At 67.3% G+C, this 55,344-nt stretch carries 60 protein-coding genes and 2 tRNA genes (1 of these 62 only partly in view); 40 read left to right on the top strand and 22 right to left on the bottom strand.

Translation table 11 applies throughout. From position 1 onward, the window contains the following. Both FHS97_RS13320 and FHS97_RS13315 read left to right on the top strand, forming a co-directional pair. Positions 1 to 196 carry the 3' portion of an ExbD/TolR family protein gene (locus FHS97_RS13320; RefSeq protein ID WP_184038710.1) on the top strand. 233 nt of this gene lie to the left of the window's left edge, so the window shows 196 of its 429 coding nt (coding positions 234-429); its start codon lies beyond the left edge, outside the window; the stop codon is at positions 194 to 196. A 181-nt stretch (positions 197 to 377) separates the two neighbouring features. Next, complete coding sequence (locus FHS97_RS13315) at positions 378 to 728, top strand: tetratricopeptide repeat protein (RefSeq protein ID WP_184038707.1); 351 nt, start codon at positions 378 to 380, stop codon at positions 726 to 728. 249 nt (positions 729 to 977) lie between these two features. Here the strand turns inward: FHS97_RS13315 and dcd are convergent, their stop codons facing one another. Next, positions 978 to 1,532 (bottom strand): dCTP deaminase, encoded by a 555-nt coding sequence (gene dcd / locus FHS97_RS13310; RefSeq protein ID WP_184038704.1) that lies wholly within the window; start codon positions 1,530 to 1,532, stop codon positions 978 to 980. 110 nt (positions 1,533 to 1,642) lie between these two features. On the opposite strand from dcd, the gene FHS97_RS13305 reads away from it, so the two are divergent. From FHS97_RS13305 to FHS97_RS13205, 21 genes are all read left to right on the top strand, one after another. Then, positions 1,643 to 2,107, top strand: coding sequence for an NUDIX domain-containing protein (locus FHS97_RS13305; RefSeq protein WP_184039137.1), 465 nt, complete (start codon positions 1,643 to 1,645; stop codon positions 2,105 to 2,107). Between the two features lie 106 nt (positions 2,108 to 2,213). After that, positions 2,214 to 2,588: an NADH-quinone oxidoreductase subunit A gene (ndhC, locus tag FHS97_RS13300; RefSeq protein ID WP_058755455.1), complete on the top strand. Its 375-nt coding sequence runs from the start codon at positions 2,214 to 2,216 to the stop codon at positions 2,586 to 2,588. Next, entirely contained in the window at positions 2,579 to 3,148 is a 570-nt protein-coding gene (locus tag FHS97_RS13295; RefSeq protein ID WP_376699672.1) for a NuoB/complex I 20 kDa subunit family protein, read from the top strand. Before ndhC ends, FHS97_RS13295 begins: the two co-directional genes overlap by 10 nt. Next, on the top strand, positions 3,145 to 3,993 hold the full coding sequence (locus FHS97_RS13290; protein ID WP_184038702.1) for an NADH-quinone oxidoreductase subunit C: 849 nt from the start codon (positions 3,145 to 3,147) through the stop codon (positions 3,991 to 3,993). Before FHS97_RS13295 ends, FHS97_RS13290 begins: the two co-directional genes overlap by 4 nt. After that, positions 3,990 to 5,285: an NADH-quinone oxidoreductase subunit D gene (locus FHS97_RS13285; protein WP_246346668.1), complete on the top strand. Its 1,296-nt coding sequence runs from the start codon at positions 3,990 to 3,992 to the stop codon at positions 5,283 to 5,285. Before FHS97_RS13290 ends, FHS97_RS13285 begins: the two co-directional genes overlap by 4 nt. Next, positions 5,282 to 5,620, top strand: a complete 339-nt coding sequence (locus FHS97_RS13280; protein ID WP_343053455.1) for a nuclear transport factor 2 family protein — start codon at positions 5,282 to 5,284, stop codon at positions 5,618 to 5,620. Before FHS97_RS13285 ends, FHS97_RS13280 begins: the two co-directional genes overlap by 4 nt. Next, entirely contained in the window at positions 5,620 to 6,315 is a 696-nt protein-coding gene (locus FHS97_RS13275) for a complex I 24 kDa subunit family protein (protein WP_184038700.1), read from the top strand. Before FHS97_RS13280 ends, FHS97_RS13275 begins: the two co-directional genes overlap by 1 nt. Further along, the gene (nuoF, locus tag FHS97_RS13270; protein ID WP_184038696.1) at positions 6,312 to 7,616 is read left to right on the top strand and encodes an NADH-quinone oxidoreductase subunit NuoF; all 1,305 of its coding nucleotides are present in this window, start codon (positions 6,312 to 6,314) and stop codon (positions 7,614 to 7,616) included. Before FHS97_RS13275 ends, nuoF begins: the two co-directional genes overlap by 4 nt. After that, positions 7,616 to 9,610: an NADH-quinone oxidoreductase subunit NuoG gene (gene nuoG, locus FHS97_RS13265; protein WP_184038693.1), complete on the top strand. Its 1,995-nt coding sequence runs from the start codon at positions 7,616 to 7,618 to the stop codon at positions 9,608 to 9,610. The genes nuoF and nuoG overlap by 1 nt, the downstream gene beginning before the upstream one ends. Further along, entirely contained in the window at positions 9,607 to 10,653 is a 1,047-nt protein-coding gene (gene nuoH / locus FHS97_RS13260; protein WP_184038689.1) for an NADH-quinone oxidoreductase subunit NuoH, read from the top strand. Before nuoG ends, nuoH begins: the two co-directional genes overlap by 4 nt. A 1-nt stretch (position 10,654) precedes the next feature. Continuing rightward, positions 10,655 to 11,140 (top strand): NADH-quinone oxidoreductase subunit NuoI, encoded by a 486-nt coding sequence (gene nuoI / locus FHS97_RS13255; protein ID WP_184038686.1) that lies wholly within the window; start codon positions 10,655 to 10,657, stop codon positions 11,138 to 11,140. 85 nt (positions 11,141 to 11,225) lie between these two features. After that, positions 11,226 to 11,837 (top strand): NADH-quinone oxidoreductase subunit J, encoded by a 612-nt coding sequence (locus FHS97_RS13250; RefSeq protein ID WP_159758668.1) that lies wholly within the window; start codon positions 11,226 to 11,228, stop codon positions 11,835 to 11,837. Between the two features lie 8 nt (positions 11,838 to 11,845). Beyond that, positions 11,846 to 12,160, top strand: coding sequence for an NADH-quinone oxidoreductase subunit NuoK (gene nuoK, locus FHS97_RS13245; RefSeq protein WP_037489584.1), 315 nt, complete (start codon positions 11,846 to 11,848; stop codon positions 12,158 to 12,160). Positions 12,161 to 12,166: 6 nt separating this feature from the next. Beyond that, positions 12,167 to 14,284 (top strand): NADH-quinone oxidoreductase subunit L, encoded by a 2,118-nt coding sequence (nuoL, locus tag FHS97_RS13240; protein ID WP_184038683.1) that lies wholly within the window; start codon positions 12,167 to 12,169, stop codon positions 14,282 to 14,284. Positions 14,285 to 14,300: 16 nt separating this feature from the next. Next, positions 14,301 to 15,839, top strand: coding sequence for an NADH-quinone oxidoreductase subunit M (locus FHS97_RS13235; protein ID WP_184038679.1), 1,539 nt, complete (start codon positions 14,301 to 14,303; stop codon positions 15,837 to 15,839). Further along, a complete protein-coding gene (gene nuoN / locus FHS97_RS13230) occupies positions 15,839 to 17,299 on the top strand; it encodes an NADH-quinone oxidoreductase subunit NuoN (protein WP_184038675.1) in 1,461 nt (486 codons plus the stop codon). The genes FHS97_RS13235 and nuoN overlap by 1 nt, the downstream gene beginning before the upstream one ends. Positions 17,300 to 17,318: 19 nt before the next feature. Further along, the gene (locus FHS97_RS13225; protein ID WP_184039126.1) at positions 17,319 to 18,023 is read left to right on the top strand and encodes a biotin--[acetyl-CoA-carboxylase] ligase; all 705 of its coding nucleotides are present in this window, start codon (positions 17,319 to 17,321) and stop codon (positions 18,021 to 18,023) included. A gap of 13 nt (positions 18,024 to 18,036) precedes the next feature. Beyond that, entirely contained in the window at positions 18,037 to 18,825 is a 789-nt protein-coding gene (locus FHS97_RS13220; protein WP_184038672.1) for a type III pantothenate kinase, read from the top strand. Between the two features lie 84 nt (positions 18,826 to 18,909). Next, positions 18,910 to 20,550 (top strand): ribonuclease J, encoded by a 1,641-nt coding sequence (locus FHS97_RS13215; RefSeq protein WP_184038669.1) that lies wholly within the window; start codon positions 18,910 to 18,912, stop codon positions 20,548 to 20,550. Positions 20,551 to 20,578: 28 nt separating this feature from the next. Further along, a complete protein-coding gene (locus FHS97_RS13210) occupies positions 20,579 to 20,857 on the top strand; it encodes a DUF1467 family protein (RefSeq protein WP_184038667.1) in 279 nt (92 codons plus the stop codon). Between the two features lie 44 nt (positions 20,858 to 20,901). Then, entirely contained in the window at positions 20,902 to 21,315 is a 414-nt protein-coding gene (locus FHS97_RS13205; RefSeq protein WP_184038664.1) for a DUF983 domain-containing protein, read from the top strand. 41 nt (positions 21,316 to 21,356) lie between these two features. On the opposite strand, the gene FHS97_RS13200 is transcribed toward FHS97_RS13205, so the two are convergent. The 4 genes from FHS97_RS13200 to yajC form a co-directional block, all read right to left on the bottom strand. Further along, positions 21,357 to 21,743 carry an Mth938-like domain-containing protein gene (locus FHS97_RS13200; RefSeq protein ID WP_184038660.1) on the bottom strand — a complete coding sequence of 129 codons (387 nt, stop codon included), beginning with the start codon at positions 21,741 to 21,743 and terminating at the stop codon, positions 21,357 to 21,359. Positions 21,744 to 21,765: 22 nt separating this feature from the next. Further along, on the bottom strand, positions 21,766 to 22,740 hold the full coding sequence (gene secF / locus FHS97_RS13195) for a protein translocase subunit SecF (protein WP_184038657.1): 975 nt from the start codon (positions 22,738 to 22,740) through the stop codon (positions 21,766 to 21,768). A 61-nt stretch (positions 22,741 to 22,801) separates the two neighbouring features. Next, positions 22,802 to 24,403, bottom strand: a complete 1,602-nt coding sequence (gene secD / locus FHS97_RS13190; RefSeq protein ID WP_184038652.1) for a protein translocase subunit SecD — start codon at positions 24,401 to 24,403, stop codon at positions 22,802 to 22,804. Between the two features lies 1 nt (position 24,404). Then, positions 24,405 to 24,743: a preprotein translocase subunit YajC gene (gene yajC, locus FHS97_RS13185; protein WP_184038648.1), complete on the bottom strand. Its 339-nt coding sequence runs from the start codon at positions 24,741 to 24,743 to the stop codon at positions 24,405 to 24,407. A 167-nt stretch (positions 24,744 to 24,910) separates the two neighbouring features. Here yajC and FHS97_RS13180 point away from each other — a divergent pair. The 8 genes from FHS97_RS13180 to FHS97_RS13145 all read left to right on the top strand — a co-directional run bounded on the left by FHS97_RS13180 (position 24,911) and on the right by FHS97_RS13145 (position 31,496). Next, positions 24,911 to 24,987 (top strand) — tRNA-Pro (locus FHS97_RS13180). Between the two features lie 183 nt (positions 24,988 to 25,170). Next, positions 25,171 to 25,911 (top strand): helix-turn-helix domain-containing protein, encoded by a 741-nt coding sequence (locus FHS97_RS17660; protein WP_184038644.1) that lies wholly within the window; start codon positions 25,171 to 25,173, stop codon positions 25,909 to 25,911. Between the two features lie 3 nt (positions 25,912 to 25,914). Continuing rightward, positions 25,915 to 26,352, top strand: a complete 438-nt coding sequence (locus FHS97_RS13170) for a hypothetical protein (RefSeq protein ID WP_184038641.1) — start codon at positions 25,915 to 25,917, stop codon at positions 26,350 to 26,352. 23 nt (positions 26,353 to 26,375) lie between these two features. Next, on the top strand, positions 26,376 to 27,254 hold the full coding sequence (gene panB, locus FHS97_RS13165; RefSeq protein ID WP_184038638.1) for a 3-methyl-2-oxobutanoate hydroxymethyltransferase: 879 nt from the start codon (positions 26,376 to 26,378) through the stop codon (positions 27,252 to 27,254). 69 nt (positions 27,255 to 27,323) lie between these two features. After that, positions 27,324 to 28,073 (top strand): tetratricopeptide repeat protein, encoded by a 750-nt coding sequence (locus tag FHS97_RS13160; RefSeq protein ID WP_184038634.1) that lies wholly within the window; start codon positions 27,324 to 27,326, stop codon positions 28,071 to 28,073. Then, positions 28,070 to 29,395: a PQQ-like beta-propeller repeat protein gene (locus FHS97_RS13155; RefSeq protein ID WP_184038630.1), complete on the top strand. Its 1,326-nt coding sequence runs from the start codon at positions 28,070 to 28,072 to the stop codon at positions 29,393 to 29,395. Before FHS97_RS13160 ends, FHS97_RS13155 begins: the two co-directional genes overlap by 4 nt. Positions 29,396 to 29,577: 182 nt before the next feature. After that, positions 29,578 to 30,942 carry a ribosome biogenesis GTPase Der gene (gene der / locus FHS97_RS13150; RefSeq protein ID WP_184038626.1) on the top strand — a complete coding sequence of 455 codons (1,365 nt, stop codon included), beginning with the start codon at positions 29,578 to 29,580 and terminating at the stop codon, positions 30,940 to 30,942. A 74-nt stretch (positions 30,943 to 31,016) separates the two neighbouring features. Continuing rightward, a complete protein-coding gene (locus FHS97_RS13145) occupies positions 31,017 to 31,496 on the top strand; it encodes an Hpt domain-containing protein (RefSeq protein WP_343053454.1) in 480 nt (159 codons plus the stop codon). A gap of 96 nt (positions 31,497 to 31,592) precedes the next feature. On the opposite strand, the gene bfr is transcribed toward FHS97_RS13145, so the two are convergent. The 7 genes from bfr to FHS97_RS13115 form a co-directional block, all read right to left on the bottom strand. Beyond that, entirely contained in the window at positions 31,593 to 32,108 is a 516-nt protein-coding gene (gene bfr, locus FHS97_RS13140) for a bacterioferritin (RefSeq protein WP_184038623.1), read from the bottom strand. An 89-nt stretch (positions 32,109 to 32,197) separates the two neighbouring features. After that, positions 32,198 to 32,368: a (2Fe-2S)-binding protein gene (locus FHS97_RS17555; protein ID WP_028966957.1), complete on the bottom strand. Its 171-nt coding sequence runs from the start codon at positions 32,366 to 32,368 to the stop codon at positions 32,198 to 32,200. 53 nt (positions 32,369 to 32,421) lie between these two features. Then, positions 32,422 to 33,594: a DUF418 domain-containing protein gene (locus FHS97_RS13135; protein ID WP_221233296.1), complete on the bottom strand. Its 1,173-nt coding sequence runs from the start codon at positions 33,592 to 33,594 to the stop codon at positions 32,422 to 32,424. A 118-nt stretch (positions 33,595 to 33,712) separates the two neighbouring features. After that, positions 33,713 to 35,929, bottom strand: a complete 2,217-nt coding sequence (gene purL, locus FHS97_RS13130) for a phosphoribosylformylglycinamidine synthase subunit PurL (protein ID WP_184038620.1) — start codon at positions 35,927 to 35,929, stop codon at positions 33,713 to 33,715. A gap of 437 nt (positions 35,930 to 36,366) precedes the next feature. Further along, complete coding sequence (locus tag FHS97_RS13125) at positions 36,367 to 37,794, bottom strand: phospholipase D-like domain-containing protein (protein WP_343053453.1); 1,428 nt, start codon at positions 37,792 to 37,794, stop codon at positions 36,367 to 36,369. After that, the gene (locus tag FHS97_RS13120) at positions 37,791 to 38,111 is read right to left on the bottom strand and encodes an ArsC/Spx/MgsR family protein (protein ID WP_184038615.1); all 321 of its coding nucleotides are present in this window, start codon (positions 38,109 to 38,111) and stop codon (positions 37,791 to 37,793) included. Before FHS97_RS13120 ends, FHS97_RS13125 begins: the two co-directional genes overlap by 4 nt. Then, positions 38,111 to 39,478 (bottom strand): alkaline phosphatase family protein, encoded by a 1,368-nt coding sequence (locus FHS97_RS13115; RefSeq protein WP_184038611.1) that lies wholly within the window; start codon positions 39,476 to 39,478, stop codon positions 38,111 to 38,113. Before FHS97_RS13115 ends, FHS97_RS13120 begins: the two co-directional genes overlap by 1 nt. Positions 39,479 to 39,576: 98 nt before the next feature. On the opposite strand from FHS97_RS13115, the gene FHS97_RS13110 reads away from it, so the two are divergent. Continuing rightward, positions 39,577 to 39,828 (top strand): hypothetical protein, encoded by a 252-nt coding sequence (locus FHS97_RS13110; RefSeq protein ID WP_184038609.1) that lies wholly within the window; start codon positions 39,577 to 39,579, stop codon positions 39,826 to 39,828. A gap of 128 nt (positions 39,829 to 39,956) precedes the next feature. On the opposite strand, the gene ychF is transcribed toward FHS97_RS13110, so the two are convergent. The 3 genes from ychF to FHS97_RS13095 form a co-directional block, all read right to left on the bottom strand. After that, positions 39,957 to 41,057 (bottom strand): redox-regulated ATPase YchF, encoded by a 1,101-nt coding sequence (ychF, locus tag FHS97_RS13105; protein WP_184038607.1) that lies wholly within the window; start codon positions 41,055 to 41,057, stop codon positions 39,957 to 39,959. A gap of 68 nt (positions 41,058 to 41,125) precedes the next feature. Further along, positions 41,126 to 42,427: an Nramp family divalent metal transporter gene (locus FHS97_RS13100; protein ID WP_184038605.1), complete on the bottom strand. Its 1,302-nt coding sequence runs from the start codon at positions 42,425 to 42,427 to the stop codon at positions 41,126 to 41,128. Between the two features lie 297 nt (positions 42,428 to 42,724). After that, positions 42,725 to 43,615 carry a phosphorylase family protein gene (locus FHS97_RS13095; protein WP_184038602.1) on the bottom strand — a complete coding sequence of 297 codons (891 nt, stop codon included), beginning with the start codon at positions 43,613 to 43,615 and terminating at the stop codon, positions 42,725 to 42,727. 24 nt (positions 43,616 to 43,639) lie between these two features. Here FHS97_RS13095 and FHS97_RS13090 point away from each other — a divergent pair, with 24 nt between their 5' ends. Further along, positions 43,640 to 44,059: a DUF2147 domain-containing protein gene (locus tag FHS97_RS13090; RefSeq protein ID WP_184038600.1), complete on the top strand. Its 420-nt coding sequence runs from the start codon at positions 43,640 to 43,642 to the stop codon at positions 44,057 to 44,059. 118 nt (positions 44,060 to 44,177) lie between these two features. Here FHS97_RS13090 and FHS97_RS13085 read toward each other — a convergent pair whose 3' ends face one another. Together FHS97_RS13085 and FHS97_RS13080 are read right to left on the bottom strand one after the other, a co-directional pair. Next, positions 44,178 to 45,122 (bottom strand): GGDEF domain-containing protein, encoded by a 945-nt coding sequence (locus tag FHS97_RS13085; RefSeq protein WP_184038590.1) that lies wholly within the window; start codon positions 45,120 to 45,122, stop codon positions 44,178 to 44,180. 73 nt (positions 45,123 to 45,195) lie between these two features. Continuing rightward, on the bottom strand, positions 45,196 to 45,822 hold the full coding sequence (locus tag FHS97_RS13080; RefSeq protein ID WP_184038576.1) for a DNA-3-methyladenine glycosylase family protein: 627 nt from the start codon (positions 45,820 to 45,822) through the stop codon (positions 45,196 to 45,198). Between the two features lie 53 nt (positions 45,823 to 45,875). On the opposite strand from FHS97_RS13080, the gene FHS97_RS13075 reads away from it, so the two are divergent. Then, positions 45,876 to 46,193 carry a 2Fe-2S iron-sulfur cluster-binding protein gene (locus tag FHS97_RS13075; RefSeq protein ID WP_184038572.1) on the top strand — a complete coding sequence of 106 codons (318 nt, stop codon included), beginning with the start codon at positions 45,876 to 45,878 and terminating at the stop codon, positions 46,191 to 46,193. Between the two features lie 44 nt (positions 46,194 to 46,237). On the opposite strand, the gene rlmB is transcribed toward FHS97_RS13075, so the two are convergent. After that, a complete protein-coding gene (rlmB, locus tag FHS97_RS13070; protein ID WP_184038569.1) occupies positions 46,238 to 47,005 on the bottom strand; it encodes a 23S rRNA (guanosine(2251)-2'-O)-methyltransferase RlmB in 768 nt (255 codons plus the stop codon). A 209-nt stretch (positions 47,006 to 47,214) separates the two neighbouring features. Between rlmB and FHS97_RS13065 the strand changes: the two genes are divergently transcribed. The 3 genes from FHS97_RS13065 (at position 47,215) to FHS97_RS13055 (ending at position 49,498) form a co-directional block, all read left to right on the top strand. Beyond that, positions 47,215 to 47,300 (top strand) — tRNA-Tyr (locus FHS97_RS13065). Between the two features lie 160 nt (positions 47,301 to 47,460). Then, complete coding sequence (locus tag FHS97_RS13060) at positions 47,461 to 48,729, top strand: phage integrase central domain-containing protein (protein WP_184038566.1); 1,269 nt, start codon at positions 47,461 to 47,463, stop codon at positions 48,727 to 48,729. Between the two features lie 16 nt (positions 48,730 to 48,745). Next, a complete protein-coding gene (locus FHS97_RS13055) occupies positions 48,746 to 49,498 on the top strand; it encodes a hypothetical protein (RefSeq protein WP_184038563.1) in 753 nt (250 codons plus the stop codon). A gap of 191 nt (positions 49,499 to 49,689) precedes the next feature. Here FHS97_RS13055 and FHS97_RS13050 read toward each other — a convergent pair whose 3' ends face one another. Then, positions 49,690 to 50,886, bottom strand: a complete 1,197-nt coding sequence (locus FHS97_RS13050) for a tyrosine-type recombinase/integrase (RefSeq protein ID WP_184038560.1) — start codon at positions 50,884 to 50,886, stop codon at positions 49,690 to 49,692. 185 nt (positions 50,887 to 51,071) lie between these two features. Between FHS97_RS13050 and FHS97_RS13045 the strand changes: the two genes are divergently transcribed. The 3 genes from FHS97_RS13045 (at position 51,072) to FHS97_RS13035 (ending at position 52,640) form a co-directional block, all read left to right on the top strand. Beyond that, entirely contained in the window at positions 51,072 to 51,320 is a 249-nt protein-coding gene (locus tag FHS97_RS13045; protein ID WP_184038557.1) for a hypothetical protein, read from the top strand. A gap of 568 nt (positions 51,321 to 51,888) precedes the next feature. Next, positions 51,889 to 52,278: a response regulator gene (locus FHS97_RS13040; RefSeq protein WP_184038554.1), complete on the top strand. Its 390-nt coding sequence runs from the start codon at positions 51,889 to 51,891 to the stop codon at positions 52,276 to 52,278. Positions 52,279 to 52,418: 140 nt separating this feature from the next. After that, a complete protein-coding gene (locus FHS97_RS13035) occupies positions 52,419 to 52,640 on the top strand; it encodes a hypothetical protein (RefSeq protein WP_184038551.1) in 222 nt (73 codons plus the stop codon). A gap of 126 nt (positions 52,641 to 52,766) precedes the next feature. Here FHS97_RS13035 and FHS97_RS13030 read toward each other — a convergent pair whose 3' ends face one another. The 3 genes from FHS97_RS13030 to FHS97_RS13020 all read right to left on the bottom strand — a co-directional run bounded on the left by FHS97_RS13030 (position 52,767) and on the right by FHS97_RS13020 (position 55,264). Next, complete coding sequence (locus tag FHS97_RS13030; protein ID WP_184038548.1) at positions 52,767 to 53,057, bottom strand: hypothetical protein; 291 nt, start codon at positions 53,055 to 53,057, stop codon at positions 52,767 to 52,769. Positions 53,058 to 53,130: 73 nt separating this feature from the next. Beyond that, the gene (locus tag FHS97_RS13025; protein WP_184038545.1) at positions 53,131 to 54,642 is read right to left on the bottom strand and encodes a hypothetical protein; all 1,512 of its coding nucleotides are present in this window, start codon (positions 54,640 to 54,642) and stop codon (positions 53,131 to 53,133) included. A 187-nt stretch (positions 54,643 to 54,829) separates the two neighbouring features. Then, entirely contained in the window at positions 54,830 to 55,264 is a 435-nt protein-coding gene (locus FHS97_RS13020) for a hypothetical protein (protein ID WP_184038542.1), read from the bottom strand. Positions 55,265 to 55,344: the final 80 nt, after the last annotated feature.

Below are 55,344 nucleotides of genomic sequence, written 5' to 3'. Positions count from 1 at the left end.
CACCCCGGTCAATTCGACGGTGCTGCGCCAGTATCTCGACCAGTCGGCGGCAATGAGCCCCGAGCCGGAACTTCAGTTCCAGCCCGATCCGGCGACCAAGTATGACGTCGTCGACCAGACGCTGGCTGACATCAAGCGTTCGAACGTGACGAAGCTCGGCTTCGTCGGCAACGAGCAATATTACAAGGATTTCTGATCGCCCCCGGCGATCGGTCTTCCGGAACGATGACGGGCGGTCCCTCGGGGGCCGCCCTTTTTCGTTGGGTCTTCATCCGGTCGATCGTGAAGCCGCTTGCGGCGCTGTCAAATAAGTGACACCTTCGTGTCATAAAACCGTAACGCTGACGTTGGTCGCGGTGGTAAGACAGGAGGGTGAAATGCGTCACAAGCTGATGATGCCAGCGGTCGTGCTCGTCGCATCGATCGCCACGCCCGTGATCGCCAAGGATCGCGTCGGCTATCAGGCGATCGCGTCGGGGCGTCTCGCGCAGGCCGAGCAGACGATCGCGGCCGAGCGCGCGATCTTCCCGGCGCGCCCGGAATTGATGTTGAATCTCGCCGCCGTCTACGCCCGCACCGGTCGCGAGGTGCAGGCGCGTGCGCTCTACGGCGACGTGCTCGGGCGCGAGGCGGTGGCGATGGATCTGGCGGACGGCAGCGTACGCACCTCGCACGAACTGGCACGTGCCGGGATGGCGCGACTCACCACCACGATGGCGACGCGCTGAAGCTGACCCCGTGCCCTTCTGGCAACGTCTGGTGCCTCAAGGTGACGGGGGTGTCGTTCCGGGGCTTTGCCCGCCTTCGCCCAACGTTGCCGTTATGCCCGACAACCGGACGGCGCGGGGAGAAGCCGAGCCCCGAAGCAAGTCCCGGGCGACGACGAAAGGCTGATGGCCGCCGCCGCCAGTTCGACCGTGCGGCTATCGCAATGCGGCGTCGACTTGCGCCACTCGACGCCCGTCGCCGTACAGCGGTCAGAGTCGCGGCAGGGTCACGCCGCGCTGTCCCATATATTTTCCCGCCCGGTCGGCGTAGCTGGTCTCGCAGGGTTCGTTGCCGGACAGGAACAGGAACTGGCAGGCGCCCTCATTGGCGTAGATCTTCGCGGGCAGCGGGGTGGTGTTCGAAAATTCGAGCGTCACATGCCCCTCCCACCCGGGTTCGAGCGGGGTGACGTTGACGATGATCCCACAGCGCGCATAGGTCGACTTGCCGAGGCAGATCACCAGCACGTCGCGCGGGACACGGAAATATTCCACGGTCCGCGCCAGCGCGAAGCTGTTGGGCGGGATGATGCACACGTCGGTCTTGCGATCGACGAAACTGTTGGCCGCGAAATCCTTCGGGTCGACCAACGCATTGTCGACGTTGGTGAAGATCTTGAACTCGTCGGCGACGCGCGCGTCATAGCCATAGCTGGACAGCCCGTAGCTGATACAGCCGTCGCGGCGCTGCGACTCGACGAACGGCTCGATCATTCCGTCGGCGCGCGCACGCTCGCGGATCCAGCGGTCGGACATGACGGACATAAGGCACTTCCCCTCGACTGGCCTGCGCTTTCGCGGCTGCACGCGCGCGGTGCAAGCCCGCAACGACGGGGCGCTATCCGACAGGGGCGCCCGTTGCTATCCCGGTGGCGATGCTCCGCCTGCTGCTGCCGCTCGCTTACCGTCTGCGCCGTCGCGCGATGGCGTTGCTTGGCTGGCGGACGCGCGGGGTCAAGTTGCTGGTGTTCGATCGTGACGGGCGCGTGCTGCTGGTGCGGCACCGTTACGGGCGGAGCGATCTGCATATGTTGCCCGGCGGCGGCATCGCGCGCGGCGAGACGCCGGTTGCGGCGGCAGGCCGCGAGCTGCGCGAGGAAACCGGCTGCATCGCGCAGGAGCTGACGCTGCTCGCGCGGCACGAATCGCGGACCGAGGGTCGACGCGACACCGTGTTCCTGTTCAGCGCGCGCAGCGACGGGGTGCCGGTGCCCGATGGGCGCGAACTGGCGGAGGCGGCTTTCCACCGGCTTGACGAACTTCCGGCGTCACTTTCGCCCGCCACGCAGCGGCGGATCGAGGAATGGCAAGGGCTTCGGGCACGCGTCATCGCCTGGTAGGTCCTTGCGATTCATTCTCACTGCCCCATGGCCTTGCCCCTCCGGAGGCGGGGGTCTAGAGCGTGCCCGTTCCGTTCGCACCTGCGAGAGAGGCGAGAGAGACATAGTGGTCGATCTGTCGCAATACCTACCGATCCTCCTGTTCCTGGGGGTGGCGCTCGCGCTGTCGAGCGCGTTCGTGTTCCTGCCGATGGCGGTCGCCAAGCTGACCGGCGCGGCCAAACCCACGCCCGAAAAGCTGGCCGAATATGAATGCGGCTTCCCCGCGTTCGAGGACAGCCGCTCGCAATTCGACGTGCGCTTTTATCTGGTCGCCATCCTGTTCATCATCTTCGATCTCGAAGCGGCGTTCCTATATCCTTGGGCAGTCAGCGTTTTCTCGCTCGGCTGGACCGCATGGATCTCGATGATGATCTTTATCGCCGAACTCGCGCTCGGCCTTGTCTACGCGTGGAAGAAGGGAGCGCTGGAGTGGGAGTAGAAGCACACTCCGGGCCGATCGGGCTCGTCAACAATCCCGAGCCGGGTCAGGGCGTGATCGCGCCCGACCAGGGCTTTTTCGATGGCCTAAACGGCGAGCTGAACGACAAGGGCTTCCTCGTCACCTCGACCGAAGAGCTGTTCCAGTGGGCGCGCACCGGCTCGCTGTGGTGGATGACGTTCGGGCTTGCATGTTGTGCGGTCGAGATGATCCACGTCAACATGCCGCGCTACGACATGGAGCGGTTCGGGGCCGCGCCGCGTGCGTCGCCGCGCCAGTCGGACGTGATGATCGTCGCCGGCACGCTCTGCAACAAGATGGCGCCGGCACTCCGCAAGGTCTACGACCAGATGTCGGAGCCGAAGTACGTCATCTCGATGGGGTCGTGCGCCAATGGCGGCGGCTATTATCACTATAGCTACAGCGTGGTGCGCGGTTGCGATCGCGTGGTGCCGGTCGACATCTACGTCCCCGGCTGCCCGCCGACCGCCGAGGCGCTGCTCTACGGCGTGATGCAGTTGCAGCGGAAGATCCGCCGCGCCGGGAGCATCGAACGGTGAGGGCGCCGGCTCCCGCCTGGGCGGCGCAGCTCAACGATGCGACGGTCGACGCGGCGCGCGCCGCGATCGGCGGCGCGTTGCTCGACGCGGTCGAGATCGCGGGCGAGGTGCAATTGCACGTCACGCGCGACGGGCTGGTCGCGGCGCTGATCGCGCTGCGCGACACGCCCGGGCTCGAATATCAGCAGCTCATGGAGATTGCGGGCGTCGACTATCCGGACCGCGCCGAGCGGTTCGAGATCGTCTATTGCCTGTTGTCGTTGACCCGCAACCACCGGCTGCATGTACATGTCGGCGCGACCGAGGATACGCCGGTGCCGTCGGTGACCGACATCTGGCCGGTCGCGGGCTGGCTGGAGCGCGAGGTGTACGACATGTACGGCGTGCTGTTCTCGGGCAACCGCGACCTGCGCCGCATCCTGACCGATTACGGCTTCCGGGGGCATCCGTTCCGCAAGGACTTCCCGCTGACCGGGTTCGTCGAGTTGCGCTATTCGGAAGAGCAGAAGCGCGTCGTCTATGAGCCGGTGAAGCTGGCGCAGGACTTCCGCACCTTCGATTTCGAAAGCCCGTGGGAAGGCGCGCAATATGTGCTGCCCGGCGACGAAAAGGCGAAGCTGCCCGAGGCGAAGGGCGCGCCGACCCCGGCGACCGCAACCGAGGTGCAGAAGGCGGGGGCCGCGCAGACGCCGAAGCAGGACGCGCCAGCGCCGAGCCAGCCTTACGCCAAGAAGGACACGACCAGCACCGCCGAAACCGGCGCGGGCCGTGCCGAAACCGATGCCGTGCCGAAGCCGGCCGACCCTGATGTCGTGCCGTCGAAGGGCGGAGGGCAGAACCAATGACCGATACGCCAGTGACGGACAGCTACGTCGAGAAGGAGCAGGCGGTCGATCGCGAGGTCGATCCTGCGATCGAGAAGATCCTGCACGCGACCGACGCCGCGCACCCGACCGAGGGTGACGTGGCGATCCAGAATTACACCATTAACTTCGGCCCGCAGCACCCGGCGGCGCACGGAGTGCTGCGGCTCGTGATGGAGCTGAACGGCGAGATCGTCGAGCGGATCGATCCGCACGTCGGGCTGCTGCATCGCGGCACCGAGAAGCTGATCGAGTACAAGACCTACGCGCAGGCGATCCCCTATTTCGACCGGCTCGATTATTGCTCGCCGGCGTGCATGGAGCACACCTTCGTGCTCGCAATCGAGAAGCTGCTCGATCTCGAAGTGCCGATCCGCGCGCAATATCTGCGGGTGTTCTTCGCCGAGCTGACGCGCATCTCGAACCATATGCTCAATCTCGGGTCGCACGTCATGGACGTCGGCGCGATGACGCCGAACCTGTGGATGTTTGAGATCCGCGAGGATTGCTACGGCTTCCTCGAGCGCGCGACCGGCGCGCGGATGCATCACAATTATTTCCGCCCCGGCGGGGTTCACCAGGACGTGCCGCTCAAGCTGCTGACCGACATCGCCGACTGGCTCGACACGCGGCTGCCGCGGCTGTTCGAGGATGCGATCAGCCTCGTCGCCGACAACCGCATCTTCAAGCAGCGCAACGTCGATATCGCGACCGTCAGCCGCGAGGACGCGATCAAATGGGGCTTCTCCGGCCCGATGATCCGTGCTGCGGGGATCCCGTGGGATCTGCGCAAGTCGCAGCCGTACGACGTCTATGCGAAGATGGACTTCGACGTGCCGGTCGGGACGCGCGGTGACTGCTACGACCGCTTCATGGTGCGCGTCGAAGAGGTACGCCAGTCGGCGCGGATCATGAAGCAATGCCTGGCCGAAATGCCGGAGGGGCCGATCGCTTCGCTTGACCGCAAGGTGGTGCCGCCGAAGCGCGCCGAGATGAAGCGCTCGATGGAGGCGCTGATCCACCACTTCAAGCTGTATACCGAGGGCTATCACGTCCCCGCGGGCGAAGTGTATGTCGCGACCGAAAGCCCGAAGGGCGAGTTCGGCGTGTATCTGGTCAGCGACGGCAGCAACAAGCCGTATCGCTGCAAGATCCGCCCGACCGCCTTTTCGCATTTGCAGGCGATGGACTTCATGAGCCGCGGGCACATGCTGGCCGATACCACCGCTATTCTCGGCGCGATGGACATCGTGTTCGGGGAGTGTGACCGGTGAGCGTCGATCGCGTCGCCGTCGCACACCAGATGGTCGCGCACTATAATGCGCAGGACGCCGACGCCTATGTGGCGGCGATGACCGACGATGCGTGCGAGGCGATGTATCTCGGGGCGGTGCTGCGCGAGGGGCGCGAGGGCGTTCGATCGGGGCTGAAGGCGATGTTCGCGCAATATCCCGAGAATCGCGCCGAGATCCTGTCGACGCAGGAATTTGGCGAGACGGTGCTACTGCACGAGAAGGTCGCGCGCGCGGCCGATGGTGAGAAGTTCGAAGTGATGTCGATCTATTCTTTCGATGGCGACAAGGTGTCGCGCGTGGAGTTCATCCGCTGATGGCCGACGCTCCCATCATCCCCGACGAGGCCGAGGTCCGCGCGCGCTGGGGTGCGTTCCAATGGAACGACGACAGCAAGGCGAAGCGTGACGCGATCCTGTCGCGCTACCCGGCCGGGCGCGAGCAATCGGCGTCGATCCCGCTGCTCGATCTGGCGCAGCGTCAGGTCGGCGCGGAGACGCAGACGCAGGGCTGGCTGCCGGTCCCGGTGATCGAGTTCGTCGCGCGCGAGATCGGCGTGCCGTATATGCGCGTCTACGAGGTCGCGACCTTCTACACGATGTTCAATCTCGCGCCGGTCGGCCGCTTCCACGTGCAGGTGTGCGGGACCACGCCGTGCATGTTGCGCGGGTCGGACGACGTGCTGGCGGCGTGCAAGAACAAGGGCCTCATCAAGGGCAAGACCACGCCCGACGGCCTGTTCACGCTCACCGAGGTCGAGTGCATGGGCAATTGCGCGTCGGCGCCGATGGTGCAGATCAACGACGACAATTACGAAGACCTCGATTACGACCGCACCATCGCGATCCTCGAGACGCTGGCAAACGGCGGCGCACCCAAGCCTGGGACGCAGGAGCCGGGTCGCCACACGGTCGAGCCGAAGGGCGGACCGACCTCGCTGACCGCGATGGTGACCGAAAACCACGATTATCGCGACGAATGGAATGTCGTGACGCAGGGAGCGGACGCATGAGCCTGCTCGACAAGGATCGCATCTTCACCAACCTCTACGGCTATCAGTCGTGGCGGTTGGACGCGGCGATGGCGCGCGGCGACTGGGACAATACCAAGGCGCTGCTGGCGCTTGGCCAGGACAAGATCATCGATGTCATCAAGGCGTCGGGCTTGCGCGGGCGCGGCGGGGCAGGATTCCCGACCGGCACCAAATGGTCGTTCATGCCCAAGGAGCCCAAGCCCGACCGGCCGAACTTTCTCGTCATCAACGCCGATGAATCAGAGCCGGGGTCGTGCAAGGACCGCGAGATCATCCGCCACGATCCGCACAAGCTGATCGAGGGCGCGCTGGTCGCGGGCTTCGCGATGCGCGCGCGCGCGGCGTACATCTACATCCGCGGCGAATATATCCGCGAGGCCGAGGTGCTGTTCGCGGCGGTCGCCGAGGCGTATGACAAGGGCCTCGTCGGCAAGAACGCCTGCGGGTCGGGTTATGACTTCGACGTCTTCGTCCACCGTGGCGCGGGCGCGTACATTTGCGGCGAAGAAACCGCGATGCTCGAAAGCCTCGAGGGCAAGAAGGGCCAGCCGCGACTCAAGCCGCCGTTCCCGGCCGGCGCGGGGCTGTACGGTTGCCCGACGACGGTCAACAACGTCGAGTCGATCGCGGTCGCCCCGACGATCCTGCGCCGCGGCGCTGCGTGGTTCTCCAGCTTCGGCGCGGAGAACAACAAGGGCACCAAGCTCTTCCAGATCTCGGGCCATGTAAACACGCCGTGCGTCGTCGAAGAGGCGATGAGCATCCCGTTCCGCGAGCTGATCGAGAAGCATTGCGGCGGCATCCGTGGCGGCTGGGACAATCTTCTCGCGGTGATCCCGGGCGGGTCGTCGGTGCCGCTGGTGCCCGCAAAGGACATCATGGACGCGCCGATGGACTTCGACGGCCTCAAGGCGGTCGGCTCCGGGCTCGGCACCGCGGCGGTGATCGTCATGGACAAGTCGACCGACGTGGTGCGCGCGATCGCGCGGCTGTCGTACTTCTACAAGCACGAGAGCTGCGGCCAGTGCACGCCGTGCCGTGAAGGCACCGGCTGGATGTGGCGCGTGATGGAGCGGCTGCGCACCGGCGACGCCGAGATCGGCGAGATCGACATGCTCCAGCAGGTGACCAAGCAGGTCGAGGGCCATTCGATCTGCGCGCTGGGTGACGCGGCGGCGTGGCCGATCCAGGGGCTCATCAAGCATTTCCGCCCCGAGCTTGAGCGTCGCATCAACGAGCGTGGCGGCAACGTCGCCCCGATGCAGGAAGCTGCTGAATAATGCCCAAGGTCAAAGTCGACGGAGTCGAGATCGAGGTGCCGCAGGGCGCCACCGTGCTGCAGGCGTGCGAGCTGGCCGGCAAGGAGATCCCGCGCTTCTGCTACCACGAACGGCTGTCGATCGCCGGCAATTGCCGGATGTGTCTGGTCGAGGTGAAGCCGGGACCACCCAAGCCGCAGGCGAGCTGCGCGCTGCCGGCCGCGGAGAACCAGGAGATCTTCACCAACACGCCGATGGTGAAGCATGCCCGCGAGGGCATCATGGAATTCCTGCTCATCAACCACCCGCTCGATTGCCCGATCTGCGATCAGGGTGGCGAGTGCGACTTGCAGGACCAGTCGATCGCTTATGGCCGCGGCCATTCGCGCTTCGACGAGAACAAGCGCGCGGTCACCGAGAAGTATATGGGGCCGATCGTCAAGACGGTCATGACCCGCTGCATCCAGTGCACGCGCTGCATCCGCTTCGCCGAGGAAGTCGCGGGCGTCGAGGAGATCGGCGCGATCTATCGCGGCGAGAACATGCAGATCACTTCCTATCTGGAGGAAGCGGTCAGCAGCGAATTGAGCGGCAATGTCGTCGATCTGTGTCCGGTCGGCGCGCTGACCAGCAAGCCCTACGCGTTCGAGGCGCGCCCGTGGGAGCTGCGCAAGACGTTGACGATCGACGTCATGGACGCGGTCGGCACCAACATCCGCCTCGACAGCCGCGGCCGGCAGGTGCTGCGGGCGGTCCCGCGCGTCAACGACGACGTCAACGAGGAATGGGCGAGCGACAAGACCCGCCACGCGGTCGACGGGCTGGTCCGCAAGCGGCTCGATCGGCCGTATGTGCGCCGCGACGGCAAGCTGCACGCGGTGACGTGGGACGAGGCGTTCGCGGCGATCGCGGCGGTGGACCACGGCGGCTCGGTTGCGGCGGTCGCGGGCGATCTGGTCGACTGCGAGACGATGTTCGCGGCCAAGGCGCTTCTCAAGGGCGTCGGCTCGTCGCTGCTCGAAGGGCGGCAGACCGGGATGGACTATGACACGTCCAGCCTTGCCGCGGTCAACTTCAACACCACGATCGCGGGCACCGAAGAGGCGGACGCAATCCTGCTGGTCGGCACCAACCTTCGCTGGGAAGCGCCGCTGGTGAACACGCGCATCCGCAAGGCGATCAAGAAGGGCGCGAAGGTCTTCGCGATTGGGCCGGAAACCGAGCTGACCTACAAGGTCGAGTGGCTGGGCGCGGACCTGTCGGTGCTCGGCAAGCTGCCCGAGCGCGTGACCGGGGCGTTCGGCAAGGCGAGCAAGCCGATGGTGATCGTCGGCGGCGCGGCGCTGAAGGGCGCGCATGGCGCAGCGCTCGGGCTGGTCGAGACGCTGGGGCTGGTCAAGGACGGCTGGAACGGTTTCAACGTCGTCCACATGGCGGCGTCGCGGATGGGCGGGTTGATGCTCGGCTATGCGCAAAAGGCCGGTATTTCTGCATTGTACGACGCGAAGCTGACCTTCTTCCTCGGTGCCGACGAGTGCGACCATGCGCGCTTCACCGGCTTCAAGGTCTATGTCGGCCATCACGGCGACCGCGGCGCGCATCATGCCGACGTGATCCTGCCGGGCGCGAGCTATGCCGAGAAATCGGGGACGTTCGTCAACCTCGAAGGCCGCGTCCAGCGCGGCGAGCGTGCGGTGTTCCCGCCAGGTGACGCGCGCGAGGACTGGACGATCTTCCGCGCGCTCAGCGAGCGGCTCGGCCAGACGCTGCCGTTCGACACGCTCGACGAATTGCGCGCGGCGATGGCGCTCGACTGCCCGGAGCTGGCGACGCTGGGGCTCAAGACCTTTGCGTGGCACGCGCCGGCGCTCGGCACGACCGCAGAGGGCGTGCTCGAAGGCTATCCAATCAAGGACTTCTATCTCACCAACGCCATTTGCCGGGCGTCGCCGACGATGCAGCGCTGCTCGGCCGAACTGGTGCATGGCGAGAGCTTCGCGGAGGCGGCGGAGTGACCGACTTCTTCAATCATACCGTCGGCCTTCCTTATGGATGGGCGTGGTTCCTCGCGACGATCGTCGGGATTCTGGCGATCGCGCTGCCGTTGATGCTGTCGGTGGCGATGATCATCTATGCCGACCGCAAGATCTGGGCGGCGATGGCGCTGCGCCGTGGCCCGAACGTCGTCGGCCCGTTCGGGCTGTTGCAGTCGTTCGCGGACGGGCTGAAGGTCTTCCTTCAGGAAACGATCGTGCCGTCGGCGGCGAACCGTGGGCTGTTCCTGCTCGCGCCGATCATCACCTTCACGGTCGCGCTGATCGTCTGGGCGGTGGTGCCGTTCCAGCCGGGCGTGGTGCTCGCGAACATCAACGTCGGGCTGCTCTACGTGCTCGCGGCGTCGTCGCTGGGTGTGTATGGGATCATCCTCGCCGGCTGGTCGTCGAATTCCAAATATCCGTTCTTCTCGGCGATCCGCGCCGCGGCGCAGATGGTCAGCTATGAAGTCGCGATCGGCTTCGTGCTGATCTCGGTGGTGATGTGGGCGGGGTCGTTCAACCTGACGACGATCGTCGAGGCGCAAAAGGGGCTGTACGGCTTCATCAACGGCTTTGGGTTCAATCCCTTGCTGTTTCCGATGAGCGTCGTGTTCCTGATCTCGTCGCTGGCGGAAACGCAGCGCGCGCCGTTCGACCTGACCGAGGCGGAGAGCGAGCTGGTCGCTGGCTATCAGACCGAATATTCGTCGATGGCGTTCGCGCTCTACTGGCTCGGCGAATATGCGAACGTGCTGTTGATGTGTACGCTCAACGCGACCTTGTTCTGGGGTGGCTATCTGCCGCCGTTCGACTGGGCGCCGCTGTACATGGTGCCGGGGATCATCTGGCTGTTCGCCAAGATCCTGTTCTTCTTCTTCGTCTTCTCGTGGATCAAGGCGACGGTGCCGCGCTACCGGTACGACCAGCTGATGCGGCTGGGGTGGAAGGTGTTCCTGCCGCTGTCACTGTTCTGGGTGTTCCTGGTGTCGGGCGTGCTGATGTTCATGCGCGTGGGAGTGTAAGATGGGTATCGCGCAGACGATCAAGGCGTTCACGCTCTACGAGTTCGTGAAGGCGCATGCGCTGACGCTGAAGTATTTCTTCAAGCCGAAGGCGACGATCAACTATCCGTACGAGAAGAACCCGCTGAGCCCGCGCTTCCGCGGCGAACATGCGCTGCGCCGCTATCCGAACGGGGAAGAGCGCTGCATCGCGTGCAAGCTGTGCGAAGCGGTGTGTCCGGCGCAGGCGATCACGATCGAGGCCGAGCCGCGCGACGACGGCAGCCGCCGTACGACGCGCTACGACATCGACATGACCAAGTGCATCTATTGCGGCCTGTGTCAGGAAGCATGCCCGGTCGACGCGATCGTCGAGGGGCCGAACCTCGACTTCTCGACCGAGACGCGCGAGGAGCTGATCTACGACAAGGCCAAGCTGCTCGACAACGGCGACCGGTGGGAACGCGCGATCGCCGCGAACCTTGCCGCCGACGCGCCGTACCGGTAGGCGCTCGCGTGACATCAGGGGTCGAGATGATTTTGACGGTTTCATTCAGCGCGCGCCGCGGGCGTGCGGACGCGGGGGAGGCGCTATGATCCAGGCCATCGCCTTCTATCTATTCGCGCTCGTCGTGCTGCTGTCCGGCGCGATGACGATCTCGTCGCGCAATCCGGTGCATTCGGTGCTGTGGCTGATCCTCGCGTTCTTCAACGCCGCCGGGCTGATGGTGCTGGTCGGTGCCGAGTTCATCGCGATGCTGCTTGTCATCGTCTATGTCGGCGCGGTCGCGGTGCTGTTCCTGTTCGTGGTCATGATGCTCGACATCGACTTCGCCGAGCTGCGTGCCGGGTTCGTCCGTTACTTCGGGATCGGGCTGGTGCTCGCGGTGGCCTTGGTCGCCGAAATCCTCATTGGCGTTGGCGCATGGAGCGCGGGCGGGATCGACCTCGCGCGGCGTGCGGCGCCGACCGATCATGTCGTCCCGAACATCGTCCAGATCGGCAACCTGCTCTACACGCGCTATCTGTTCATCTTCGAGGGCGCGGGGCTGGTGCTGCTGGTCGCGATGATTGGCGCGATCGTGCTGACCCACCGCGAGCGGTCGGGGTCGCGCTACCAGAATATCGCGCGGCAGAATGCGCGCCGACCACAGGACGCGACGCGCAACGTGCGGCCGGAGATCGGTCAGGGGGTACAGCTGTGAACGCGGCCATGTCGGGAGGCGTCGGCCTCGTCCACTATCTGGTCGTCGCGGCGATCCTGTTCACGATGGGCGTGCTGGGGATCTTCCTCAACCGTAAGAACATCATCGTCATCCTGATGGCGATCGAGCTGATCCTGCTGGCGGTGAACATCAACCTGGTCGCCTTCTCGGCGGCGCTGCAGGATCTCGTCGGGCAGGTGTTCGCGATGTTCGTGTTGACCGTCGCCGCCGGCGAGGCGGCGATCGGGCTCGCCATTCTCGTCATCTTCTTCCGCGGCCGCGGCTCGATCTCGGTCGACGATCCCAGCCGGATGAAGGGATAAATTCCGGTGCATTCGATCCTCTTCATCGTCTTCGTCCCGCTCGTCGCGGCGATCGTCGCCGGGTTCGCGAACAAGTCGTTCGGCGCGACTTTCCCCAAGGCGATCACGACCGGCGGGCTGTTTCTGTCCTGCGCTTTGTCATGGCCCGTGTTCATTGGCTTCCTAATGGGCAGCAGCGAGGCGTCGGTGACGCCGGTGCTGCATTTCATGACCTCGGGCACGTTCGACGTGTCATGGGCGCTGCGTGTCGACGCGCTGACCGCGGTGATGCTGGTGGTGATCACCAGCGTCTCGGCGCTCGTCCACCTCTATAGCTGGGGCTATATGAGTGAGGACCCGGACCAGCCGCGCTTCTTCGCCTATCTGTCGCTGTTCACCTTCGCGATGCTGATGCTGGTGACAGCGGACAATCTGATCCAGATGTTCTTCGGCTGGGAAGGCGTCGGCCTCGCCAGCTATCTGCTGATCGGTTTCTGGTTCCGCAAGCCGAGCGCCAATGCCGCGGCGATCAAGGCGTTCGTCGTGAACCGCGTCGGCGATCTCGGTTTCATGCTCGGGATCTTCGGCACCTATCTGGTCTTCAACACCGTCTCGATCCCGGCGATCCTCGCCGCCGCGCCGTCGATGGCGGGGTCGACGATCGGCTTCCTCTGGTTCCGCGCCGATACGATGACGGTGCTGTGCCTGCTGCTGTTCGTCGGCGCGATGGGCAAGTCGGCGCAGCTCGGGCTGCACACCTGGCTGCCGGACGCGATGGAAGGCCCGACCCCGGTGTCGGCGCTGATCCACGCCGCGACGATGGTGACCGCGGGTGTGTTCATGGTGTGCCGCCTGTCGCCGATGTTCGAGACCTCGCCGACCGCGATGGGCTTCGTGACCTTCATCGGTGCCGCGACCTGTCTGTTTGCGGCGACGATCGGCACGACGCAGACCGACATCAAGCGCGTGATCGCCTATTCGACCTGTTCGCAGCTCGGCTATATGTTCTTCGCGGCTGGTGTCGGCGCCTATGGGGCGGCGATGTTCCACCTGTTCACGCACGCGTTCTTCAAGGCGCTGCTGTTCCTCGGGGCCGGCTCGGTGATCCATGCGATGCACCATGAGCAGGACATGCGTTTCTACGGCGGTCTGCGGAAGGCGATCCCGGTCACCTTCTGGGCGATGTTGCTGGGCACGCTCGCGATCACCGGCGTGGGCATCTACGGCATCGGCGGATTCGCAGGCTATCACTCGAAGGATGCGATCATCGAGGTGGCGTGGGCCGCGGGGTCGCCCGTTGCGTCGATGGTCGGGGTGTTCGCGGCGTTGCTGACGAGCTTCTATTCGTGGCGGTTGATGTTCCTGACCTTCTGGGGGGAACCGCGCTGGGCGGCGTCGGAGCATATCCAGCATGCGCTCCACGGCGCGCACGGGCACGGCCATGACGATCACGCGCACGATCATGGTGATGCGCACGCGCACGGCCATGACGACGCGCACCATCCCGATCCCGCGGGCGAGGACGCCGGCCATGCGCCGCACGTCGAATCGCGCGGGTTCAACGAAATTCCGAAGGGCACCGGCGGCTATCATCCGCACGAGAGTCCGATCGTCATGCTGATCCCGCTGATCGTGCTGTCAGTCGGCGCGGTCGCAGCCGGGTTCGTGTTCCATCGCTGGTTCATCGATCCGGAGAGCGCCGGCGGGTTCTGGAAGGGCGCGTTGTTCTTCAACGAACATCTGATGCACGAAATGCATCAGGTCCCGCTGCTGGTGCAGCTGGCGGCGACGATCGTGATGCTGTCGGGGCTGCTGATCGCCTACCTGACGTACATCCGCTCGCCGGACGCACCCGCGAAGTTCGCGGACACCTTCCAGCCGCTATACCGCTTCCTGCTCAACAAGTGGTATTTCGACCAGCTCTACCACTTCCTGTTTGTGCGCCCGGCGTTCGCGATCGGTCGCCTGCTGTGGCACCGTGGCGACGAGGGGACGATCGACCGCTTCGGGCCGAACGGCTCGGCGTGGCTGGTGCAGGTGGGAAGCCGTGCGGCGGTTCGTCTCCAGACCGGATATGTCTATACTTATGCATTCGTCATGCTGATCGGGCTCACCGCCGCGATCACGTGGGCGATCGCGGGCTGAGCGGGGGAGAAGGAAGATGTCGTTCCCGATCCTCTCGCTGATGCTGGCGATCCCCGCGGTCGCCGCCATTGCGTGTCTGTTCCTCTCCGCTCCCGCGGCGCGCCTCACCGCGCTGGTCGCGACGCTGATCGATCTCGCGCTCGGCGTGCTGCTGTGGACGTCGTTCGATGTCGGTGGCGCGCAGTGGCAGTTCGTCGAATATGCCCCGCTGTTCGGCCGTTTCGGCTGGGCGCTCGGCATCGACGGCTATGCGCTGCTGCTGATTGTGCTGTCGGTGTTCCTGATGCCGATCTGCATCGGGGCGAGCTGGCAGGCGATCGAAAAGCGCGTGCCGGAATATATGGCGGCGTTCCTGTTCACGGAGGTGCTGATGATCGGCACCTTCGCCGCGCAGGACCTGTTCCTGTTCTACATCTTTTTCGAAGCCGGCCTGATCCCGATGTTCCTGATCATCGGTATCTGGGGCGGGGTGAACCGCATCTACGCGTCGTACAAGTTCTTCCTGTACACGCTGCTCGGCTCGCTGCTGATGTTCATCGCAATGCTCTACATGAGCATCACCGCGGAAACGACCAGCATCCCGGTGCTGCTCAACTACGACTTCCCGGCGAGTGTGCAGACATGGCTGTGGCTGGCGTTCTTCGCGTCGTTCGCGGTCAAGATGCCGATGTGGCCGGTCCACACCTGGCTGCCCGATGCGCACGTGCAGGCGCCGACCGCCGGGTCGGTGATCCTCGCGGGCGTGCTGCTCAAGCTCGGCGGTTACGGCTTCCTGCGCTTCAGCCTGCCGATGTTCCCCGAAGCGTCGGCGAGCCTCGTGTGGCTGGTGTTCGGGTTGAGCGCGGTGGCGGTGATCTACACCAGCCTCGTCGCGCTGGTGCAGTCGGACATGAAGAAGCTGATCGCCTATTCGTCGGTCGCGCACATGGCGATCGTCACGATCGGCCTGTTCGCCTTCAACGCGCAGGGGATCGAGGGCGCGATGATGGTGATGCTGGGTCACGGCCTGGTGTCGGGCGCGCTGTTCCTGTGCGTCGGCGTGATCTACGACCGGCTGCACACGCGCGAGATCAGCCGCTACGGCGGGCTTGCGATCAACATGCCGCGCTATGCGATCCTGTTCCTGCTGTTCACGATGGCCTCGATCGGCCTGCCGGGCACGAGCAACTTCGTCGGCGAATTGCTGAGCCTGATGGGCACCTATCAGGTGTCGACCACGATCGCGCTGCTGTGCACCACCGGGATCATCCTCGGGGCGGGGTACATGCTGTACCTCTACCGGCGCGTGGTGTTCGGCGAGATCAAGTCCGAGGAGGTGCGGCAGATGTCGGACCTGACCCCGCGCGAGCTGTGGCTGCTCGTCCCGATCGCGGCGGCGGTGCTGTGGATGGGCGTCTATCCGGAGAGCTTCCTCGCGCCGATGCGCAAGGATACGCAGATCCTGCTGGCGCGGATCGACCGCGCCAAGCCGGCCGGTGACTCGCTGCCCACCAAGGGCACCGGGGTCGTGCCGGCCGCACATGCCGAAACTTCTGCGCATGGGAGCGCGCACTGATGGATTACGCCGCCAATCTGGCGATGACGCTGCCCGAGCTGGTGCTCGCGGTTGGAGCGATCGCGTTGATGCTGGTCGCCGCCTGGGGTGGCCCGGCCTCGACCAAAGCGGTGTCGTGGGTGTCGGTCGCGGTGCTCGGCGGGGCGTTGATCGCGCTGACCGGCCCGGCCTCGGCCGGTGGTGACGCCTTCTACGGCCTGTACCGTGCAGACGCGTTTGCGGCTTTTGCCAAGGTGCTGATCTACATCGGCGCGGCGGTCGCTATCCTGATGGCCCCTGATTTCTTCCGGCGCACCGCGGGCGCGGACCTGCGACCGGAATATCCGGTGCTGATCCTGCTGTCGGCCTGCGGCATGGGGATGATGGTGTCGGCGGGCGATCTGCTGACGCTCTACGTCGGGCTCGAACTGCAGAGCCTTGCGGCTTATGTGCTGGCCAGCTTCATGCGGCAGGATACGCGCTCGGCCGAGGCGGGGCTCAAGTATTTCGTGCTCGGCGCGCTGGCGAGCGGCATTCTGCTCTACGGCATCAGCCTCGTCTACGGTTTTACCGGCTCCACGATGTTCGACGAGATCGCAGGGGCTTATGCCGCCGCGCCGCTGACAGGCAGCGGGCGCTCGCTGGGGCTGCTGTTCGGCTTGGTGTTCGTGTTCGCGGGGCTGGCGTTCAAGATCTCGGCGGTGCCGTTCCACATGTGGACCCCCGACGTCTACGAAGGCGCGCCGACGCCGGTGACCGCGTTCTTCGCCTCCGCGCCCAAGGTCGCGGCGATCGCACTGGCGGTTCGCGTCGCGATCGAGGCGATGGGCCCGGCCGAGGTGCAGTGGCGGCAGATCGTGATCTTCGCGTCGCTCGCCTCGATCCTGCTCGGTGCGGTCGCGGCGATCGGCCAGCAGAACGTCAAGCGCCTGCTCGCCTATTCGTCGATCAACAACGTCGGCTTCGCGCTGATCGGACTCGCCGCGGGCACGCCGGAAGGTGTGGCGTCGGTGATGACCTATATGACGATCTATTTGGCGATGACGCTGGGCAGCTTCCTCGTCGTGCTGCAGATGCGCGATGCCGACGGGCAGCCGATCGAGACGATCGACAGCCTCGCCGGCCTGTCGCGGACGCGGCCGGGGCTGGCGGCGGCGCTGGCGATCTTCATGTTCTCGCTCGCCGGCATCCCGCCGCTGTTCGGTTTCTACGCCAAATTCGCGGTCTTCTACGCCGCGGTGCAGGCCGGGCTGTTCCCGCTGGCGGTGGTCGGCGTCGTGTTCAGCGTGATCGGTGCCTATTATTATCTGCGTCTCGTCAAGACGATGTACTTCGACGAACCGACCGGAACGTTCGGCGCGGGCGACAAGCTCGAGGGCGGGCTGATCGCGGTTGCGGCGGTATTCGTCTCGCCGCTCGGCTATCTCGCCATTCCGGCGCTGTCGGCCTGGACGCTCGCTGCCGCCAACAGCCTCTTCTGAGGCGGCGGCGCTGCCCCGGATCCTGACGGTACCGGCGACCGGGTCGACCAACGCCGACCTGCTGGCGCTCGCGGGCGACCGCGCGGTCGACGAGGGCACATGGCTGCGCGCCGAGCAGCAGACCGCCGGGCGCGGGCGGCAGGGGCGGGTCTGGGACTCGCCCGCCGGCAATCTCTATGCGAGCACGTTGGTCGCGATCCGCCCTGACGATCCGCCGGCCGCGGGGCTGGCGCTGGTCGCGGCGGTCGCGCTGGAGGAGGTGCTGCGTACCGCACTGCCCGACCCGCGCGCGTTGCAGTTGAAGTGGCCCAACGACCTGTTGCTCGATGGCGCGAAGCTGTCCGGGATCCTTCTCGAACGCGGCGCGGCGTATGTGGTGGTCGGGATCGGGGTCAACGTCGCGCATCATCCGGCGCTGGCCGACCGCGCCACCACCAGCCTGCGCGCAGCCGGGGCGACCGTGGACGCGGCGACGCTGCTGGAAAGTCTCGCCGATCGCTTCGCCGCGTCGCTGGCGGTGTGGCGCGGGCAGGGGATCGCACCGGTCGCCGCGCGCTGGAGCACGCGCGCCCACCCGGTCGGCACCGCGCTCAGCGTGCGGCTTCCCGACCAGACGACGCTGATGGGGCAATTCCTTGGGCTCGATACGAGCGGTGCGCTGCTGCTCGGCTTGGCGGACGGTACGCGGCATGTCATCCATGCCGGCGACGTGTTCATGGTCTAGGGAGAGGAAGGCGATGCTGCTCGCGGTCGATGCCGGCAACACCAATATCGTCTTCGCGCTCGTCCAGCCGGCGACGCGCGAGATCCGCGCGCGCTGGCGGATCGCCACCGACCCGCGCCGCACCGCCGACGAATATGCGGTGTGGCTCAGCCAGTTGCTCCAGCTGGAGGGATACACGCGCGAGGATGTGACGGCGGTCATCATCTCGACCGTCGTCCCGCGCGCGCTCCACAATCTCGAAGTGCTGGCCAGCAAATATTTCCGCACCGATGCGCTGATCGCCGGACGTGCGCCGGTCGACTGGCAGTTGTCGGTCGACGTCGACGAGCCGCGCAGCCTCGGCGCGGATCGCGCGGTCAACACGATCGCGGCGCACGCGCTCCATGCCGGCGACCTGATCGTGATCGACTTCGGCACCGCGACGACCTTCGACCATTCCGACTTCGACGGCGCATATAAGGGCGGGATCATCGCGCCGGGAATCAACCTGTCGCTCGACGCGCTGGTAATGGCTGCCGCCAAGCTGCCGCGGATCGCGATCGAGGCCCCGGCCACCGAGAGCGTGATCGGACGCAATACCGTCGATCAGATGAACATCGGCATCTACTGGGGCTATATCGCGATGATCGAGGGGCTGGTCGCGCGCATGAAGCGCGAGATCGCCCGGCCCGTGAAGGTAATCGCCACCGGCGGCCTTGCCACGCTGTTCGAACAACATACCGACGCGTTCGACGCGATCGAACCCGACCTGACGATCCAGGGTCTGGCGATCATGTACGCGCGCGCCCATATCGACGCATGACCGCTTTGCCGGCGCGATCGTCCGTCTTCCCTGCCTGCCGCTGCGATGCGGACGGGCCGCGGTGCCGGCATCCAAAGGAATATAATGACACCGAAGAATAACGAGCTTCTTTTCTGCGCGCTGGGTGGGTCCGGCGAAATCGGCATGAACGTGATCCTGTACGGCCACGCCGGCAAATGGCTGATGGTCGATTGCGGCGTGACGTTTGCTGACGCGCATTACCCCGGCATCGACGTGATCCTGCCCGATCTCCGCTTCATCGAGGAGCGGATCGACGATTTGGTCGGGATCGTGCTGACGCACGGGCATGAGGACCATATCGGCGCGCTGCCGTATCTGGCCGAGGATCTCGGCGTGCCGATCTATGCGACGCCGTTCACCGCCGGGCTGGTGCGGGGCAAGCTGGAAGAGGAGCGGATCGAGGACCGGGTAAAGATCCGGCTGGTCGAGGCGCGCAAGTCGTTCAAGGTCGGCCCGTTCGAGGTCGAGGTCGTGCCGCTGTCGCACTCGATCCCGGAGGCGAACGCGCTGGTGATCGGCACCCCCGCGGGCAAGGTGTTCCACACCGGCGACTGGAAGCTCGATCCGACCCCGGTGATCGGCCAGCCTGCGACGCCCGAGGAACTCGCCGAGATTGGCGCGGAGGGTATCGACGTGCTCGTCTGCGACTCGACCAACGTGTTCAATGCCGAAGCCTCGCCGAGCGAGGCGACCGTCCGCGAGGGGCTCACCAAGAGCGTCGCGCGCGCACGTGGTCGTGTGGTGGTGACGACCTTTGCGTCGAACGCCGCGCGGCTCCATACGCTCGGGCAGGTCGCCGAGGAAACCGGGCGCAAGCTCTGCGTGACCGGGCGCTCGCTCGACCGGATCATCCGCGTCGCCAAGGCGACCGGCTATCTCAAGAACTTCCCGCAGACCGTCGACGTCGACGCGGCGATGCGGCTGCCCAAGAACCGCGTGCTGATCGTCGCCACCGGCGGGCAGGGCGAGGAGCGCGCGGCGCTGGCACGGATCGCGGCGGGCAGCCATCCGGTCGCGGTCGAGATGGGCGACATGGTGATCTTCTCGTCGAAGCAGATTCCCGGCAACGAGGTCGCGATCGGTCGCATCCAGAACCAGCTTGCCGCCAAGGGTGTCGAGATGGTGACCGAGAAGCAGGCGCATGTGCACGTCTCGGGGCATCCCGGTCGGCCGGAGCTGGCGAAGATGTACGGCTGGCTGCGTCCGACCTCGCTCGTCCCGGTGCACGGCGAGATGCGGCACCTGATGGAGCACGCGCGCTACGGGCTGTCGCAGGGCATCGCCAATACGGTGGTGCAGACCAATGGCGACATGGTGCGGCTGGCACCGGGGGCGCCGAAGAAGATCGGCAACGTGCCGGTCGGGCGGCTGGTGCTCGACGGCGACGTGATCCTGCCGGCCGACGGCAGCACGATCAACGAGCGGCGGCGCGTCGCGGTCAACGGCCAGATCTCGGTCGGGATCGCGGTCGATCGCAACGGCCGGGCCGGCGGGACGCCTGACGTGCGCGTGCAGGGCGTGCCGGTCGAGGAAGAGCGCGAGCCGTTCCTCGCAGAGGCGATCGAGGCAGCGGCCGAGGCGATGGCCGGGCGCCCGCGCGACCGCGAGCGGCTGCGCGAGGACGTGCGGATGGCGGTCCGCAAGGTCGCGACGCGGTGGACCGGCAAGAAGCCGATCGTCGACGTCGTGATCGTGCAGGTCTGATCCGGAACGCCTGGCAGGAGGACGCGAGGTGCGCTGGACATCACTGTTGGCGATCTACGTCCTCTTCTGGGCGTTTTCGGTGTTTCTGGTGCTGCCGTTCGGGGTGCGCACCTCCGCCGAGGCGGGGGAGGCGCACATGCCCGGCTCCGCCGAAAGCGCGCCGCACGAATTCTCGCTGAAACGGGTCATCGTGCGGACGACGATCGTCGCGACGGCGCTGTTCGCGCTGTTCGTCGCCAATTATGAGTTCGGCTGGATCACGGCGCAGTCGCTCGACGTCATGGACGTGGTCAACGCGGTCGACTGACGCGGGTTGTGGCGGCGCGTCGCGGGGCGGCGCAGGGGATGATGATGACCGACGCCAATGATCCGCGCCTCGTCGACGACGCCGGCCATGCGTGGCCGCGACTGTCGCCGCTCGCCACCGGGGTGCGCGGCTGTTGCCCGCGCTGCGGCAAGGGCGCGCTGTTCCGTGGCTTTCTGACGATCCGCGAACGGTGCCCGGTGTGCGGACTTGATTATGGCTATGCCGACCCGGCGGACGGGCCGGCGGTGTTCGTGCAATTGTTCGCGTGCCTGCCCGGCGTGATCTTCACGCTGATGTTCCAGATCCTCGCCGACCCGCCGTGGTGGATGCATGTGCTGGTCAGCCTGCCGGTGTTGCTGGTCAGCACCGTGCTGCCGCTGCGGCCGATCAAGGGCTGGCTGGTGGCGAGCCAATTTTACTTCAAGGCGCGCGAAGGGCGCTTGGTCAAGGAAGACTGAGCGCGCTCACGGCCGCAATGGCGGGATACCCGCCGCGCCGCTCAGCCCTCCAGCGGATAGAGCGCGGCGGCGATGCGGCGTTCCTCGGCGCGCAGCACTCCCCAGGCGCGTGCGGCGGCACGGCTGTCCATCGCCTCGACGCCGATGCCGCGCTTCTCCAGCGCCGCGACCAGCGCGCGCGGTGGGCGACGCAGATCGGCGCCGGTGCCGAGCAGCACGAACTCGATCGCCTCGCCCAGCAACGGCGCGAGCGCCGCCTCGTCGAGCGCATCGAATGGCGGCGGGGTCCAGCCGTCGGCGCGAGTCGCGGTCAGCAGCAGCGCCGGATAGACGCCCATCGTTCCGTCCGGCGCATCGACCTTGAAGCCGGCCGGGCCGAAGCCGCGGACCAACGGGCCGGCGGCGTCACGCTCGCGGTCCATTCTCATCGTGCGTGCTCCCCGGCGCGGGTCAGGCGCGCGGCCCGACGCGCTCCGCATTGTCGGCGACGCTGTTGCCGCGCACCGGCTTCTCGTTCTCCGGCTCGGCGCGCAGTCCGAGCGTGATGAGCAGCGAGGACGAGACGTAGATCGACGAATAGGTCCCGACGATGATGCCGAGCGTCATCGCGGCGGTGAAGCCGCGGAGCACGTGGCCGCCAAGGAAGAGCAAGGCGGCAAGCGCGAGCAGGATCGTCACCGAGGTCATGACCGTCCGGGGAAGGGTCTCGTTGACGGACAGGTTGATGATCTCCCGCATCTCCATCTTGCGATAGCGGCGCATGTTCTCGCGGATCCGGTCGTCGATGACGATCTTGTCGTTGATCGAATAGCCGATGATCGTCAGCACCGCCGCGACGATGTTGAGGTCGAACTCGAACTGCGTCAGCGCGAAGAAGCCGAGCGTCATCAACAGGTCATGGACGATCGCGACGATCGTCGACACGCCGAACTGCCATTCGAAGCGGAAGATCGCGAACAGCCCGATGCCGAGGATCGCGAGCACCACCGCGAGCACGCCGTGGCGGATCAGCTCGCCCGACACCTTGCCCGACACGGTCGAGTAGCGGCGGAACTCGGCGCCCGGGAAGGCCTTCAACAAGGCGCTTTCGACCTTGCGAACCGCGCGGTTGGTCGCGCCCTCGTCTCCGCCCTGCTGGACGGGGAGGCGGATCGTGACGGTGCGCGGGTCGCCGAACTGCTGGAGCGCAGCCTCGCCGACACCTTGCGCATCGACGACGCTGCGGACGCGATTGAGGTCGGGCGTCTGTGCGAACCGTTCCTCGATCATCAGGCCGCCTTCGAAGTCGACGCCGAGATTCAGCCCCTTGTAGAAGGTGATCCCGACGGCGAGCACGCTGAGCAGCAGCGTCAGGCCGAACGCGAGTCCGCGCAGGCGGACGAAATCGATATTGGTGTCGTCGGGGACGAGCTTGAGCAGTTTCATGACGTCCTCGCCGCCCCGGCCGCGGCCAGGGTCCGGTTAGGGGAGAGAAGGGTCGGCACGATCATATGTTGATCGTCTTCGGCTTGGCGCGGCGCAGCCAGCCCGCGACCAGCATCCGCGTGAAGGTGACGGCGGTGAACACGCTGGTGGCGATGCCGATCAGCAGCACGACCGCGAACCCCTTCACCGGGCCGGAGCCGAGCACGAACATGATGACGCCCGAGATCGCATGCGTGACGTTGGCCTCGAAGATCGTGCGGCTGGCTTCCTTATAGCCCAGCTCGACCGCCTGCACCACGTTGCGCCCACGATGGCGCTCTTCGCGAATCCGCTCATTGATGAGCACGTTGGCGTCGACCGCGGTGCCGATCGTCAGCACGAAGCCGGCGATCCCCGGCAGCGTCAGCGTGCCCTTGAGCAACGCCATCACGCCGAGGATGACGAACACGTTGATGACGACCGCGAGGTTCGCATAGACGCCGAACCGGCCGTAGGTGACCAGCATGAACGCCACGACCAGCGCGACCGCGACCGCTGACGCTAGGATGCCGGCGCGGATCGAATCGGCACCGAGGTCCGGTCCGACCGTCGATTCCTCGACGATCTTCAGGTCGACCGGCAGCTTGCCCGAGCGCAGCGCGATCGCGAGCTGGTTGGCGCTCTCGACCGTGAACCCGCCGTTGATCGCGGCGCGGCCGCCGATGATCGGCTCGTTGATGTTCGGAGCCGAGATCACGCTGTTGTCGACGATGATCGCGAACGGCTTGCCGACATTCTCCTGCGTGGTGCGCGCGAAGCGGCGACCGCCCTGGCTGTCGAAGGTCATCGACACCTGCGGCGCGTTGGTCTGCGGCTCGAACTCCTGCCGCGCGTCGCTCAGCATGTCGCCGGTGATGATCGCCTGCCGCTTCACCGCGATCAGCGGGATGCCCGACGGATTGTTGGGGTAGGGCAGGATCTGGTCGCCGGCCGGCGCCTGACCCTTGGCGAGCGCCTGCGGATCGGCGTTGACGTCGACCAGCTTGAATTCGAGCTTGGCGGTCTTGCCGAGCAGGTCCTTGAGCGCCTGCGGGTCCTGAAGCCCCGGCACCTGCACGACGATGCGGTTGCTGCCCTGCCGGATGATCGTCGGCTCGCGCGTGCCCATTTCGTCGATACGGCGCCGCACGACCTCGGTCGCGTCGCCCATCGCGGTCTCGACCGCCTGCTTCAGCCCTTCGGCGGTCGGCGTCAGGACGAAGCGGCTGGTGTCGACGACCTGGATGTCCCACTGGCGCTGCCCGGTCATCCCGGCGCCGGTGCCGGTGATCTGGAGCAGCCGCTCACGCGCGGCATCGACCTGCGTCGGGTCGCGCAGCAGGAACGACAGTTGTCCGCCGCGGCTGGAAATCTCGCCGATCTCGATGCGCGGGTTCTGGCGGCGCATCTCGGTCTGCACCTGCTCGCGCATCGCCTCGACGCGAGTCGCGGCGACGTCGTTGGTGTCGGCCTCGAGCAGCAGATAGCTGCCGCCGGCCAGATCCAGCCCCTTGTTGACGCGCGGAAGATTGATCCCCCACGATTGCGTCACGCTTTCGGGGATGAACGTCGGGATCGACAGCGACACCAACGCCGCGAGCAGCAGCCAGATGCCGGCGACCTTCCAGCGGGGAAAGTCCAGCATGTCAGTCGTTCGCCGGCTTGCCGCCGAGCGGCGTCACCTCGGCGAGCGTCGCCTTGACGACGCGCACGCGGGTGTTGGGCGCGATCTCGACCTCGACCGCGCTGTCCTCGACGCGGGTGACCTTGCCGATCAGCCCGCCGGCGGTGACGACCGAATCGCCTTTCTTCACGTCGGCGACTGCGGTCTGGAGCGCCTTCATGCGGCGCTGCTGCGGGCGGATCATCAGAAAGTAGAAGACGACGAAGACGAGAAGCAGCGGCGCAAGGCTGATGAAGCCGGCGAGGCCGCCGCCCTGGGCGGCGCCGCTGGCGGTCTGCGCATAAGCGGGAGAGATAAGCATCGGTTTCCGTGCATGACCGTTGGGCGGCCGGGAGACGGCCGCGCGAAGTCGCTGCCGCTATCATCGCGGCGCGTCGCGCGCAACATGCGCCCGACCCGGCTGCCCCGTCGCGGCGTTCCAATGCGCTTGCATCGCGCCGCGACCAGGCGTAGAGGCGCCCCCTCGGTCGGGGCGTAGCGCAGCCTGGTAGCGCATCACACTGGGGGTGTGGGGGTCGCAGGTTCGAATCCTGTCGCCCCGACCAATCATTACAATTCAATGATTTCCGTTCCTCCGCGGCGCGGTGGCTGGTACGATGCGCGCTGCCCCGTTCGGCGCGACTCCGGGCCTGTCGGACCGGTCCCGTGCTCGCGGCGCGGAGAGGTCAGATGGTGGCAGCCGCGGAACCCGTTCTTGCCCGTCGCGCGGATCACGCGCCACCACCGCCGTGAGCGCGCCGCCCGGCCCGTCGCCGCCGCGCCTCACCATCGACCGCAGCGATCCCGTGCACCGGCGGCTCGACCAGCTCGCGCCGGGACTGACCGCGACGATTGGGCTGCACAGCCGGCGCTTCTCGCCGAAGCTGGTCCGGTCGCGCCGCGAGATCGCACATGAGGGCGAGCCGGTGAGCGGCATCTGGATGCTGCGCGCCGGTTGGGCGGCGCTGGTGCGGCATTTCGCGGACGGGCGGCGACAGATCGAACATGTGCTGCTGCCCGGCGATCCGCTGCCGTTCGAGCGCGAGGCCAGCTATCCCGCGACGATCGTGGCGCTGACGCCGGTGACGCTGATCGACCTCGACGGGCCATGGGTGCCCGATGCCGCGCTGCTCGACGCGGTGCTGCAGCGGCACACGATGGCGACCTTCCACCATCTGCTCGACGCCACGGCGCGGCTGGGGCGACAGGTCGCGATCGAACGATTCGCGCATCTGCTGCTGGAATTGCGCGACCGGCTTCGTGGCGTCGGGCTCGCGACCGACACGCAATTCCGTATGCCGCTGACACAGGAGATGCTCGCCGACACGCTCGGACTGACCAGCGTGCACGTGAACCGCACGCTCCAGATGATGCGCCAGCAGCAGTTGATCGAACTGGCTGGCCGTGTCGTGACGCTGCTGCTGCCCGGCGAGCTGGCGCATATGGCGGATTATCCGTCGCCGTCGACGTCGCGGGTTGCTATGCGCTGAGCGATGATCGGCGGGGACAGGAAAAGCGCGCCGCGGTGGTTTCGCCTCGCGGCATGGGTGCTGGTGCTGTGGGGCGCGATGGGGGTTTCGGCCTGCATCAGCCAGTTGCGCCACGGGGCGGAGGCGATGGGCGCGGCGAGCGATTACGATCGCGCCCTGTTCGCGAGTCTGCCGCTCTGGTATCGCGCCGATTATGCGATCGCGACCGGCACGATGCTGGCCGGCGCGATGGCGTTGCTGGTCCGGTCGCGCCACGCGGTCGCGTTGCTGACGGTGTCGCTGGTCGCGGTGCTGATCCAGTTCGGCTGGATGTTCGCCATGACCGACATCCTTGCGGTGAAGGGGCCGTACACGCTCTACTTCCCGCTGCTCATCATGGCGATCGGCGCGCTGGCGTTGCAACTGGCGCATGTCGCGCGCCGACGTGGCTGGATCGATTGACGCGCGTGGCGTAGCAGGGCGCGATGTCCACGACCTTCACCATCGACACCGCCACGAGCCGCGCGACCCCGGTGTCCGCGCCGATGAAACGGCTGACCGTGCCGGCGATCCGCGCGCGCAAGGCGGCGATCGCGGCGGGCAAGGGGGAGCCGCTCGTCATGCTGACCGCCTACACGGTGCGGATGGCGCAGCTGATGGACCCGCATTGCGACATGCTGCTGGTCGGCGACAGCCTCGGGCAGGTGATCTACGGCCTTCCGTCGACGGTGCCGGTCACGCTGGAGATGATGGCGGCGCATGGCGCGGCGGTGGTGCGCGGCAGCCACCATGCGACGGTGGTGATCGACATGCCGTTCGGCAGCTACGAGGCGTCGCCGGCGCAGGCGTTCGAGAGTGCGGCGCTGTTGATGAAGCAGACCGGCGCGGCGGCGGTGAAGCTGGAGGGTGGCGTGGCGATGGCGCCGACCGTGCAGTTTCTGTCGGAGCGCGGCATACCGGTCGTCGGGCATATCGGGCTGACCCCGCAGGCGGTGAACGCGCTGGGCGGCTATGGCGCGCGCGGGCGCAGCCCGGCCGAGGCGCGCAAGATCGTCGCCGATGCGCGCGCGATCGCCGAGGCGGGGGCGTTCGCGCTGGTGATCGAGGGCGTGGTCGAGCCGATCGCGGTCGAGATCACCCGCACGATCGACATCCCGACGATCGGTATCGGCGCGTCGGCGAGCTGCGACGGGCAGGTGCTGGTCGCTGAGGACATGCTCGGGCTGTTCGAACGCACGCCGCGCTTCGTGAAGCGTTATGGCGACATGGCGACGTTCGTCGCCGAGCGGGCGGAGCGCTATGCCACCGAAGTCCGGTCGCGCGCCTTTCCCGGTCCGGAGCAGCTGTATCCGCCCAAGGACTAGGCGGCCCTTTCGTTTATCCCGGCGAACCGCTACACGCCGGGCGTTTTTCCGTGAAGCCCGGAGTATTCGGTGGCCCTGACGCCGCAAAATAACGAAGCGTTCCTGCGCGAGGTCGACGACGAGCTGCGGCGCGATCAGGCGCTGCACGTCTGGCGCCGTTATGGCGTCGCGCTGATCGCCGCGGTCGTGGTCGCGCTGGCGGCGTTCGGCGCGTATCTGTTCTGGCAGCATCGTCAGGAACAGGCGGCCGGGCGCGAGGGCGAGCAATTGCAGACCGCCTATGACGCGCTCGCCGCCAACGACACCAAGTCGGCGAGCGACACGTTGGCGACGCTGACCCAGTCGAAGCGCGAGGGCTATCGTGTGCTGGCGATCTTCACGCAGGCCGACGTGCTGCTCCAGAAGAACGACCTGAAGGGCGCCGCGGCCAAGTTCGCGACGGTTGCGCAGGATGCGTCGGTGGCGCAGCCGTTCCGCGATCTCGCGCTGATCCGCCAGACGAGCGCCGAGTTCGACACGCTCAAGCCCGAGGTGGTGGCGGAGCGGATGCGGCCGCTGGCGGTCGCGGGCAATCCGTGGCTGGGCAGCGCGGGCGAGCTGATGGCCGCCGCTTACCTGCAACAGGGGCGGCGCGATCTGGCCGGGCAGGTGTTCGCGCGGATCGCCGCCGACACGCAGGTGCCCGCCTCGTTGCGTCAACGCGCCGTTCAGATGGCGGGCGTATTGGATGGCGCATCGGATAACAAGGCGACGCCCGCGTCGCCGACGGCCGCCGGTGCCGCTGCGCCGGCCACGAACGAAGGTAACACGACGCGATGACGACACGGGTGGCGACCGGCCTGGCGCTCGCCGCGCTGGTGGGGCTCAGCGGCTGCGGCATCTTCAAGGGCGGGCCCAAGAAGACTCCCACCGTGGGACAGCGCGTCCCGATCCTGATGTCGGAAAATCAGGCGACCGTCGACAAGGGGCTGGAAAGCGTGCCCGTCACGCTGCCGGTCGGCGTCGCGAACGACGCATGGACGCAGCCGGGCGGCAATGCCGCCAAGTCGATGGGCAATCTCCTGCTGGCGTCGGCGACCCCGGCGAAGGCATGGACCGCCCAGATCAACGGCGGCACCAATCGCGCGCGGCTCGCGGCCGGGCCGGTGGTGGCCGAGAACAAGCTGTTCGTCGTCGACGTCGATGCGACGCTCCACGCCTTCACCGCCGACACCGGCGCGAAGCTGTGGACCCGCGCCGTGCCCGACACGGACGAGAACAAGAACGCGCGCTTCGGCGGTGGGGTCAGCTATGACGAGGGCAAGCTGTACGCCACCGACGGGCTGGGCGATGTCGTCGCCGTCAACGCCGCCGACGGCGCGGTGCTGTGGCGCGCCAAGCCGGGCGGGCCGCTGCGCGGCGCCCCGACCGTCGCCAACGGCCAGGTCTATGTGCTGAGCCAGGACAATCAGATCTTCGCGCTCGATCAGGGCGACGGCAAGGTCGTCTGGACGCAGTCGGCGAGCCTCGAGACGCAGGGCGTGTTCGGGGTCGCCGCGCCGGCCGCCAGCTCGGGCACCGTCATCGCCGGCTTCTCGAGCGGCGAGCTGAACGCCTATCGTTACGAGAACGGCCGGACGTTGTGGCAGGATGCGCTGTCGCGCACCTCGATCACTACCTCGGTGTCGAGCCTCGCGGATATCGACGCCGATCCGGTGATCGAGGACGGCCGCGTCTATTCGATCGGCGAAGGCGGCCGGATGGTCGCGCTGGAGATCGCGACCGGGCAGCGCACTTGGGAGCAGAATCTCGCCGGTATCTCGACCCCGTGGATCGCGGGCGACTGGATTTTCCTCGTTACCGATGATTCGCGGCTGGTCTGCCTGTCGCGCGCCAACGGCAAGCTGCGCTGGATCAGCCAGTTGCGCGCGTTCAAGAACGAGGAAAAGCGCAACGATCCGTATAATTGGTTCGGGCCGGTGCTGGCGGGCGACAAATTGTGGCTGACCAATTCGCGCGGTGACCTGGTCGCCACCTCGGTGACCGACGGCAGCGTGCAGACGACGATCCAGGCGGGCGATCAATTCTCGATGGCGCCGATCGTCGCCAATCAGACGCTCTACACGCTGGACGAGAAGGGCGTGATCACCGCCTGGCGGTGAGTTTCATCGCCAGGTGTCTCCCATCGTCGCCCCGGACTTGATCCGGGGCTCCGCTTTCTGCGCCGGAAAGTGGAGAAGCGGGGCCCCGAGGCAAGCCCGGGGCGACGTGCAAGCGTGAGGCCGGTACAGCGCACCGCCACCCGCCCCTATCGCGCGCGCCGATAAATCTTTAGGTCACCCGCATGTCCCGTCTTCCTACCGTCGCGATCGTCGGCCGTCCCAACGTCGGCAAGTCGACGCTGTTCAACCGCCTCGTCGGCAAGAAGCTCGCGCTGGTCGACGACCGTCCCGGCGTGACGCGCGACCGGCGCGAGGGCGATGCGCATCTGCTCGGGCTCGACTTCCGCGTCATCGACACCGCCGGCTATGAGGACGAGGACCCCAACACGCTGCCGGGCCGGATGCGACAGCAGACGCAGGCCGCGGTCGACGCCGCCGACGTCGCGCTGTTCGTGATCGATTCGCGCGCGGGTGTCGTGCCGCTCGACGAAGAGATCGCACGCTGGCTGCGCGGATCGGACACGCCGATCGTGCTGATGGCCAACAAGGCGGAGGGGCGCGCGGGCGAGGGCGGCTTCTACGAGGCGATGGCGCTCGGCTTCGGTGACCCGGTCGCCTTTTCCGCCGAACATGGCGAGGGGCTCGTCGAGCTGTTCGAGGCATTGCTGCCGCATCTCGACCCGCTCCAGCCCGAGCCCGAGGCGCCGATCGACATCGAGAGCCCCGATGCGCCGCTCAAGCTGGCGATCGTCGGGCGGCCGAATGCGGGCAAGTCGACGCTCGTCAACCGCATGCTCGGCGAGGACCGGATGATCACCGGCCCGGAAGCCGGGATCACGCGCGACTCGATCGCGATCGACTGGACGTGGGAAGGGCCGGACGGCCCGCGGCAGGTGCGGCTGATCGACACCGCCGGAATGCGCAAGCGTGCCAAGGTGCAGGACAAGCTGGAGAAGCTGTCGGTCGCCGATGCGCTCCACGCCGTCGATTTCGCCGAGGTGGTGGTGCTGCTACTCGACGCGACGCTCGGGCTGGAGTCACAGGACCTGCGCATCGCGGATCGCGTGCTCGAGGAAGGCCGCGCGCTGGTGATCGCGCTCAACAAATGGGACGTGGCGGAAAATGCCTCAAGCCTGTTCAACGGCGTCAAGAAGGCGCTTGACGAGGGGCTGGCGCAGGTCAAGGGCGTGCCGCTGCTCGCGGTCTCGGCGGCGACCGGCAAGGGCATCGACCAGCTGATCGCGGCGGCGTTCGAGACCCGCGAGGCGTGGTCGCGGCGCGTCGGCACCGGCGAGCTCAACCGCTGGTTCGAACGCGCGATCGAGGCCAACCCGCCCCCCGCACCCGGCGGTAAGCGGATCAAGCTGCGCTATCTGACCCAGGCCAAGACGCGACCGCCGGGCTTCGTGCTGTTCGGCACGCGGGTCGACGAGCTGCCGATGAGCTACCAGCGCTACCTCATCAACGGCATCCGGCGTGAATTGGGGTTCGGCGCGGTGCCGGTGCGGTTGATGCTGCGCGCGCCGAAGAATCCTTTTAGCAAATAACGCGCGGTTACCGGGCGTTTACCGATCGCGCTTATTCCGGAACGCCGGTGTCCGGAGTGCGGCGGGAGACGTAGGTGTCGTTGGAAACGAGCAATCTGGTCGATGGTCAGGCGCTGGCGCGTGCCCGTGCCGAGCTGGGCACCGGCTTCGCGCGCATCCTCGGCTATTTCCGCGAGGACGGCATCAAATCGCTGACGACGCTTGAAGAGGCGGTGCGCAAGGCCAATGCGGTGGCGATGGTGATCCCGGCGCACACGCTGAAAGGCGAAGCGCGGCAGTTCGGCGCGCTGGCGCTGGCGATGCTCGCCGAGAAGATCGAGGATCACGCGCGACTGTGCATCGAGCATCATGACTCGCCGGAGCGCGCGATCGAGGACGTCGTCGCGCTCCGCCCGCTGCTGTTGCAGACGCTGGCGCTGCTGGAGCGCGAAGCGGGGGTGACGGTGGTTGCGGCGCCTGTCGTCGCACCTGCGCCGGTCGCGCCGGCCTTCGTGCCCTCGCCGCTTCCGGGGCGCCCGCGGGCGCCGGGTGGGTTCGGGCGGAAGATCGGTTGACGAAGGACGCTAAACTCAGGCTCTGATCGAAGCCAGAGCCGGCATCGAAAAGATGGCGGCGGCGACACTCCAAGTAATCGCCACCGCCCTGTCGCATCACCCTTTCAGGTAAGGCGCCGCGCCGCTTTGCGGCTTGTCGTGCTCGCTGATCGAGTTGAGCTGGATGTAATTGTGGATGCCCATCCGCTCGATCATCTCGAACTGGCGCTCGAGCGTGTCGACATGCTCTTCCTCGCTGGCAAGGATGCGCGCGAACAGATCGCGGCTGACGAAGTCCTTCACTTCCTCGCTGTACGCGACCGCGGCCTTCAGCTGTGCGACCGCTTCGATCTCCATCGCCAGATCGGCCTTGAGCGCCTCCTCGACGGTTTCGCCGATGCGCAGGCGGCCGAGCAGCTGGAAGTTGGGCAAACCGTCGAGGAACAGGATGCGCTCCGCCAGCCAGTCGGCGTGCTTCATCTCGTCGATCGATTCGTGGCGCTCGAACTCGGCGAGCTTATAGACGCCCCAATGGTCGAAGAGACGGTAATGCAACCAATATTGATTGATCGCCGTCAGCTCGTTCCTGAGCGACTCGTTCAAAAACTCGATGACTTTCAGGTCACCCTTCATTGTGTCTGCCTCCAAGTGAATGGAGGCCGAATACAGGCACGGATGCTTCGACGGAAGCCTGAATTCTCTACTTGCACAAGATGAGAGCGCTACGCAGCCGCACGTTCCTGTTCGATGATTTCACGTGCGAACGCGACGCACTGTCCGCACTTGGCTTGTCGACCGTAACAGCGATAGGCCTGACATGCCGTGGTCGCGCCGGCTCGCGCCGCCTCGCGTACCTGGCATTCGCGAATCGCATTGCAGACGCAAACGACCATAACCGCTCCTCATTCTTGAGGATGGGATAGCGATAATGCGAATGGGTCGCAAGCTATTTTGCGTCGCGTTCGCAAAAACTGCGACGAAGCGTTATCCACTTGCCGCGAACTGCGCAGCGCCACAGCCACTCCGCGGGACCCTGTGTGAAGCGGGCGAGCCACCAGCGCGGCCAGACCAGCATCGCTACCCAGAACGGCGGCAGCAGCAGATAGAGCGACGCGCGGTCCCAGCGCGCGAACTGTCCCGCGCCCCAGCCGTAGAAGAGCGCGGTCAGCGCGATGCTGCACCCCAGATAATTGCTGAGCGCGACGCGCCCCGCCGCGGCAAGCCGGCCCTCGCGCGCCACGAGCAGCAGCAGCGCGGCATAACCCGCTACCGTGACCGGGCGGAGCAGCGGGGCGGCGACGAAGCTGGCGACGACAATGGTATGCGCATCGAAGTCGCGTGCGATCGTATGCGCCGCCACCAGCGCGAACACCGGCAGCGTGGTGAGCAGCGTGCTGGCCGCGATCAGCGCATAGCGGCAGCGCGGCCATGCGCCGGTCAGGAAGCCGCTCCGCAATCCCGCCATGCCGAACAGCATATAGGCGAGCGTCTCCGGGCCGTTGGCGAGGAAGGCGGTGAACGGCCCGGCCTCCTCGTGCCAACGCCACGCGACGTTGCTCTGCCAGCCGCCGCGCAATGCGGCGATCTCACGCGTCAGATCGGCGGGCGTGGAGCGACCGAACACGCGCTCCACGACGCTGCCGAGCCCGGCGATCGCCAGCCCGTTGGCGAGCGCGAGCAGCAGGCAGGTCGTGGCGGCGAACAGCAACAGTCGCAGCGGCGCGGCGCTGAACAGCAGTGCGACGCAGCCGACCAGCGCGTAAAGGCTGAGGATGTCGCCGCTCCACACGCAATAGAGGTGCGCACAGCCGATCGCGAACAGCGTCGCCATGCGGCGCAGGTGGAGCGCCGCGCCGTTGCGGCCGCACGCGTCGGCGCGGTCGATCACCAGCAGCATCGAGGCGCCGAACAGCGTGGCGAACAGCCCGCGCATCTTGCCCTCGACGAGGACGTAGGTGATCGCCCAGGCGGCGATATCGGTAGGGGTCTGCCCGCCCCATGCCGCGGGAGAGAAATAGGCGGCGACCGGCAGCGCGAAGCCGGGCAGGTTGGCGACAAGGATGCCGAGCACCGCCGCGCCGCGCAGAAAGTCGAGCGCGACGATGCGGGGGGCGGTCAACGTGACACCCTTCCGTCATTCCCGCGCCGACGGTTATCCAGACGCGCTGCCGTTCGTGCTCCTGCCGATGCGTCAGAGCGTCTGGATTCCCGCCGGCGCGGGAATGACGCGGCGGTGCCTATAGCGCCGCCTCGGCGCTCATCAGCTTGGGGAAGAATCCTTCGTGTGCGGCGCGCAGCGCGTCGAGCGGCACGCAGAAGTCGCCGCCCGCCAGCTCGAAGATGATCCGCGTCCCGATCGTGCGGCCGAGCGGTTCGGCCTCGACGCCGGCGTCGAGCGCCGCTTGCAGGAAGTCGAGCAGCGCATGATCGTGGACGGTCACGACGTACACGCCCTGATCCTCGGCGAACAGCGAGGCGGCGGTGTCATAGGGCAATGCGCGGTCGATCATCGCGCCGATCCCGCCGGCCAGCGCCATTTCGGCAATCGTCACCGCGATCCCGCCGTCCGACACGTCATGGACCGCGCCGAGGTGCCCGGCGGCGATCTGCGCGCGGACGAAGTCGCCGGTGCGGCGCTCCAGATCGAGGTCGACGCGCGGCGGCGGGCCTTCCTCGCGGCCGTGCAGTTCGCGCAGCCACAACGACTGGCCGAGATGCCCCGCGCGCGTGCCGACCACGACGATGATATCGCCGGTCTGCTTGAACGCGATCGTCGCGTTCTTCTGCCAGTCCTTGAGCAGCCCGACACCGCCGATCGCCGGGGTCGGCAGGATCGCCGAGCCGCCGCCGGTCGCCTTGGATTCGTTGTAGAGGCTGACGTTGCCCGACACGATCGGGAAGTCGAGCGCGCGGCACGCCTGCGCCATGCCGTCGAGACAGCCGACGATCTGGCCCATGATCTCCGGGCGCTGCGGATTGGCGAAATTGAGGCAATTGGTGATCGCCAGCGGGGTCGCGCCGACCGCGGTCAGGTTGCGCCACGCCTCGGCGACCGCCTGCTTGCCGCCCTCGACCGGGTCGGCGAAGCAATAACGCGGGGTGCAGTCGGTGGTCATCGCCAGCGCCTTGTCGGTCCCGTGGACGCGCACCACCGCGCTGTCGCCGCCGGGGCGCTGGACGGTGTCGGCGCCGACCATGTGGTCGTATTGCTCCCAGATCCAGCGGCGGCTGGCGATGTCGGGCGACGCCATCAGCGCGAGCAGGTCGGCGGCGGGGTCCTTGCTCTCCGGCACGTCGACCAGCGCCTTCGGCGCCGGGGTGGGGACGTGCGGGCGATCGTAGAGCGGGGCGTCGTCGGCGAGCGGGCCGAGCGGGATGTCGCAGACGGTCTCGCCCTTGAACTTCAGGACCATGCGCCCGGTGTCGGTGACATGCCCGATCACCGCGAAGTCCAGCTCCCACTTCTCGAAGATCGCGCGCGCGAAATCCTCGCGGCCCGGCTTCAGGACCATGAGCATCCGCTCCTGCGACTCGCTCAGCATCATCTCATAGGGGGTCATGCCCGCCTCGCGCTGCGGCACGTCGTCCATGACCAGCTCGATCCCGACGCCGCCCTTCGACGCCATCTCGACCGACGAGGAGGTGAGCCCGGCCGCGCCCATGTCCTGGATCGCGACGATCGCGTCGGAGGCCATCAGTTCGAGGCACGCCTCGATCAACAGCTTCTCGGTGAACGGATCGCCGACCTGCACGGTCGGGCGTTTGGCATCGGCATCCTCGCCGAAGTCCGCCGAAGCCATGGTCGCGCCGTGGATGCCGTCGCGCCCGGTCTTCGAGCCCACATAGACGATCGGGTTGCCGATGCCGGAAGCTGCCGAATAGAAGATCTTGTCGGTCTCGGCGACACCGACCGTCATCGCGTTGACGAGGATGTTGCCGTCATACGCCGGATGGAAATTGACCTCGCCACCGACCGTCGGCACGCCGACGCAATTGCCGTAGCCGCCGATGCCGTGGACGACACCCGAGATCAGGTGGCGCATCTTCGGATGATCGGGGCGGCCGAAGCGCAAGGCGTTGAGATTCGCGACCGGGCGCGCGCCCATCGTGAACACGTCGCGCAGGATCCCGCCGACCCCGGTCGCCGCGCCCTGATAGGGTTCGATGTACGAGGGGTGGTTGTGGCTCTCCATCTTGAAGATCGCCGCCTGCCCGTCGCCGATATCGACCACACCGGCATTCTCGCCCGGACCGCAGATGACCTGCGGGCCTTCGGTCGGGAGCTTCTTCAGGTGGATGCGGCTCGACTTGTAGCTGCAATGCTCGGACCACATCACCGAGAAGATGCCGAGTTCGACCAGATTGGGCTCGCGACCGAGCGCGCCGAGCACGCGGTCATATTCCTCGGGGGACAGGCCGTGGTCGGCGACGATCTGGGGCGTGATGACGGTCATGCTCGCGCGCATAGCGGGACGGGGGCGAGGATGCCAGATGCGGCGTAGCCGCCGGTGGATGTTGGCGATGTTTGCGCCAAACGGGGTGCGAGCGCGGTTGGTTCGCACGGGGTGGGGTGCCGGCGCGGCTTGAGGGTAGCAGATGTTGGAGGGTGTAGGACAGCCGGTCTACGCCGTCGCCCCTGCGCAGGCAGGGGCCTATGGCTGTGTCGTGGTGGTGGACGGGCTGACACGTTCGCGTCGGGCATGTGTCAGGCCGATCCGATGGACGAGACAGACATGGGCCCCTGCCTGCGCAGGGGCGACGGTGGAGAGTGGAGGGCGTCGTCCCCTTCGTCATCCCCGCGCAGGCGGGGATCCAGACGCGCAGAGTTTCGCGAGAGCCGCGAGGTCAGAGGTTCTGGACTCCCGCCTCCGCGGGAATGACGGGGTCGGGCTTACCTGCGCCGCCGCCGCAAGCGCCGCAGCAGGCCACGCTTCTCGAAGCTCTCGAACATCTCTCCCGGCCCCTCGGGATCGAGCACCTCGTTGTCCGCCAGCCATTTCTCGACGCCGTTCAGGTCGTCGATCTCATAGGGCACCAGCGTCCGTCCGCTTCCGCGCAACGCCTCGATTGTCGCGATCAGCCCGTCGCGCTCAATCCTTGCGGAAACCTCTTCGATGTTGGCGCCGAGATGCTCGGCGAGCAGGTCGGCGCGGATCGTGGCGATCGTCTCCGGTTCCTCGGTGATCGTCACGTCGCATTCGGTGTCGAGCCGCAGCGAGCGGTTGTTGAAGTTCGACGAGCCGATGCGGATCGCCACCTCGTCGATCACCGTCACCTTGGCATGGCAATAGATCGCCTCGCCCCCCGCGGTGACCGGATGATAGATGCGGAAGCGCCCGTGGCGGTCGCGCTTGCGCAGCTCGGCGACCAGCCGCGCGCGCGCGGTGTCCATCGCGATCGGCTCCAGCCAGCCTTGCGCGGTGACGGGATTGATGATGACGATCTCGGGCGGATCGTCCTCGACCAGCCGCTTCGCGATCGCCTCGGCGATGCGGCGCGAGGCGAAATACTGGCTCTCGGCATAGATGCGCTTCTTCGCCCCTGCGATCAGCGCGAGATAGAGGCGCTCGATCTCGAGCACTTTCTCCTGCCCCTGATGCTCGGGCTGGCTGCGCGAGATTGCGACCTCGACATCGGTGAATTGCGCCGGCAGGCTTTCGGGCCAGCAATCGCTGCCGGGCGCGGGCGAGGGTGGGGTAATCGGCGCGCCGCCGGCGATTTCCCAGCGGGTCCGGCACAACTCGCCGAGCGCCTTTGCGACCGGCCCCTGCAACGCGGTGGTGACGTCGTGCCACGGCTTGTAGCGGAAGCCGTTGGGCGAGCGGCGGTGGGGATTGTCGTCCTGATGCGCACGCGTGTCCCAGCGCTCGTCGGTCATGTCGATCCCGCCGCAAAAGGCGAGGCAATCGTCGATGACGACGATCTTCTGGTGCTGCGACGCCGCCATCGGGTGGTGGCCGTCGAGCTTGAGGTGGATGCGCGGCTGCCGCCACCGCCAGTTGAGCAAGGTCCACAGCGTCTTGCCGCGGCCGAGCGTCTTCATCGCGCCCGTGTCCCAGCGCAGGATATGGACCTGCAAGCCGGGGGTGCGCTTCACCAGCCAGGTGATGAACGCGCCGACGTCGGCGGGGGCCTCGGGATGGTCGTCGTCCCACGCCAGTCGGATGCGCGCGTCGAAGTCCCAGCCGACCAGCAGGATCTGGTGCTTGGCCTTGAGCATCGCCTGGCGCGCGGCGCGGAAGTAATTGTCGGCATCGACGACGGCGGCGGCGCGGGTCGCGCGCGCGACGCGCCAGCGGGTATCGGCGGGCAGCTTCACAGCAGGTCGCGCACGCGCTCGGGCGGACGGGCGATCAGCGCGCCCCGCTCGGTCTCCACGAACGGCCGTTCGATGGTGGCGGGATCGCGCGCCATCAGGTCGAGCGCGGCCGCATCGTCGGCGACCGCGGGGGCATCGGCGCGCAGCGCGGCGCGCGGCGCGATCCCGGCACGCGCGCAGAGCCGGGCGAGTTCGTCGCGCGGCGGCGGGGTTTTCAAATACTCGACGACCGTCACCTCGGCCCCGGCCTCGGTCAGGAGTGCCAGCGCCGCGCGCGATTTCGAGCAGCGCGGATTGTGGAAGATCGTCGCGTTCATCAGCCCCCGTGTGGCAGGGTGCGGCGCTGCGGTCCAGCGATCAGCACGCCACGGAACGGCCGGTCGCTGCCGTCGAGCCCCTGACCGGCGGGCAGCCCGAGCAGATCGCGCAGCAAGGGCGCGACATCGACATTGTCGAAGGTCGGCAGCCGCTTGCCGGCGCGGAACGCCGGGCCGTTGGCGATGAACAGCGCGCGCATGTCGGGCGCGTCATTGTCGAAGCCATGCGCGCCGTCCGACGCCTGCTTCGTCGGCTTGGTCTTGGCGATCGTCCAGGCGCCGCCGGGGCCGTCCTCGGCGAGGCACAGGAACGCCGGGATGCGCGGGTTGCGACCGTAGCGGAAGCGCGCTGGAAGTTGCCCCTTGCGCCAGCATTGCATGTGCGGATGCGGGCGCAACAGTGCGGCGGCAACCGCGGCGTCGCGCCCCGGCAGCGGCTCGAGCGTGGCATAGGGGCCCGCCTCGACGACGCGCGCGTCGGTCCCGGATACGATCGTGTCGAGCGCGATCGTCCGCCGCGAGTCGGTCGGGGCCATGCCGTGATCGGAGACGATGACCAGATTGGCGGGCTGTCCGAGCCCGGCCAGTTCGGAGACCAGCCGCCCGATCGCGGCGTCCGCCTTCGCCACCGCCGCCAGCGTGCGCGAATCCGCCGGGCCGAAACGATGGCCGGCGGTGTCGACCTCATCGAAATAGAGCGTGAGAAAGCCCGGCCGCGTCGCGGCGGGACGACGCAGCCAGTCGATGACGCTGTCGACGCGCTGGCGGTCGTCGATCGCCTCGCCATATTGCTGCCAGTCGTGCGGGCGCGTGCCGCCGGTCGTCTCGTGCGGCCAGTCCTTCGCCATCGTCGCGCCCCACGCGACGCTGGCGCCCGGCCAGAACATCGTGCCGCTGCGGATGCCGGCGCGCTCGGCGGTGACCCAGATCGGCTCGGCGGTGTTCCACCAGAAGGGATCGTCGGTGGCCATGGTGAACTTCTCACCGGGCTGCGTGGCATCCTCCATGCTGTTGGCGGTGATGCCGTGGCGATCGGGTACCACGCCGGTGACGAGCGTCCAGTGATTGGGGAAGGTCTTGGACGGGAAGGACGGGCGCATCGCCGCGCTGACCCCGGTGGCGGCGAGCTGCGACAAGTGCGGCGTGACGCCGCGTGTCAGGTAATCGGGGCGGAAGCCGTCGATCGAGACGAGGATCGTCACCGGCGCGCGCTGTTCACCAGTAGTGCGGCCGACCGGTGTGGTGACGGCGGCAGTGCCTGTCGGCGGGGCGGGGCGGGTGACCGGCGGAAGCGCGGGCGGATCGTAGCGGTAGGCGCAGGCGGACACGGCGGCCAGCGCGGCGAGCAGGGGAACGCGGGACAACATTACCAGTCCCTTACGCTGGCGATCTTGCAGAACAAAGACCTGCCGCGGCTGCCGCGGAACGCCGGTGCGGGTTCGCGCTTTCTGATCGCATGATCCGCGTGCTGCTGCTGCCCCTGTTGTGCCTCCCGGTCGCGGCCTGCGGCAAAAGCGACGACGCGAAGGCGCCGCCGCCCGCGCCGGTCCCGACCGCCACCGCGCCGGCGCCGCGCACCCCGGTAATGCAGATCACCCCGGCGCCGGGCGCGACCCCGGCGTGGCTGAAGCCGCGGCCGCACGAAGGTGCGGCGGTGCGCGCGCCCTATGGCGGCTCGCTCGACCGGCCGGTGGTCGAGGGTGCGGCGCAACGTTAGGTTGGCATTACCTCCGCCCGGTCCGGCATGGCGAGCGTAGCGAAGCGATCCAGTGCCGGATCAGGACACCCTGGATTGCTTCGCTACGCTCGCAAGGACGAAACACCTGCCGCGTCCGGTCGGACGAATCAGACGTTGAAGCGGAACAGCAGCACGTCGCCGTCGTGGACGACATATTCCTTGCCTTCCTGCCGCAGCTTGCCCGCCTCGCGCGCGCCGGCCTCGCCGTTGAACGCGACATAATCGTCGAACGCGATCGTCTCGGCGCGGATGAAGCCGCGCTCAAAGTCGGAGTGGATCGCGCCCGCCGCCTGCGGGGCCTTCGACCCGGCCTCGACCGTCCAGGCGCGCGCTTCCTTGGGGCCGACCGTGAAGAAGGTCAGCAGGTGGAGCAATTCGTAGCCGGCGCGGATCACGCGCGCGAGCCCGGTCTCCTCCAGCCCCAGCTCGGACAGGAACTCGCCGCGATCCTCGTGCGGCATGGTCGCGATCTCGGCCTCGATCGCGGCGGAGACGACGACGGCCTGCGCGCCCTCGGCGGCGGCCTTGTCGAACACCTTCTGCGACAGCGCGTTGCCGTTCGCGGCATCCTCCTCGTTGACGTTGCAGACGTAGAGGACCGGCTTGGCGGTGAGCAACTGCGCCTGATCGAGCACGCGCTTTTCGTCGGCATCGTTGGTTTCGGTCAGCCGCGCGGGCTTGCCGTCGCGCAGCAGGTCGAGCGCGCGGCCCAGCACCAATGCGCCGAGCTTGGCTTCCTTGTCGCCCTGCTGGCCCTTCTTGGCGAGATTGGGGACGCGCTTTTCGAGGCTTTCGAGGTCGGAGAGCATCAGCTCGGTCTCGACCGTCTCGGCATCCGCGATCGGGTCGACGCGATTGTCGACGTGCTGGATGTCGTCATTTTCGAAGCAGCGCAGCACGTGGACGATCGCATCCACCTCGCGGATATTGCCGAGGAACTGGTTGCCGAGCCCTTCGCCCTTGCTCGCGCCGCGCACGAGGCCCGCGATGTCGACGAAGCCGAGCTGCGTCTCGATGATCTTCGCCGAGCCGGCGATCGCGGCCAGCTTCGACAGGCGGGGGTCGGGGACGCCGACGTTGCCGACGTTCGGCTCGATCGTGCAGAACGGATAGTTCGCCGCCTGCGCCGCGGCCGTCTCGGTCAGCGCGTTGAAGAGGGTGGACTTGCCGACGTTGGGCAGGCCCACGATGCCGCAGCGGAAACCCATGGGGAAAACCTGTGTGATGAGGAAAGCGCGCCAGATAGGCCAGCGCGCGCGCCGTGGCTAGGGGGCGTTCAGCCCGCCGCCATCCCCCATAGCAGATAGCCGTTGAGCACCACGATCACCGCCGCGATCACCCACGCCAGCGCCGCCAGCCAGCGTGGCGCCGCGAACGCACCCATCAGCCGCCGGTTGGAGGTGTAGAGCACCAGCGGGATCACCGCGAACGGCAGCTGCAGGCTGAGCACCACCTGGCTGAGCACCAGCAGGTCGGTCGCGCCGCGGTCGCCCGCCGAGGCGACCACCACCACCGCCGGCACGATCGCGATCGCGCGGGTGATCAGCCGCCGCAGCCATGGCGCGAGCCGGATGTCGAGAAACCCCTCCATCACGATCTGGCCGGCGAGCGTGCCGGTGACCGTCGAATTCTGCCCGCTGGCGAGCAGCGCGACCGCGAACAGCACGCTCGCCGCGCCGACCCCGAGCATCGGCGCGAGCAGCCGGTGCGCATCCTCGATCTCGGCGACCTCGAACTGTCCGGCGCTGTGGAACGCCGCCGCCGCGAGCATCAGGATCGCGGCGTTGATGAAGAAGGCGAGCCCCAGCGCGACGGTCGAATCGATCGTCGCCAGCTTCAGCGCCTCGTGCCGGTCGCGCTCGTCGCTGCCATAGGCGCGGGTCTGGACGATCGACGAGTGCAGATAGAGATTGTGCGGCATCACGGTCGCGCCGAGGATGCCGATCGCGATATAGAGCATCGCCGGGTTGCGGACGATCTCGGGCGAGGGGACCAGCCCCGCCGCCGCCGCGCTCCAGTCCGGGCGTGCCCAGAACAGCTCGAACGCGAAGCAGCCGGCGATGACGATCAGCAGCGCGGCGATGAACGCCTCCAGCCGCCGGAAGCCGTAACGCTGGAGCGCGAGGATCAGGAACACGTCGAGCGCGGTGACCAGCACGCCGTAGATCAGCGGCATCCCGAACAGCAATTTGAGCGCGATCGCGGTGCCGAGCACCTCGGCCAGATCGCAGGCGACGATCGCGATCTCGGCGAGCGCCCAGAGCAGCCACGCCACCGGGCGCGACGAATGCTGCCGGCACGCCTGCGCCAGATCGAGCCCCGCGCCGACCCCGAGCCGCGCCGACAAGGATTGCAGCACGATCGCCATCAGGTTCGACAGCAGCACGACGCTGAGCAGCGTATAGCCGAATGCCGAGCCGCCGGCGATGTCGGTCGCCCAGTTGCCGGGGTCCATATAGCCGACCGCGACCAGCCAGCCGGGGCCGACGAACGCCAGCAGCTTGCGCCAGAAGCCCGCGCCCTTGGGGACGGGCACGGAGGCGAAGCTGTCGCCGAGCGAGCGGGTGGTGAGCGTCATGCGCGGGGAGGAATGCGGGAGAAGCGCGAGGGTTTCAACTCAAGACCGGTCGACATTCGTCAACCCGCCCCTCTCGTCCCCCGGACTTGATCCGGGGCCTCGCTTCTTGCCGACGATCGCGGGAGAAGAAGCGGGATCCCGGATCAAGTCCGGGATGACGGGATGGGGGAGGCGGATGGTTCGATCGCTGCGATCACCTTACCCAGGTTCGTCATTGCGAGCGTAGCGAAGCAATCCAGGGCGTCCTGGTCCGGCTCTGGATTGCTTCGCTGCGCTCGCAATGACGATCGGCATGCATCATCCGTTTGCATCCGAAGCCAGACCCAGCACGCGCGCCACGATCGCTTCATTCCGCGCGACCAACGCCGCATCGCGCGCACCCGGCGCGGTCATGATCGCGCCGTCCAGCGCGGTGTCGATCGGCGAGGGCGTGCGCTCCGCCGGCAAATGCCGCAGCAGATGCGCCACCGCGGCGCGCGCGATCCGGCCGTTGGCGGCCATTTGCGCGACGATCGCGGCGACGTCGACCGCAGCGTGATCGTCACGCCACGCGTCATAATCGGTGACCATCCCGACCAGCGCATAAGGCAGCTCCGCCTCGCGCGCGAGGCGCGCCTCGGGCATCGCGGTCATGCCAATTACGTCGCAGCCCCAGTCGCGGTAGAGGCGGCTTTCAGCGCGGGTCGAGAATTGCGGGCCTTCCATCGCCAGATAGGTCGCGCCCTCGGCGACCCGTCCGCCCGCCGCGGTGATCGCCGCCGCCGCGAACGCGCCGAGCCGCTCGCAGGTCGGATCGGCGAGTGAGACATGCGCCACCAGCCCGCTGCCGAAGAACGACGCCGCGCGCCCGACGGTGCGGTCGACGAACTGGTCGACGAGCGCGAACGTGCCCGGCGGCAGCTCCTCGCGCAGCGACCCGACCGAGGAGATCGCGAGCAGGTCGGTGCAGCCCGCGCGCTTGAGCGCGTCGATATTGGCGCGCACCGGGATGTCGCCGGGCAGGTGGACGTGCCCGCGGCCGTGGCGCGGCAGGAAGCGGATCGCGACATCGCCGACCCTGCCGAACAGGATCTCGTCGCTGGGAACGCCCCATGGCGTGTCGACGCTGCGCCATTCGGCATCCTCCAGCCCGTCGATCGCATACAGGCCCGAGCCGCCGATGATCCCGATGGTCCATTGCGTGTTCATCACTGATCTCCGATAGTTCCCGCCATGCGTACCATGCTCCCCGCCGCGCTCGCGCTGCTCGCCGCCGCCGTCCCCGCGACCGCCTTCGCCGCCACCCCGATCGCCGGACGCTACGTCACCGAGGACGGTGCCGGCGTCATCACGGTCGGCCCGTGCGGCAGCCTGACCTGCGGCAAGCTGACGACGATCCTCAAGAAGCGCCCCGGCGCCCCCGACACCGACGTCAACAACAGCGACGCGAGCCTGCGCACCCGCAGCGTTCTGGGGATGCCGATCCTGTCGGAGTTCCAGGACGCGGGCAAGGACTGGCGCGGCAAGATCTACGATCCGCGCAACGGCAAGACCTACAAGTCGATCGTCGCGAAGAACGCCGACGGCACGCTGGCGGTGAAGGGTTGCATCGCCTTCTTCTGCAAATCGCAGACGTGGCGGCCGGCGAAGTAGGCAACGTCACCCCTCCCCTTGAGGGGAGGAGCCGGGGGTGGGGCAGTGCCGCGAATGCCGTGCCCGTGGTCAGGCCCCACCCGAACCCTTCCCCTGAAGGGGAGGGGCTTGCGTCGCTTCACCCCTCGATCTGGTTTCCGCCGTGGCTGGCCGCCAGCGCGGCGTTGGCGCGGGCGGCGATCAGCGAGCTTTCCTGCCCGCCCGCCGCGCCAGCCGCGAGCCCGGCGGAGGCGGTGACGGTGCCGATCGGCTCGCCCGAGCCGCGCAGCCGCAGCCGCCGCGCCGCAAACGACGCCAATGCCTGATCGGTCAGCACCCGCGCGGTCGCGACCGGCATCCCGCGGGTGATGAAGACGAATTCGTTGCCGCTCCAGCGGATCAGCTCTTCCTCGGCGAAGGTCTGTTGCAGCGTCGCGGCGAAGGCGTTGAGGACGTTGTCGCCGACCGCGCGGCCATAGCGATCGTTGATTGCCTCCAGCGCGTCGACGCTGAACGCCAGCACCACATGCGCCTCGCCGCCGGCATCCGCGCGCGCCATCACGTCGCGCGCGCCGCTGCGGTTGAGCGCCTGCGTCAGATCGTCGCGGCCGCTGTCCGCGGGCGGCGGCGCGGGGACGATATTGTCGCGCAGCTGGATCACCTCGCTGCGCAGCGCGGCCAATTCACGCTCGGCGTCGGACAGGCGATCGACGAACGCGGCGGCCGACGGCGCCTCGCCCGCCGCCGCGACGAACGCATCCATGTCGCGACCGAGCGCCTCGGTCAGGTCGTGCGCGTCGCTGGTGAGCGTGCCGAGTTCCTGCGCCTGCCGCATCACGGTGCGCTCGCGGCGGTCGAGCGTCTGCTCGCGCGGCGGGGAGAGATAGGCGTCGACGAGCGACTGGACGGTGGCAGTGGTGAGCCGCAGCCCGCCGTCGGTCTGCGCGGCGACCGCCTCCGACAGGTGCGAGCCCGGCGCGCCGATCACCGCCAACGCGAATTCGTAATGCGACGGCGAGGGGTCGAGCTGATGCAGTTCGAGGAAGTTGAGCGCGCGGCGCGCGCGATCGAACGCTGTCCTCATCGCCCCTTCTTCCGCTGCTCCGTCCGGTCCCTCTATTCGGCAGCATTGTTAAAGTGGCGTAAATGCCGGAAATTCAGACCGGCGCGGCATCCGCCCCGGCGCCATAATGATGCCAGGTGAAGATCGCCGCCGCGCCGCGATACGGCCGCCACGGCTCCGCCAGTTCGCGGGTCAGCTTTTCGCTCGGGCGTTCGGGGTGGCCGAGGATCCGCCCGGTCTCGATCTGCACCGCCAGGTCGCCGGCCGGCCAGATGTCGGGACGGCCCTCGGCGAACAGCAGATAGACCTCCGCCGACCAGCGCCCGATCCCCTTCACGCGCACCAGTTGCGCGATCGCCGCCTCGTCGTCGGCGGGCAGGTCGTCGAGGTCGAGCCGGCCGCTGGTCACTTCCTCGGCAAGGCTGCGCGCATAGCCGGTCTTCTGGCGCGAGAAGCCGCACGCGCGCAGCATGTCGTCGTCGAGCGCCGCGACCACCGCCGGGTCGGTCGGGTCGCCGAGCGCCTCCAGCTTGCGCCACACCGCATCGGCCGCCTTCACGCTCACCTGTTGCCCGACGATCGTGCGCAGCAAGGTCGCATAGCCACGCGCGCGGATGCGCGGTGCCGGGTAGCCGACCCGCGCCAGCGCGGCGTTGAAGGCGGGTTCGCGCGCGGCGAGCGCATCGAGCCCGGCGTTGAGGTCCGCGGCGCTCAGCCCCATTGCGCGGGCTCGGGCTTGCCGCCATGGGCGGGGCGATTATCGGTGGAGTTCATATGGCCAAGCTTATCGTCGAGACCCGCAACGGGGAAGAACGCGAACTCGAGGGGCAGGCGGGTTTCTCGGTCATGGAAGTGATCCGCGACGGCGGCGTCGACGAGGTGCTGGCGCTGTGCGGCGGCTGCTGCAGCTGCGCGACGTGCCACGTCCATGTCGACCCCGCCTTCGCCGACAAGCTGCCGCCGATGAGCGAGGACGAGAACGACCTGCTCGACGCGGCGGCGGATCGTGACGCGACCTCGCGGCTGTCGTGCCAGATCGAGTTCGGCCCGGCGCTGGACGGCCTGCGCGTGCGGATCGCCGCGGAGGATTGATCGCACCACCGTCATCCCCGCCTGCGCGGGGATGACGGAGAACGTCACCGCACCGTCACCGCATAGAGCGCGATCGCGGCGGCGTTCGAGACGTTGAGGCTCTCGACCTTGCCCGAGATCGGCAGCTTCGCCAGTTCGTCGCAATGCGTCTCGGTGTTCTGGCGCATCCCTTCGCCCTCCGCGCCGAGCACGATCGCGATCCGGCGGCTCGGGCCGATGTCGGCGAGCGATTGCGGCAGGGTCTGCGGCGCATGGCCGGTGAGCCCGATCCGCCAGCTGCCCGCCTCGGCCATTTCCTCCAGCGCGCGCGCCAGATTGACGACGCGTACCCATGGCACCGTCTCCAGCGCGCCGCTCGCCGCGCGCGCCAGCGCGCCCGATTCGGGCGGTGCGTGCCGGTCCTGCGTGACGATGCCGAGCGCGTCGAACGCGGCCGCCGAGCGCAGGATCGCGCCGACATTATGCGGGTCGGTGACCTGATCGAGCACCACCAGCGGACGCGGGCGCTCGGGATCGTCGGTCGCGCCCTGCTCGAGCAGATCGCCGAGCCACACGTCCTCCAGCGGATCGACCTCCGCCACCAGCCCCTGGTGCGGCGCGTCGGACGGCACCAGCCGGCCGAGATCGGCGGCATCGGCATAGACCACCGGCAACACCGGCGGCAGGCTGAGCGACGACAATGCCTCGCGCGTGCCCCAGATCTTGCGCACCGTCCGCTCGGGGTTGGCGAGCGCGGCGGTGACCGCGTGACGGCCCCACAGCCGGGGACGGTTGCCCTGCGTCTGGCTCGGGCGGTGGCCGCGGCGCGCCATCAGCGAAGACCCCGGAGCGGCGTGGCGGTGGCGGTCGGGAAAGGGCGCATGACGGGTCGGGTCCGTGATTGTCGTGAAGGAAGAAGCGGTGGCGGACGCTATGCGCCACGCGCCACCGGCACGCAAATTGTTGCGGCATCGCGACACAGGCGTTGACAGGCCGGCGATGCGCGGGCATTGGGCGCCCTCGCTTTGACAGCGCCGCTCGTGGAAGGGTGGCCGAGTGGTTAAAGGCAGCAGACTGTAAATCTGCCCACGCAAGTGTACACTGGTTCGAATCCAGTCCCTTCCACCAACCCTTCGATCCGAACGGTTCCCCAACACTCCTCCGGTGCCCGCATTCCCCTCGTGGAAGGGCTTGTCCGTTGTCCCTCATGGTTCCAGATGGAACCCGTTGAGCGGGTCGATTCTGGGGGCACTTTGGGGGCACGATCTAGCAGACGTGGGGGCACCGGGTGCTGACCGACATCGCCTGTCGGAAAGCGCCGACGAAGGACAAGCCGTACAAGCTCGGCGATGCCCACGGCCTCTACCTTTACGTCCTGCCCAGCGGGTTCAAGTCGTGGCGGTGGAAGTACCGGTTCGGCGGCAAGGAGAAGCGGCTGGTCTTCGGCGGCTACCCGGAGATCACGCTCGCAAAGGCGCGTCAGCTCCGCGAGGAGGCGGCGCGGGTGCTTCGCGATGGCGGCGATCCGGCGGTCAGCAAGCGCCAGCGTGCAGCCGAGCAGACGGCGATGGCGGGCAGCACCTTCGAGAAGGTGGCTCGTGGGTGGCATGCCAGCCAGGAGGCGGGCTGGTCGGCGCGCTATGCGGCGATCGTGCTCAACAGCTTTGTCAACGACGTCTTCCCGAAGATCGGCAAGCTCCCGATCACCGCCGTGACGACGCCGCTGGTGCTGGAGGTACTGAAACCGATCGAGGCGCGCGGGGCCGTCGAGACGGCGCACCGGGTGCGTCAGCGGATCTCGGAGGTGTTCGCCACCGCGATCGGTGCTGGGATCGCCTCGTCCGACCCGGCCGCCGTCACCAAACGCGCGCTCGGCCGCAAGCCAAAGGGGAAGTTTCCGGCGGCGCGAACGATCAAGCAGGCGCGGGCGGTGCTGACCGAGTCGGAGCGCCAGCCGGGGCATCCGCTCACCAAGCTCGCCTCCCGGCTGCTGGCGCTGACGGCGGTCCGCTCGGCGACCCTGCGGCATGCCGAGGTGCACGAATTCGAGGACCTGGACGGGGACGCACCGATCTGGCGCATTCCGGCGCGGAAGATGAAGCTGGGGGTCGAACGCAAGCAGGACGACGCCTTCGAATTCATCGTCCCGCTGTCACGTCAGGCGGTCGAGACCGTCAACGTGGCGATCGCCTTCTCGGGGCGGAACGCGACGGGGCTGATTTTCCGCAGCGTCCGCAATGCCCGCAAGCCGATCAGCGACAGCACGCTGAGCAAGGCGTATCGCGAGGCGGGGTTCTCGGGCGTGCATGTGCCGCATGGCTGGCGCGCCTCGTTCTCGACGATCATGAACGAGCGGGTGAAGGAGGAGGGCAGGGACGGCGACCGCGCTGTCATCGACCTCATGCTCGCCCACGTCCCGTCCGGGGTGGAGGCCGACTACAACCGCGCCGCATACATGCCGCGCCGCCGCGAGATCGCGCAGCAATGGGCGGACATGCTGACCGACGGCCTCGCGCCGCCGGCGGCGCTGCTCGAGGGAAAGCGACAGCACGGCTGAGCGCCGGGGGGCGCGCGTGACGGCGGCCTCGATGGGGCGTCAGGCACGCCAGCTCACCAAGGGCTTCACCGCTCGCCTCACAGGCAGGCATGAGCGCGGCGCCGATCGGAAGGTCCGGCGTCACAGCATCGATGTCGAGGATCGCCGCGCCCGCGTGTCGCGGCCGATCGGCGACGGCACGACCGCCGGTGCGTTGAGCTGGATCGATTGTCTGTTGAAGGCTGTCTCGGAATGGGACGATGAGGAACGGGCGAAAGGCGGGGCTCGTCCCTTGGGTCTGCACGGCCTTCGTGTGCTCGAGGCGATCCTCGGCCGGCGCGGCAAAGTTGCGGTCGATTTCAGGACCGGCCGGCTCGACCCCGAGCTGGCGACGATCGCGCGCGCGGCCAGAGTGACGAAGACCACGGTCGTCCGGGCGCTCGCCCGGCTGAAGGCGATGAAGATCCTCGACTGGATCCGCCGCACCGAGCGGACGGGCAACGACGGGGTGTTCGGCCCGCAGCGCCGTCAGGTGTCGAATTCCTACTTCTTCACCCCGGAAGCCCTTCCGTCGCGTGTGGCGCAGCGCCTGCGCGACCTGCTCGCCCGCCGCCGGCTGCGACGATCAGGCACGATGCCGCCGGACAGTCCGAAAGCGTCCGCGCGACCGTCGACCCCCGAGCTGCGCGACCTCCTCGACCGGATGGAGGCCGGGATCGCGCGCACGTCCGAAGGGCTGAACGCGAGTCCACCATACGGTCAGTATCCCCTCTCAGGGGCTGAAGGATAAGGAATGGGATCGCTGAGGCGATCCCATGCATCGAATTTGCCGATCCCCCCGCGCCGAAAGGCTCCACCCCATCGACCCGATCGCCAAGGCCCGGCGGTCGAGCGTGGCGGCTTGCGCCGCCCCGGGGCTGCCTGGGGGGGATGGAGCACGAAGCGCGCCACGCTCCCGCCGCCGTCCCGCACGCGGCGCGGTCAGCCGGTCAGGACCGCGGCCCATTCCTCAAACACGCGACGGCGCGGCGCGAGGTGCTGCGCGCGGTTGTACGCGCCCTCGACCTTCGCGATCGTCCCGTCGTCGTGCTTCAGCACATGGCCGAGCGCCCGGTCGATCACCGCGCGGTCCGCTGGCCGCCGCTCGTTCATCACCGTCGAGAAGGTCGCGCGCCAGCCGTGGACGACGTGGCGGCCGGCGAACGGCGTGCGCGCGTAGAGTGCGTTGATCGTGCCCTCGCCGATCGGCGTGCGTCCGTTGCGGCCCGGGAAGATCAGCCCGCTGGCCGCGCCTATGGGATCGAGCGCGCGCGCGGCGCGCAGCACCGCCGCCGCCGCCGGCGCGAGCGGGACCAGGTGGTCGTTAGCCGCGTCGCGCTTCTTCGCCGCGGCCAGCTTCATCCGCGCCGCCGGCACGCGCCACACCGGTGCGCCGTCCAGCTCCTCGATCTCGTCCCAGCGCGCGCCGCGCACCGCCGCGAGCCGTACCGCGGTCAGCGCGATGAACCGCGAGGCGAGCTTCACCGCCGGTCGCGCGTCGACCAGCTCGGCCGCGGCGAGCAGCGCGCGCGCTTCCTCGATCGTCGTCAGCGCCGGGTGGTGGCGCGCCGCCGGCGCGCGGGTCAGCGCGCGGCCGACGATCGCCGCCGGGTCGCTGCTCGCCCAGCCTTCGCTGACCGCGAGCGCGAAGACGTCGGAGATCCGCTGGCGGACGCGCCGCGCGGTCTGGACCGCACCGCGCTGCTCGATCGCGCGCACGACCCGCAGCACCGCCGGCGCGTCGATTGCGTCCAGCGCGTCGGTACCGATCGCGGGGAAGACGTCGGCCTCAAGGCTGGCGAGGACGTCGGCCGCGTGGACCGTGGTCCAGCCGGGCTGCTGTCGTTCGTGCCATTGGCGGGCGGCGCGCTCGAAGGTCATGACATGCGGCGCGTTGCGAGGATCGATACCGCGGGCGAGCTGCGCGCGCGCCGCCTCGGCGCGGGCGCGTGCGGCATCGAGCGAGACCTCCGGCCACTGGCCGATCGTCAGCAGCTGTTCGCGGCCTTCCCACGCAAAGCGAAGCCGGAACGTCTTTCGCTGGGTCGGAGTGACGTACAGGTGCAGGCCGCGCTCGTCGGTCAGCTTGTACGCGGACGCGCGAAAGCGCGCCGCCTTGACGGCCGCGTTGGTGAGCATCAAAACCTCGATCATGATCTGCGAGGGAAAAAATAGGAGCAGGATCTGGTCCACTCGCGCAGCCCTAGGCTTGCGCGTGATCATCACGCTTACCTGCTGTTGTTCGTGCTTTCAGGCGGAAAACACACCAACAGCCGAGGGGTAAGATGCCACCGATTGAGCGGGCGGCGCGGGCGATATGTCGCTTGGCCGGACATTCCGAGAATATCCGGTTTGAAGGTCGGCCGATGTGGGAAAGCTATGTTGACGAGGCGGCCGCCGCTCTGTCGGCCGTTTGTCACGACAGCTTCATAGCGCTGGCAAAGCGACTTCTCACACTGCCTGGGAACATAGAGCCTCATACCGATGCGCTGGAACTTTCAGCGATGAAAGAAGAGGCCCGCAAGCTGCTGCTGCGAATGCAGCCGTCGCCACACGATCAATCACGCGACTAGAACGGAGGTATCCTCGGCCTTGATGGCGCAGAAGAGATAACGGTGTCACCTTCAACATTGACCGGGGACAATGCGAGAGAAGCCAAGCAGGCGCATTATCCGGTGATGCCAGCGTATCGAATCACAATCAGCGATAAGGAGAGTGTTTCGGAGGCGATGGAGCATCACGCATCTCTCGAACACGCCCAGCAATCCGCGGCTCGAACAGCGATGGCCTTCCTGAGCGAGGAGGGCCACCCAAATTACCGACACGTTGCGGAATGCGAGATTTCCGAGGTAGGCGGGGCAGAGCAATCGCACTTCTTCGTTGCCATCGAATTGATGTCGGTCCCGCGGTGATCGCGGCGGAAATATCCTGCGCCTCGTTCCCGTTGAGGTGCGTACCAAGGAAATGTCGAGAGGTGAGCTGGATTTGTCGTTTGAGGCGAATGCGACATCACCCAACGACATAGCCGGCTTCGACATTGCCGTGAGAAAGCTGATGTGGTAAACGCCCTTATCGTTGGCGATCGGCTCGTCTGACGCTGGAGGCCGAGCAAAGGCTCCGCCCGGCCGATTAGGCGTTCCCTTGAACAATTCGGTTCTAGTCCTCCTGGTAGAGGACCAAGCGCTCATTCTAGATATTCTAGAAGAGGCACTTAAAGACGCGAAATTCGACGTCCTAACAGCCGATAGTGGCGCAGCGGCGCTCGCTATCTTGGACAGGCAGCACTCAGATCTCGCGGTGTTGGTCAGTGATATTCGTCTTGGCGGTGGTCCGAATGGCTGGGAAGTGGCGCGGCGTGCTCGCGAGCTACGTCCATCCCTGCCGGTAATCTATATGACCGGCGATAGCGCTAGCGACTGGGCTGCGCAGGGTGTCCCGAAGAGTGTTCTTCTTCAGAAGCCCTTTGCGCCAGTGCAAGTCGTTACTGCGGTCGCCATGCTTCTCAACGAGGCATCGTTGCGAACCGACTGATCAGCCTCCTAACAAAAGGCTAGGCTCTCAACCAGGCACACATTTGATCAGCCATTGTACCCGTCCGCTAGCACCAGATCGGGAATATTGGATGTCAAATTATCCGCTACGTCACCGACGAGTAGGTTCAAAGGTCGCCTATGCCGATATTTTCAGTCATTATTGTGAACGGAAACATCTTCAAAGCCACCGAGGAGTTTTCCTCTATGATCGTGGCGCGAAATGCGGTGATGCGCTCTGCCTTGCAGATGCTTTTGGCAGAGGAGACGTCAGAGAGCCGGCGCGTCGCGGATTGTCGCATCGTAGAAGTCGGAAGTCGGCGTGAAGCCTCGTTCAAAATCAGTCTCGACATCACTGATTAGATGTACTGAGTGTGGCGGAGGCTTCCTCCGCCTCTGTCAGCCGCAACGCCGCGCCACGACGTCATTTCTCGTCTCTTGCGCGAAGGTCGATACCCGTAGCGATACCCCGCACTTTGTCGTCGATAGTCAGCCGCGCAGCTTGCGCCGCAGCTCGTTCCAGCCGCGCTCGTCGGCGGGCCCGAAGGTGCTGGTCGGCGCCTCTCCGGTCAGCCGTATACGCGGTTGGCGCTCACCACACCGCGAGCAGCGCAGATGATCGCCAACCATGTGCAGTCGGCCATTCCATTGATGAACGAAGAAGTATTTGCTCAGCTGAGGCCCGTTGAGGACGCCGCGATGCCCGCAGCGGCACTTCAGCGCCACGTTGCCGCGGCGCGTCAGCTCCATCAGCGTCTCGGGCCGAAAGTTGGCGCTCATGCGGGCGAATCGATCAACATGCCGGGATCGTGGAAAATGTTGGATTGATCGGGCAATAAGCGCCTGAGCGATTTCAGCCGCGTATGATCGTCGCCGTCGCAGCTGCCTCGACGGTTACCAGCGGCGAGATGTTGCGCATGGTGAGGCGGGCCTGCCCCTCCAGCTTGATGTTCGGCGTGCCGGGTGCAGCCGGCGCAAACTGCGCACCATCGATCAGGGACTCGGCCTGATCGGCCATCCCGAAGTTGCAGAGCGAGGCACCACCCGTGTCGACCGGCGCGCCGATGTAGCCGCCGTACCAGGCGCGGCGTGCCTTGTTGATGTCGGCAACCGGCCGATCGCTGCTTTCGATCGCCACGCAATTATAGCTCTCGGTGTCGCATGAGACGTGACTGGTGAAGACGTTGTCGGACGGGCCGGTCGAGCCGTTCATGCCCGACCCGCTTCCCACGCACTCGATCTCGAGCACCGCCGGCGAGGGATCGTCGATCGACGCGCCAGTCGAGAGACCCGCCATCGACGTGTAGCTGAACAGATCACCCCAGCTGTTCCAGCCCGCGACGCGATAGGCGATGACCCGCAGCGGACCATTGATGGCGAGCCCGGAGGTGCTGCCTCCGAAGCTGGCGGATCCCTGAATGCCGATGTTTTCGAGGATCAGCAGGCTGTTGATGTTCGTGTCGACCGACGGGTTGCCGTAGATCGGCGGCGAACCGCCAAGCACGTCGAACCCCGCGAGATGGGTCACTTTCCCGATCCCGTTGGCGGCGCGGACATAGACGCCGGACGAGAGCGGCTGGAGCTTCTGATCACCGATCAGGTTCCGGCTATCGAGCGCCTGCGCGTAGAGCAGCTGCGCGCCCGCGTCATAGAACCAGGTGCCGGGCGTCGCGGCGACGGCCGCGATTGACGCCACCTTGGTCGGCACGAAATAGCAGGGTGACAGTTGCCGCACGAGCGAGCGCCAGCGTTCCTGATCGGCGGTGGTCCCGCCGACCGGCACCTTGATCTTGGCGGCCTGATCGATGCGGATCGCGGTGTCGATCAGGTTGGCGGCATCGTTCACGGTCGCGATCGGGGTCGAGTAGACGCCGGGCTGCCCGTTGACCGCCGACCAGGTCGGCGCATTCGGCGAGCCGGTCTTGGCGAACAGGATGCGGCCCGGCCCCTCGTTGACGATCGAATAGGAGAAAGCCGGCGTCGCCCAGGCCGCGGTCTCCCGGTAAATGGTGTCGACCTGCGGCCCGTTGATGACGATCTGAACGCCGTCACTGATGATCTTGCTGCGTGCGGCGCCCGGCGTCAGCAGCGGCGCTGCTTTCGTCAGACCGCTGTTGCTGTCCGAGGCGTTGCCGGTCCGGTTGAACGGGTCGAGATAGATCCTCGTGACCGTCGCGGGGCGAAGCGCCTCCTGTGGCAGCTCCGCCAGCACGTAGAGGCCCTGTACCTTCCGCTTGGCCAGCGTGGCTGCCCGTCGGCGCAGGTTGGTCGGCTGGTCGATGACGACTCCACGCGTGCCGTAGGCCTCGTCCTCAGAAATGATCTTCGTGGTTCCGCCGCGGATGACGCGCAGACCGTCTGTCATGACTATTCTCCAATGTAAGACGTTGGGGTTGGCCGGTCCGGTCCCCGAGACAGCTGTCGCTCAGCGCGGCCAAGCATCGGCCAGCAGCCGACGGCGCGCCTCGCATTGCGCAAGCGCCACGTCGCCCTCCCGCATCACGCGCAGCATGTCGGCCGAGGTCATCGAACCATCGGGTTGAGTGAGCAGCTTACCTGGCCGGCACGGGGTCTGCGCGGCTGGCGGCGGCTCGGGGATCGTCAAAGAGGGCGGCGCGATCTTCGGCGAAGCGGCGCACGCCGTCAGCGTCAAGGCAGCCAGCCCGACCAGCATCTGTCTGTGCATATTCCCTCACGGTGTTGGTGGAGCGGACGATGATCGGCTCGCGCGCGGCGAGCTGCGTCGCGAACGTCGACGTCGAGCGCGCCTGACGCTCGGCGAAGCCGCGCTCCTGCTCGGCGCGCCGGTGATCGGCGCGGTCGTGGTCGGACTTGCGCTCCGCCTGCTCGATTGCGAGCGCCTGACGCGCGGCGTCGCGCTCGGCGCGCGTGACGAGCAACAGCCCGGCGAAAAAGGCCGCGGACAGCGTGGCAATCGCAAGCGGCCAGTGCCGGCGCGCCACCGCGAGCAGCGTCGCCCAGCTCATGCGGCCACCTCGCCGTAGGTCAGCGCCTTCAGCGCGGCATAATCCTCGCGGTAGAGCGCCGCCTCGGCCGCGCGCCGGCG

The organism is Sphingomonas endophytica, from assembly GCF_014199415.1.
Taxonomy (GTDB): Bacteria; Pseudomonadota; Alphaproteobacteria; order Sphingomonadales; family Sphingomonadaceae; genus Sphingomonas; species Sphingomonas endophytica.
The sequence above is the reverse complement of the archived record's forward strand: the minus strand, read 5'-3'. Positions and strand labels throughout refer to the sequence as shown.

Excerpts from the sequence above, each read along its gene's own strand:
- ychF (WP_184038607.1), bottom strand. The coding sequence starts at position 41,057 with ATGGGTTTCCGCTGCGGCATCGTGGGCCTGCCCAACGTCGGCAAGTCC.
- FHS97_RS13035 (WP_184038551.1), top strand. The coding sequence starts at position 52,419 with ATGCCGATATTTTCAGTCATTATTGTGAACGGAAACATCTTCAAAGCC.
- FHS97_RS13235 (WP_184038679.1), top strand. The coding sequence starts at position 14,301 with ATGTCGTTCCCGATCCTCTCGCTGATGCTGGCGATCCCCGCGGTCGCC.
- FHS97_RS13215 (WP_184038669.1), top strand. The coding sequence starts at position 18,910 with ATGACACCGAAGAATAACGAGCTTCTTTTCTGCGCGCTGGGTGGGTCC.
- FHS97_RS13080 (WP_184038576.1), bottom strand. The coding sequence starts at position 45,822 with ATGGGGCTGAGCGCCGCGGACCTCAACGCCGGGCTCGATGCGCTCGCC.
- FHS97_RS13155 (WP_184038630.1), top strand. The coding sequence starts at position 28,070 with ATGACGACACGGGTGGCGACCGGCCTGGCGCTCGCCGCGCTGGTGGGG.
- FHS97_RS13100 (WP_184038605.1), bottom strand. The coding sequence starts at position 42,427 with ATGACGCTCACCACCCGCTCGCTCGGCGACAGCTTCGCCTCCGTGCCC.
- FHS97_RS13315 (WP_184038707.1), top strand. The coding sequence starts at position 378 with ATGCGTCACAAGCTGATGATGCCAGCGGTCGTGCTCGTCGCATCGATC.
- nuoF (WP_184038696.1), top strand. The coding sequence starts at position 6,312 with ATGAGCCTGCTCGACAAGGATCGCATCTTCACCAACCTCTACGGCTAT.
- FHS97_RS13020 (WP_184038542.1), bottom strand. The coding sequence starts at position 55,264 with ATGAGCTGGGCGACGCTGCTCGCGGTGGCGCGCCGGCACTGGCCGCTT.
- der (WP_184038626.1), top strand. The coding sequence starts at position 29,578 with ATGTCCCGTCTTCCTACCGTCGCGATCGTCGGCCGTCCCAACGTCGGC.
- FHS97_RS13025 (WP_184038545.1), bottom strand. The coding sequence starts at position 54,642 with ATGACAGACGGTCTGCGCGTCATCCGCGGCGGAACCACGAAGATCATT.
- secF (WP_184038657.1), bottom strand. The coding sequence starts at position 22,740 with ATGAAACTGCTCAAGCTCGTCCCCGACGACACCAATATCGATTTCGTC.
- nuoN (WP_184038675.1), top strand. The coding sequence starts at position 15,839 with ATGGATTACGCCGCCAATCTGGCGATGACGCTGCCCGAGCTGGTGCTC.
- FHS97_RS13275 (WP_184038700.1), top strand. The coding sequence starts at position 5,620 with ATGGCCGACGCTCCCATCATCCCCGACGAGGCCGAGGTCCGCGCGCGC.
- yajC (WP_184038648.1), bottom strand. The coding sequence starts at position 24,743 with ATGCTTATCTCTCCCGCTTATGCGCAGACCGCCAGCGGCGCCGCCCAG.
- FHS97_RS13050 (WP_184038560.1), bottom strand. The coding sequence starts at position 50,886 with ATGCTCACCAACGCGGCCGTCAAGGCGGCGCGCTTTCGCGCGTCCGCG.
- secD (WP_184038652.1), bottom strand. The coding sequence starts at position 24,403 with ATGCTGGACTTTCCCCGCTGGAAGGTCGCCGGCATCTGGCTGCTGCTC.
- FHS97_RS13305 (WP_184039137.1), top strand. The coding sequence starts at position 1,643 with ATGCTCCGCCTGCTGCTGCCGCTCGCTTACCGTCTGCGCCGTCGCGCG.
- purL (WP_184038620.1), bottom strand. The coding sequence starts at position 35,929 with ATGACCGTCATCACGCCCCAGATCGTCGCCGACCACGGCCTGTCCCCC.
- dcd (WP_184038704.1), bottom strand. The coding sequence starts at position 1,532 with ATGTCCGTCATGTCCGACCGCTGGATCCGCGAGCGTGCGCGCGCCGAC.
- FHS97_RS13170 (WP_184038641.1), top strand. The coding sequence starts at position 25,915 with ATGATCGGCGGGGACAGGAAAAGCGCGCCGCGGTGGTTTCGCCTCGCG.
- FHS97_RS13285 (WP_246346668.1), top strand. The coding sequence starts at position 3,990 with ATGACCGATACGCCAGTGACGGACAGCTACGTCGAGAAGGAGCAGGCG.
- FHS97_RS13085 (WP_184038590.1), bottom strand. The coding sequence starts at position 45,122 with ATGAGGACAGCGTTCGATCGCGCGCGCCGCGCGCTCAACTTCCTCGAA.
- nuoK (WP_037489584.1), top strand. The coding sequence starts at position 11,846 with ATGTCGGGAGGCGTCGGCCTCGTCCACTATCTGGTCGTCGCGGCGATC.
- FHS97_RS13115 (WP_184038611.1), bottom strand. The coding sequence starts at position 39,478 with ATGTTGTCCCGCGTTCCCCTGCTCGCCGCGCTGGCCGCCGTGTCCGCC.
- FHS97_RS13030 (WP_184038548.1), bottom strand. The coding sequence starts at position 53,057 with ATGAGCGCCAACTTTCGGCCCGAGACGCTGATGGAGCTGACGCGCCGC.
- FHS97_RS13095 (WP_184038602.1), bottom strand. The coding sequence starts at position 43,615 with ATGAACACGCAATGGACCATCGGGATCATCGGCGGCTCGGGCCTGTAT.
- FHS97_RS13075 (WP_184038572.1), top strand. The coding sequence starts at position 45,876 with ATGGCCAAGCTTATCGTCGAGACCCGCAACGGGGAAGAACGCGAACTC.
- FHS97_RS13250 (WP_159758668.1), top strand. The coding sequence starts at position 11,226 with ATGATCCAGGCCATCGCCTTCTATCTATTCGCGCTCGTCGTGCTGCTG.
- FHS97_RS17555 (WP_028966957.1), bottom strand. The coding sequence starts at position 32,368 with ATGGTCGTTTGCGTCTGCAATGCGATTCGCGAATGCCAGGTACGCGAG.
- FHS97_RS13205 (WP_184038664.1), top strand. The coding sequence starts at position 20,902 with ATGACCGACGCCAATGATCCGCGCCTCGTCGACGACGCCGGCCATGCG.
- bfr (WP_184038623.1), bottom strand. The coding sequence starts at position 32,108 with ATGAAGGGTGACCTGAAAGTCATCGAGTTTTTGAACGAGTCGCTCAGG.
- FHS97_RS13200 (WP_184038660.1), bottom strand. The coding sequence starts at position 21,743 with ATGAGAATGGACCGCGAGCGTGACGCCGCCGGCCCGTTGGTCCGCGGC.
- rlmB (WP_184038569.1), bottom strand. The coding sequence starts at position 47,005 with ATGGCGCGCCGCGGCCACCGCCCGAGCCAGACGCAGGGCAACCGTCCC.
- FHS97_RS13220 (WP_184038672.1), top strand. The coding sequence starts at position 18,037 with ATGCTGCTCGCGGTCGATGCCGGCAACACCAATATCGTCTTCGCGCTC.
- panB (WP_184038638.1), top strand. The coding sequence starts at position 26,376 with ATGTCCACGACCTTCACCATCGACACCGCCACGAGCCGCGCGACCCCG.
- nuoG (WP_184038693.1), top strand. The coding sequence starts at position 7,616 with ATGCCCAAGGTCAAAGTCGACGGAGTCGAGATCGAGGTGCCGCAGGGC.
- nuoI (WP_184038686.1), top strand. The coding sequence starts at position 10,655 with ATGGGTATCGCGCAGACGATCAAGGCGTTCACGCTCTACGAGTTCGTG.
- FHS97_RS13120 (WP_184038615.1), bottom strand. The coding sequence starts at position 38,111 with ATGAACGCGACGATCTTCCACAATCCGCGCTGCTCGAAATCGCGCGCG.
- FHS97_RS13090 (WP_184038600.1), top strand. The coding sequence starts at position 43,640 with ATGCGTACCATGCTCCCCGCCGCGCTCGCGCTGCTCGCCGCCGCCGTC.